Genomic DNA, 56,361 nt, shown 5'->3' on the forward strand with positions numbered 1-56,361 from the left:
GCGTCTTCCTGCTCAGCGGCGGCATCTTGCCCAACGATATCGACAATAGAAATTTCCGGCACCGGTGAGGTCATATCGACTTCAAGCGACCCGAGATTGCCATTGTCGCTGGTCTGTCCACCGACACTTTGGCGGGCGATTACTTGCCCATCACTGTATACACCTTCCGCAAGCTCGAAAGTGCTGCCGGAGCCAGCTTGCCAGGTAGCCCCACCATCGATGGAGTACTCCCAGCTTGCGCCATCTTCCAAGCCACTCACAGTGATGGTTGGAATATTGGTTACAGCATCTGAGGCCAACTCACCGAACAGACCGCCATCACTATCAATATTCGATGGCGCAGAGTCGGAGAAACTAAGAACCGGCGCAGGCGGAATCTCGGGTTCCGGCTCGGGCTCGGGCTCGGGTTCCGGCTCGGGCTCGGGCTCCGGTTCCGGCTCGGGCTCGGGCTCGGGCTCGGGCTCGGGCTCGGGCTCGGGCTCGGGTTCCGGCTCGGGCTCGGGCTCGGGTTCCGGCTCGGGCTCCGGTTCCGGCTCGGGCTCGGGCTCGGGCTCGGGCTCGGGCTCGGGCTCGGGTTCCGGCTCGGGCTCCGGTTCCGGCCCCGGAGCTTCTTCCTCCAACGCCGCGGCCTCGGGCGTGGTGAGTTCTACGACCTCGTCATCGGCCAGGGTCGTATCGAAGGCCAGTTCGGCTTCCGGCGTGTCTTCGGCCACCCGCGCCAGGCGCACGAAGTCGTGCCCGCCATTGGCGCCGCCGCCGCCACCGGCACCCGCGGCGGTGGCATCCAGCAGTTCGAGCAGGTCGCCTTCGCCTTCGTCCAGGGCGGCGAGCAGGGCGTCCAGATCGGCGTCCTGAACGCTGCTAGCTTCCGTGTCCGGCACGGTCTCGGCATCCACCTCGGGGGTCATGGCAATTTCCTGACCACCATCGATATCCAGGGGCGCCAGGCCGTCCTGAAAGTCGAGTCGCACGCTGCCGTTATCGGAGGTGACCAGCACCTCGCCATCACGCAGGGTGTCGCCGACGCTCAGCTCCCGCAGGTTGCCGTCGGCGTCCCGCGCCCAGGCCTGGCCGGTGATCGATAAAATGGTAGGCATTGCCATAATGAGTTTCCCTTTGCGTAAGCCCTGACCGTTCCTGACGAGACGAAACGATCCTTTTATTACTGATAAAGGATGCTATGCAAAGCAAAGGGGGAAACCTATCGTACCGATGGCCTAGATGGCCGTCGGTACGATGGAAGGAGGCCGTCAGGAGTCGACGGTCTCCGACTGGGAGAGTCGCAGCACCAGCTGCATGCGATCGCGCACCTCGAGCTTGCGGAAGATGGCGCTGAGGTGGGACTTGACGGTGCGGTCGCTGATCGCCAGCCGCCTCGCCACCTCCTTGTTGCTCTGTCCATCGGCGACCGCCAGGGCCACCGCGCGCTCCCGCTCGGTCAAGCGCTCGAGCCACTCCCGACTCGCCCGGGGCGCGCCTCCCATGGCGCGGAAGCTGGAGCCGACCACCCGGGAGAGCAGCTCGGGCCCCACCCAGAGCCCCTGGTGGGTGACCACGGTCGCCGCCTGACGCAGCACCTCGACATTGGCCAGGGCATGCACGTAGCCCCGGGCACCGGCCTCCAGAGCCTCGAGCCCCTGGGCCTGACTGGGCCGATAGGAGAGCACCACGACCGCCGCTCCCCGTTGGCTCCACTGCCGCACCAGGGTCGGCCACTCATCGACCCGCTCGGAAACCCAAACCAGGTCACCGGAGCCGATGCTCGAGCGGGCTTGTTCCACCGTGCCATGCTCGCCTTCCGGGAAGGCGGCCTGCCAGCGCGGTAGCGTCTCTTCCCCACGAACCACGAAAAGCGTCTTTTCCATGTGCTTACCTTTCGGATAGGGCGTTGCCAGCGCCACGCAAGATCGGCTTGAGCAGGTATTCCAGTACGCTGCGCTTGCCGGTGATCACATCCACCTGGGCGGTCATCCCGGGAATGATTGCCAGGTCGCGGCGGCTGAAGCCGGCCAAGCTCTCCTCCAGGGCGCGCACCCGTACTAGGTAGAAGGTGTTGTCGTTATCGTCGGTGATGGTATCGGCACTGATATGCTCGAGTTCCGCCTCGAGGCCACCATAGATGGCATAGTCATAGGCCGTCAGCTTGATGGTGGCCGGCTGCCCGGGGCTCAGGAAGGCGATATCCTGCGGGGCGATCCGCGCCTCCACCAGCAGCAGCTCGTCCTCGGGGACGATCTCCACCACGTCCTGGCCGGGCTGCGCCACGCCCCCCAGGGTATTGATATGCAGCCGCTGCACGGTGCCGTTCACCGGGGAGCGGATCTCCGCCAGGCGCACCCGGTCCTGCAACCCAGTACTCGACTCGTTCAGGGCCGAGAGTTCACCACTGGCGGAGGCCAGTCGATCCCGCCACTCGCCGCGCTTCTCCAGCACCACCTCACGCAGCTGGGCCTCGGCCTCCTCCACCGCGGCCTCCAGTCGTGCCACCTGGGACCTGGCCTGGTTGCGCTCGCCGCTGACCCGCGAGACCTCCCGCTCGAGGCGCAGCACCTCCACCTCGGAGACGGCGCCGGCCTCCAGCAGCGGCCGCGTCAGGTTCAGCTCGCGGCTGGCCATGGAGAGCTCGCGCCCCGCCGTCTGCATTCGCGACTGGGCCTCGTTAAGCTCTTCCCGGCGCTGCTCGAGGCGCTCCCGGGCGATATCCTGGGCCTCTTCCAACTCGGCGCGACGACTCGCATAGAGTTCCCGCTCCTGGGCGACGAGCTCCGGGGCTTCTTCCACCAGCGCCGTCGCGGGCCGGAAGGGTTCATCGTTGACCAGGGCCTCGAGGCGGGCGATCCGCGCCTGCAGGGCCTGGGCCTGGGCGCGGTTCTCGCGGAAATTGGCGACGAAGCGGGTGGGGTCGATGCGCATCAGCAGCTGCCCCTCCTCGACCTGCTGCCCCTCACGCACCAGGATCTCCTGCACCACGCCGCCGTCGAAGGACTGCACCTTCTGCAACTGCGAGGAGGGAATCACCCGGCCGGCCCCCCGGGCCACCTCATCGAGCTGGGCGAAGTACGCCCAGGTACCGAGCAGGATCAGCGACAGGAAGACCGCATAGAGGAGCCCCCGGGCACGCATCGGCTCCTGCTGCAGACGCGCCCAGTCGGCATCGCTGGCCCAGTCGCGGTTGAGGTGCAACGAGGAGACGCCCCGGGCGAAGAGGCGATCGATCAGCGGGCGCATCGGCCGGCCGGCGCGTTGCGACACGCGACCGATGGCCTCGAAGCCTTTCTGCTCGGCGGACGGATTCCGAGACTCGCTCATGCGCCGGCCCTCCCGATCTGGCCGCTACGCAGGGCGGCCATGACCTTGTCCTTGGGCCCGTCGGCCACCACCTTGCCGGCATCGATCACCACGATACGCTCCACCAGCGCCAGCAGCGAGGTACGGTGGGTCACCACCACCAGGGTCTTGGCCTCGGCGTACTCGGCGAGGCGCTTCTTGAAGGCCTCCTCGCTGGCATGATCCATGGCGCTGGTGGGCTCATCCAGCAGCAGTATCTGGGGATCGTTGACCACCGCCCGGGCGATGGCCACCGCCTGGCGCTGGCCACCGGAGAGACGCTGCCCGTGCTCGCCCACCGGCAGGTCGACGCCCTGGGGATGGCTGTTGACCAGCGGTGCCAGGCCGCTGATCTCGCAGGCCTTAAGCAGCGCCTCGTCATCCACTCCCTCGCTGCCGCCACCGGCGACGATATTCTCGCGCAGGGAGCCGAAGAACAGATCCACGTCCTGGGGCACGTAGCCGATATGCCGACGCAGCTCGAGGGGGTCGAACTGGCGAATATCGACCCCATCCAATGAGAGCGCGCCGGCGGTGGGCTGGTAGAGCCCCAGCAACAGCTTGTTGAGGGTCGACTTGCCGGAACCGACCCGCCCCAGCAGGGCGACCTTCTCGCCCGGTTGAATCGACAGCGACAAGTCGCGCAGCGCCTCGCGCTCCTCGTCCGGGTAGCGCAGGCTGACTCGCTTCGCCTCCAGGGCCCCCTGCACCACCGGGCGCGAGACGAAGGCCTTCTCCTCGGGACGCTCCACCGGCGTCTTCATCACCTCGTCCAGCGACGCCAGCGCCGTGGAGGACTGGTGATACTGCGCCAGCAGGGCCGCGGCCTGGCTGACCGGCGCCATGGCCCGAGACGAGAGCAGGTAGGCGGCGATCAGCCCGCCCTGGGAGAGGTCGCCGGCGATGATCAGATAGACGCCGATAATGATCACCGCCACCGCCACGGTGTGCTGGGCCCAGAGCGCCACGCTGGAGACCGAGGTGCTGATCAGCCTGAGCTGTGCCGAGGTCCGCGACAGGTAGGCGGTGGCCTTCTCCCAGATGGCCTGCAGGCGACTCTCGGCGCGCAGCGTCTTGACCGTCTCCAGGCTGCCCAGGGACTCCACCAGGGAGGCATTGCGCTGGGCGCTGACCCGCCAGGTGGTCTCGGATAGCTCGTGCAGTTTGCTCTGGGCCGCCAGGGCATAGAGCAACACGAAGACGATCCCTGCCACGATAGGAATGATCAGCGGCACCCCAATCATCGCGATGATCGCCACGAACAGCAGTACGAAGGGCAGATCGACCAGCCCCACCACCGTGGCCGAGCCGATAAAGCCGCGCACCGATTCGAAGGATTGCAGGGTCGAGGCGAAGGAGCCGGTGGAGGCCGGCCGCCCCTCCAGGCGCATGCCCAGCACGCGCTGCATCAGACTCGCCGAGAGCTTGACGTCGGCGCGACTGGCGGCCAGGTCGACGAAGGCCGCACGCAGCAGCTTGAGCAGCAAATCGAGGCAGAGCACCAGGAAGATGCCCACGGAAAGCACCCACAGGGTCTCGGTGGCCTGGTTGGGCACCACCCGGTCGTAGACGTTCATCACGAACAGCGGCATGGCCACGGCGAAGAGGTTGATCATCACCGAACCGAGGATCACGTCCCGATAGAGGCGACGGTTCTCGGCGATCACACTCCAGAACCAATGCCCCTTGGGGTCGCGCTTGACCCGGCTGCCGCGCCCATCGAAGCGGAACTTGGGGCGCACATAGATCAGTTGACCGCCGTAGCGGGACTCCAGCGCCGCAAGCTCAAGGCGCACGCTGGCGTCACCCAGCTCCGGGTAGAGCACCTCGGCCTCCCCCGCCGCGACATCCAGCCCCACCAGCACGCAGGCGCGGCCGGGCTCCAGCAGCAGGATCGCCGGCAGCAGGTCGGTATTGACCTGCGCCAGCGAGGCTCGCGCATGGCGCGCCGACAGCCCCGCCCGAGTGGCGGCCCGGGGCAGCACCCCCGGCGTCAGCTTGCCTTCCTCCAGGGGCAGGCCGGCTACCAGCGCCGTCTCGCTGGTGTCGTGATCGTGAGCCTTGGCGATGATCTGCAGGCAACCCAGCAGATCGTCCTGGGCGGGCGCCCGGGGCGCCGCCACCGCTTCCTTCGCATCCGTGGTCACTTTGCAGCTTCCCTAACGCTGACTGGGGTAGCCACCCCGGCCCCACCACTGCCATCGGATGGGGCCAGGGCAACGCTTCATCACTCGACGAGGGTAATCTCGACGCGACGGTTCTGGCTACGCCCCTGGACGGTATCGTTGCTGGCTACGGGACGGCTGGCACCATGGCCGCGACTCTCGATCAGCTGGGCGGAGACGCCCCGGGAAACCAGCAAGTCGGCGACACTCTCGGCGCGCGCCTGAGACAGCGGCTGGTTGATGGCATCGTTGCCGGTGCTGTCGGTATGGCCGTCGATGCGGATACGGCGGATATCGCGGCGCTCGCGAAGCTCGGCGGCCAGACGCGTCAGCTCCCCCTGAGCGGCGGCACTGAGTTCGGCGCTATTAACCGCGAACAGGGCGTCGGCATTGAGCGTGAAGTCCGGGGCATAGGGCTCCACGGAGACCGAGATATCGCCGATCAGATCGTCCAGGGTCTGAGCGGTCGGTGCCTGCACCGGGCAGAGGCTCTGCGGGTCGAGGCTAACGCCCTCGCTGGAGAGCTCGGCCAGGGTCGGGATCTGCTCGCTCATCAGCCCCAGGGTCGGCATCAGGCGGCCCATGGCGGCCAGGGTGCGGGCATCGGCGATGGCCACGTCATACTGCGCATTGACGTAGGCACGGCTGGCCTCGAAGTACTCGTTCTCGCTGTCCAGCACGTCGAGCAGGGTACGCTGACCGATATCGAACTGCTGCTGGTAGGCGCCGCGCACCCGGTCGATGGACTGGCGATGCTGATTGAGGTGATTCAGCTGCTCGCGCAGGCGGCGGGTGTCGTTGTAAGCGATCTGGGTGGTCTGGCGCACATTGGTGCACTCCAGGTCGCGCTGGCTGCTCGCCTGCTCCACCAGGTCGCTGGCGCGGCGGAAGCTGGCCAGGTCGCTGCCGCCCCGATAGAGGTTCATGCTGGCCACCAGCTCCACGGTCTGGCTGTCGCGACGCCCGGCCACATCGTCGAGGTTGTTGGTGCCGGCGGTAGCGCGGAAGTCGAGGCGCGGCTGGAAGGCCGAGCGGGTGCCGTCGCGCTCGGCGCGGGCCGCGGCGATATTCTCGATGGCCGCGTGGAAGCCGGGGTTGCCTTCATAGGCCAGTTGCACCGCCTCGGTGACGGAGGCCGGCAGCTCGGCCTCGAAGGAGGGAGCCGGCGCCAGGGCGTCGGCGGGCAGGGCCCCCACCAGGCGCTGATAGCGGGCGCTGACGTCGTGCAGGTTGGATGCCTCGGTGATCAGGTTGGACTCGGCCAGGGCCAGTCGGCCGCTGATCTGTTCCAGGTCGACGCGACGCCCGGCACCGGCCAGCACCCGCTGTTCGATCTGTTCGAAGACCTCCAGGTGCTTGGCGTAGTTGTCCCGGGCCAGCTCCACCAGCTCCCGGTAGCGGCGCACGTCCTGATAGGTCCGGGTCACCTCCAGGGTGACCTCTTCGCTGGCACCGAGCAGTTCGTAGTAACGCACCAGCTTGGCCCGGTCGAGCCGCTCCACCTCGCTGCGGGTGGCGAAGCCGTCATAGATCATCTGGGTCAGGGAGATCTCGGCGAAGTCCGAATCGAAGCTACCCCGGCCGTCGCCCTCGCGGCTCTCCTGGCCGATGCCCGCGGTGACATCGATACTCGGCAGGTAACCACCACGAGCCACGTCCACCTGGTGCTCGGCGCCTAGGAAGCCATGATAGGCCGACTGCACCTGGGGGTTGCTGGTCAGGGCCTGCTGGGCCACCTCGCGCAACTGTTCGCTGCTGGCCTGGGCCCAGGCCGCGGTGGAGAGTCCGCCCAGCACCAGGCAACCGGAGGCCAAGGCGGTGGCACGGGCCAGGGGGGCTAGGGGCATAGCGAAAGTAAGGCGCAGGCCGGAAGGCAGCATCATCGAGGGTTCTCCCTGTCGTCTCGACGTTTCACCGCGCGGAGCAGTGACACGTCCATGTTGGTTATTAGGATATGCTTTTTAGCCCTTCTACTCGCCTCTCACTACACAGGAAAGACATGGAGCCGAAATAAGCGAAACAAAATGTAACAAAGCGTATATTATTAGAAAACCCTTTACCGCTGATATTTTCGTTTACTTCGCGCATAAGCGAATATCAGGCTTACCTCATGGGGCCTCCCATGGCATCGCCCGCGCACCGCCCCAAATGCACCTTCTCACAACCCATTACCTTGATTTACATAACACTCTATCGGCGGTCTCGCCGACGACTTTAATTCAGGGTGCCTTCTGCCACTGCTGTAGCCCCAGGCCGGCGAGGATCAGCGCCAGTCCCGCCAGGGTGGAGGGCAGGATCGGCTCGCCGACGATGAAATAGAGCAGCAACAGGGAGACCGGCGGCGAGAGAAAGATCAGCAGCGATACCTTGGCGGTGCGCGATACCTTACGTACCGCCAGCTGCCAGAGCACGAAGGCGATGCCCATCTCGAAGAGCCCCACATAGACGCCGGCGGCCAGGCCCACCTGACTGAAGCCCGTGAAGCCGGGCCCCCGCCAGAGGATCAGCGTCAGCACCGGCAGCGCCACGCTGAAGTTCTGCCACTGGGCCACCAGGGCGGGCCGAGCGTCACGGGCGTTGAGCAGCCAGTAGAGGGCCCACAACAGGGTCGAGGCCAGCGCCAGCCCCACCCCCCAGGCATCGGCGAAATCGACCCGCAGGATGGCGCCTCGGGTGGCGATCACCCAGACCCCGGCATAGGCGATCAACCCCGCCAGCAGGTCGGTGCGGGTCAGTCGCTGGCCGAGGATCGGCACCGCCAGGAAGGCCATGGTCAGCGCCCAGGTGTAGTTGAGGGCCATGGCCTCCTGGCCGGGCAGGCGGTCGTAGGCGGCGAACAGCACCAGGTAGTAGGCCACCGGGTTCATCAGCCCGGCCCAGGCGGCGGTACGCCAGCCACGACCCAGGGCCCGGCGCAGCAGCCCCTGGCGTAGCATCAGGGCCCCCAGCACCAGCCAGGAGACCCCCACTGCCAGCCAGATCAGCTCGAGTGGCGACATCTCGCCGAGCGCCACCTTGAAGGCGGTGGCCACCGTGGACCAGAGGGCCACCGCCCCGAGGCCATAGAGCATGGCCTGACGATCCTGTGTCATGCGGGTCTCCTTCCCTGTGGGGGTATCGGCAATGGATCAGCGATCGATATGGCCCAGGTCGCGGTCGGGATCGAGGCGATCGCGCACCCGCCGCTTGAGCTCCTTGCTGTCGGGGAAGCCGCCATCCCGCTTGCGCTCCCAGAGCGAGGCATCGTCGCAGAAGATCTCGAAGTAGCCGCCATGGGAGGGCACCAGGGCAACCTCCTCCAGGGCCTCGCCGAAGGTGGAGAGCAGCTCCTGGGCCAGCCAGGCACTGCGCAACAGCCACTGACATTGCGTACAATAGTGAATTCTAATTCGTGCCATTCCATGCCCTCCCGTGTCGCGAGCGGGCATCATAGCAGCCCCCTCGGGGGCGAGCCCATGGCACGCCGAACGGAGATTCCCATGGCAGAGATCAGCCAATCGCGCCTCTATGAGTGGCTCACCGGCGACGACGACAGCCGGATGTGCCGGGACATCCCCGACGAGGCCTGCACCGTCCAGCCCCGCAACGGTCCCCGCCACCTCTGGGCGGCGCTCGGCAACAAGCTGGCCGACGAACTCTCCAGCGCCCGCCTGGTGCTGCCCTGGCTACTCGGGGTGATCGGCGCGCCGCTATGGATGGTGGGCCTGCTGGTCCCCCTTCGCGAGGCCGGCGCCCTGCTGCCACAGCTCTTCGTGGCGGGCTTTATTCGCCTCAAGCCACGCCGCAAGTGGGTCTGGGTAGCCGGTGGCCTGCTTCAGGCCGGGGCCGCGCTGGTCCTGGCGCTACTGGCGCTGCTGGGAAGCGGCGGCTGGGGCGGCGCCCTGGTACTGGCGACCCTGGTGGTGCTGTCGCTGGCCCGGGGCCTCTCCTCGGTGGCCACCAAGGACGTGCTGGGCAAGACCATCGACAAGCGGCGCCGCGGCACCCTGATGGGCTGGAGCGGCAGCCTGGCCGGCGGCGCCACCCTGTTGGCCGGGGCCATCCTGATGCTCTTCGACGAGCGCCCCGGCGAGCTGGCCCTGGCCGGCCTGCTGGTAGTGGCGGGCCTGGGCTGGGGCCTCAATGCACTGTGCGCGGCGCGTATCGAGGAGGCCCCCGGCGCCGTGGAGGGGGGACAGAACGCCTGGGAGAGCATCCGGCAGGGCCTGTATCTGCTACGCGAAGATCGCGCCTTCCTGCACTTCAACCTGTGCCGCGCCCTGCTGCTGGCCAGTGCCCTGGCGCTGCCCTATATCGCCCTGCTGGGCCAGCGCCAGAGCGGTGCCGGGTTGGGTGGCCTGGGTATCCTGGTGGTGATCTCGGGGCTCGCCGGCATGGTCGCCAGCCCCCTCTGGGGCCAGCGCGCCGACCGCTCCAGCCGCCGGGTGATGGGCGAGGCGGCCCTGGGCACCCTGCTCTGCTGCCTGGCCGCCGCCCTGGTGCCGCGACTCCCCGGGGCCCTGGCGACCAGCGTCTGGCCCTATGCGCTGATCTATGGCGCCCTGGTGGTGGTGCATGCCGGAGTCCGCCTGGGGCGCAAGACCTACCTCATCGACATGGCCGGCAGCGACAAGCGCGCCCTCTATGTGGCCCTCTCCAACACCCTGACCGGGGTGCTGATGCTGGCGGTAGGCTCTATCATCGGGGGCCTGGCCCAGTGGCTGGGCACCCAGGCCCTGCTGCTGGTACTGGCACTGACCGCCCTGGGCGCCGCCGCCAGCGCTCGACGGCTACCGGAAGTAGAATAACGATAGCCCCCATAGTGGCCGGCGAGCGTTGCAAAGCGCGATTCGCCTGGCCATGATACGCAGACACCGGCCGACCCGGTGATTCATGGGTCCCCATAAGGAAACCCCCCGGATGAAACGACCGCACATGATCAGCCCGGAACTGCTGGAACGCATCGTCGATGCCTCGGAGGATGGCATCGTGGTGGCCGAGCAGGAAGGTGACGAGAACATCCTGATCTACGTCAATCAGGGCTTCGAGCGCCTCACCGGCTATAGCGCCGAGGAGATCCTCTACCAGGATTGTCGCTTCCTGCAGAACGACGATCGGGATCAACCCGCCCTCGACAAGATCCGTCAGGCGCTGGCCGACGGTCGTCCCTGCCGCGAGGTGCTGCGCAACTACCGCAAGGACGGCACCCTGTTCTGGAACGAGCTGTCGATCACCCCCGTCTACGACGAGGATGATCAGCTCACCTACTATATCGGCGTGCAGAAGGACGTTTCCGAGCGGGTCGAGGCCCAGCAGGAGCTGGAGCGACTCAAGGCGCGGCTCGAAAAATAAGCCACACCTAAAGTTATCCCTTCCCTCTTGCCCTGCCGAGCGACTGACGCTATAAGGCGAGTCAGGCGCCAGCATGGCGTTGGACCCGCCCGGGGCGACCCCGGGCGCTATGGCCACCGGGTCATGGGAGGGCATCGCATGAGCCAAGAGTACCGAGTCGACGACAGCCTCGCCGACGAGCAAGATTTCCTCGACGCCGTCAATGACGACAACTTCGGACGCAGCCCACGCAGCAGCCGTGCCGATACCCTGCGCGCCCGTCGCCGGGTGGAGAGCCTGCTGGAAGAGCGTCGCCTGCGTCGCGCCATCGAGGATGACTGGCTCTACGACGAGGAAGAGTAGGTCGCCGTAGGCCGGATCAGCGAGCCTGCGCGAGCGCATCCGACGCTAGGCGAGCGCATCCGAGAGTTGGCATCGGCGCCCCCGCCGATGCCACTACCCCAACGGTAGCGTCACCGGCAGGCCCCAGATCAGTAGGACCCCCATCCCCAGGACCAGCGGCAACAGCAGCCAGCGCAGCAGCGTTTCCACGCCTTCCAGGCCATCCAGCCCCCGCATCAGGCGCTCGCCCCAATGCTGTCGCGCCTCGCGCCAGCGCGCGTTGTGCCGGCGCAACGACGCCACGCCCCGATTCAACTCGTCCCTTCGCCGCCGCAGGGAGCCCTGGGCCAGCCACCAGAGATCCCCCGGCCGCCAGCTCGCCATCGCCGCCTCCACGGCGGGGTGCCGCCCCAGCAACTGCTGGATGGCCACCAGCGCCAGGGTCCCCCCCAGCATCACCGGCCACAGCAGCCCCCAGAGCTCGCCCCTGGGCGGCAACTGGATCGCCTCGGGCAGCACCAGCCAGGCCGGCAGCAGGGTGGCCGCCGCCAGGCTCCCCAGCCAGCCGACCAGCATGCCCCGGGAGGCCGGCGCGACCTCCGCCTCCACCGCCTGCTGCCACTCCCGGTAGAGGCACCAGAGGGTGCGCGCCATCAGCAGCGTCGTGCCCACTGCCGCCCAGCTCAGCGCCAGGGCCAGTCCCGACCAGCCGCCATCATGGAGCCCCGCCTTGATCATCCACTTGCTGGGCAGGCCGCTGGCCAGGGCGCCGGCCAGGGCCCAGGCCGGCAGGGCCAGGCCCGCTCCCACCAGCCAGAAGGGCAGCCGCGGCGGGTGCCGGGCGATGCCCACGCCGAGGAAGAGCGCGCCCTTGTTGAGGCCATGATGGGCGGCGAAGAGCAGCAGCGCCGGCAGCAGGGCGGGCCACAGCTCGGGGCTGTGCAGGGCCGCCCCGGTCAGCGCCGCCAGCATGCCCAGCTGGCTCACCGTGGAGTAGGCCAGCACCGCCTTGGCCTCACGCATGAAGAGCCCGTAGAGGACCGCCAGGAAGGCCCCCAGCAGCCCCAGGGCGATCATCAGGCTCCCCGGCAATGGCAGGGCCACCAGCCCCAGGGGCAGGGTCTGCCACCAGCCCCACACCCCGGCCTTGACCATCACCCCGCTGAGCACGGCGCTGGCCGGGGTCGGCGCCACCGGATGCGCCAGGGGCAGCCACAGGTGCAGGCCCAGCACCCCCGCCTTGACGCCGAACCCCAACCACAGCAGCACCACCATGGCGTGACTTCCCGACCCGGCGAGTCCCTGGCGCAGGGCCGTCAGGGTCAGGGCCCCGCTCTCCCCCGCCGCCCACAAGAGTCCGGCGAGGATCAGCCCCTCCCCCACCAGGGCCAGCAGCAGATAGGCCCAGGCCCCGCGACGGGCCCCCTCGTCGCCGTGATGCAGCACCAGGCCGAAGGCGGCGAAGGTCATCAGGGCGAAGCCGAGATAGAAGCTGGGGATATCCTCGGCCACCAGCAGCAGCAGGTTGCCGGCCAGGCTCAGGCTCCAGAGCCGAGCGAAGCGGCGTCGATGGGGATCCTCGGGGGCGAGATAGCCCCAGGCATAGCCCCCGGCCAGGGCCCATAGCAGGGCACTCATGGCCAGCAGCGGCCGGCGCGTCTCATCGAGCAGCCAATGCCCGCCCAGCAGCCAGGCCTCGAGCGTCAGCTCCAGGGACGGCGCCCACAGCGCCAGGACCAGCGCCGGCAGGGGCCCGCTCAGCCAGGCCAGGGTCGCCAGGCGCCGCTCGAACAGCCCCGGCAGGCTCGCCAGCGCCAGCGGCCAGGCCACCGCCAAGGCCAGGCTCCAGGGCAACAGGGCCGAGACGCTCATGGGAAGTACTCCCCGCCGACTACCCGGCCCGCCCAGTCCAGGGGACTGTAGGGCAGCCCCGCCAGCAGCCCCGCCAGCAGGCTGAACAGCCCCGTGGCCAAGGCCGGGCCCCAGAGCCAGGCATGGGTCTCGAAACGTCCCAGGCAGCGCGCCTGGGGCCAGGCGGGATCCGCGGCGGCCTTGAACCACAGCCGATAGCTCGGCGGCAGGAAGTAGGCGGCATTGAGCAGGCTGCTGGCCACCAGCACGGCGATCACCCAGGGCGAGCCGGCGGCCACCGCCCCCATCCCCAGGTACCACTTGCTGATAAAACCCGCCAGGGGCGGCAGGCCGATCATGCCCAGAGCCCCCAGGGTAAAGGCGAGGCTGGTCAGGGGCATGCGCCGCCCCGCCCCGTCCAGCTCGTCGACACGGTGGATCCCCAGCTCCTCGGCATAGTTGCCGGCGCAGAAGAACAGCGTCACCTTCATCAGCCCCTGATGGAGCAGGTGCGCCAGGCCGGCGAGGGTACCCAGGGGGCCGAAGAGGCTCACCCCCAGGACGATATAGGCGACCTGGCTCACCGTGGAGAAGGCCAGGCGGCGCTTGAGGTCGCTCTGGGCCAGGGCGCGCAGGGAACCGTAGAGGATGGTCAGCGAGGCGGCGGCGGTCAGCCAGCCGAGCAGCCCCAGGGTGGCGCTGAAGGCGATGCCATAGACGTCATAGACCAGGCGCACGATGCCGAAGGCCCCCGCCTTGACCACCGCCACCGCATGCAGCAGGGCGCTGACCGGTGCCGGCGCCACCATCGCCTGGGGCAGCCAGCCATGCAGGGGCACCAGGGCCGCCTTGACGCCGAGGCCCAGCATCAGCAGCAGGAAGATGCCCTGCAGGGTCGGATGATACGCCTCGTCCAGCTCGCTCAGGCGCAGCTCGCCGAAGGTCAGCTCCCCGGCCAGGGCCTGCAACCAGACCACCCCCAGCAGCAGCACGAAGCCGGCACTGACCGTGTAGCGCAGGTAAATGCGTCCGGCGGCCAGCGCCGCCGGAGTACCGCGGTGCACCACCAGCGGGTAGGTGGCCAGGGTCAGCAGCTCGTAGAAGATCAGGAAGGTGAAGAGGTTGGCGGCCAGGGCGATGCCCAGGGTACTGGCCACGCAGAGGCTGAAGAAGCCGAAGAAGCGGCGCCGGTTGGGCGACGCCTCCAGATAGGCCACCGCGTAGAGGGTGGTCAAGAGCCACAGCAGGGAGGAGAGGCCGGCGAACAGGATGCCTAGGGGATCCGCCACCAGGTGAACGCTGAAGCCCTCCATCACCGGCAGATGAAAACGATAGGCCGCCCCCTGGGCCAGGCCCCAGACCATCCAGGCCACCAGCGCCAGCTTGAGCAGCGCCGCCCCTAGGTTGATCGCGGTCCGCGTGCGATGGGCCCGCTCCGGCAACAGGAAGATCACGGGGGCCGCCAGCAGCGAGGTGGCCAGGGTCAGCAGCAGGATCAGGGCACCGCTCATGGCAGCCCCCCGCCCTGGACCCAGGCGACGGGCCAGCCGGCGATCAATCCCAGGAAGAGCGCCGCCAGGGCCAATCCCAGGGGCACGATATCCAGATGGCTCGGTACCCGGCGGCAGGGCGGTGCCTCGGCGCGGGCGGTAAAGCAGTAGGCGAAGACTCGGAACAGGTAGGCCGCACTCAGCAGGCTGCCCAGCCCCAGCAGTAGCAGCCATGGCCACTGGCCGGCGGCCAGGGCCGACTCCAGCAGCAACCACTTGGCGGTGAAGGCGCCGCTGGGGGGCAGGCCCATGATGCTCACCCCCGCCACCCCGAAGACTAGCAGCGACAGGGGCAGCTGCTGCCCCACCCCGGCCAACCCCTTCAGGTCATCGCAATCCATGGCCAGCACCAGGTTGCCGGCGGCCATGAACATCGCCGCCTTGGCCAGGGCATGGGTAATAAAGAGCAGCCAGGTGGCCTGCCAGGCCAACTGACGGGCGCCCTCCTCGGCGCTAGCCATCAGCGGGAAGAGCAGCAGCAGATAGCCCATCTGGGAGACGGTGGAGTAGGCCACCACCTTCTTGAGCGTGGCCTGGCGCCAGGCCAGCAGGCCGCCCCAGAGCACCGCGGCGGCCCCCAGCCAGCCCAGCAGCTGCATACTGGGGGCCGCCGCGGGACCGAGTTGCCACCACAGCTTGATCAACAGGAAGAGGCTGGCCTTGATGATCAACGCCGCGTGCAGGGCGCTGACCGGGGCCCAGGCCGCGGCATGGGCCGGAGGCAGCCAGGTATGCAGTGGAAAGGCCCCGGCCTTGACCAGCAGGCCGGTGCTCAACCCGGCCAGGGCCAGCCAACGCCATCGGGGATCCTCGGCGGAGGCCTGGGCCAGCAGGGCGAAGTCGAGATGGCCATAGTGGCTATAGAGCAATAGCGCCGAGGTCAGGATAAGCGCCGACCCACTAAGGCTGGCCAGCAGATAATAGAGGCCCGCCCGACGCGCCTCCCGGGTACCGGGCAGCCACATCAGGGCCACCGCGCAAAACCCCAGCCCCTCCAGGGCCAGGTAGAGGGTGAGCAGGTCGGAGACCAGCCAGATCAGGGTCAGGAACCCCCATACCGCCGCCAGCAAGGGCCACAGCCAGTGGCTGCGGCCGGCGGGCACCCCATGCTCGCGCAGGTGACCCCGGGCATGCCAGGCCACGCCGGCCACCAGCAGGGTGGTCAACAGGATCAAGAGCCCGGCGAGTCCCTCGCTGGGCCAGGTGGCGGGGCTCAAGGTCGCTGCCGATTCATGGCCCGTTCGAGCAGCGCCTCGGTCTCGTCACCGGGGCCCCGGCGCAGCAGGTCCATGGCCTCATGGTAGAGGCACAGCCGCGTCTTGCAGGAGGCACAGAAGACCGCATCGTCGGGATTCTTGACCTTGGAGACACGCACGCGGTGGCTTCCACACTGGGGGCAGGCGACGGGTAGGCGAAAATCCTCCGAAAGATCACTCATCTAGCGTCCTCCTCGTGGCTTCCCTACCAGTCTTTGAGGTAAGTGCCAGAACTTCAAGGGACGCTACCAACGCAAGGCGCGACTCAGGAGCGTTGGAACACCAGGCTCAGGTTATTGGCGGGCATCTCGACGACCCGGCTCAGCACCAGGCCTTGTCGCCGCGCCTCGGCCTCGACCGCCGCCAGGTCGCGAATGCCCCAGGCGGGATCGCGGCGACGCAGGTCGGCATCGAAGGCGGCGTTGCTGGGCGCGGTATGGGCGCCGTCCCGCTGGAAGGGGCCATAGACGAAGCACACCCCGCCCGCCGGCAGCCGGGCGCCGGCCTCGGCGAACAGCGCCTGGCCGGCGGCCCAGGGGGAGATATGCAGCAGGTTGATGCACACCAGGGCCGCGAAGTCGGCCACCGGCCAGGGGCGGTGGGTCACATCCAGGGCGATCGGCGCCAGCAGGTTGTCGGGCCCCTCGGCATCACGCCAGGCGGCGATGGAGGCCCGCGCCCGGGGGCTCGGGTCCGAGGGCTGCCACTCCAGGCCGGGCAAGGCACGGGCGAAGTGCAGGGCATGCTCGCCGCTGCCGCTGGCCAGCTCCAGGACCCGCCCCTGGCTCGGCAGGACATCGCGCAGCACCGCGAGGATCGGCGCGGCATTGCGCGCCGCCGCGGGGCTGATCAAGCGAGCCTCGGCGCCGGGGCCCAGGTCGGGGTCGAGACTATCCATGAGGGCTCCTACAATCCCAGCTTCTCGGCCACATAGTCGGCATCCTTGTCACCGCGGCCGGAGAGGTTAATCAGGATATGCTGGTCCTTGGGCAAGGTCGGCGCCACGCGCATCGCCCAGGCCACCGCATGGGCGCTCTCCAGGGCGGGGATGATCCCCTCCACCCGCGACAGCGTCAGGAAGGCCTCCAGGCACTCCGCGTCGCTGGCGCTCTGGTAGTCGACTCGGCCCACCTGCTTGAGGTAGCTGTGCTGGGGGCCCACCCCCGGGTAGTCGAGGCCCGAGGCAATGGAGTGCACCGGCAGCGGGTTACCCGCCTCGTCCTCCAGCACATAGCAGCGCATGCCGTGGATCTCGCCGGGCTTGCCCAGCGTCAGGGTGGCGGAGTGGCGCGGGGTATCGAGGCCCTCGCCGGCGGGCTCCACCCCCACCAGGTGCACCGCCTCGTCCTCGAGGAAGGCGGTGAACATGCCGATGGCATTGGAGCCACCGCCGACGCAGGCGGTGACATGGTCGGGCAGCTTGCCATGACGCGCGAGGAACTGCTCGCGGGCCTCGCGGCCGATGATCGACTGGAAGTCGCGGACCATCTTGGGGAAGGGGTGCGGCCCGACCACCGAGCCGATGGCATAGATATAGTTCTGGGGGTCCTTGAGGTACTCCTCGAAGGCGCTGTCTACGGCATCCTTGAGGGTCGCCGTGCCGCGGGTCACCGCCACCAGCTTGCAGCCGAGGATCTTCATCTTGGTGACGTTGGGGTGTTCCTTCTCGATATCCACCTGGCCCATGTGGATCTCGCAGGGGATGCCCACCAGGGCGCAGGCGGTGGCCAGGGCCACGCCATGCTGACCGGCGCCGGTCTCGGCGATCACCTTGGTCTTGCCCATGAACTTGGCGAGCAGCGCCTCGCCCAGGCAGTGATTGATCTTGTGGGCGCCGGTGTGATTGAGGTCCTCGCGCTTGAGGTGGATCTGGGCGCCGCCCAGTGTCTCGGAGAGGCGCCGGGCATGGAAGATCGGGCTGGGCCGGCCCACATAATCGGCGAAGAGGCCGGCCAGCTCCTGCTGGAAGTCCTCGCGGACGCGGATCTCCTCGTAGGCGGCATCGATCTCGTCCATCACCTGCTTGAGATGGGGCGGTACCAGTTGGCCACCGAAGTCGCCGAAGAACCCCCGGGCGTCGGGCATGTCGTGAGTCAGGGAAGAAGCCATGGTGTCATCCTGCACAGAGAACAAGAAATTTTCCCTTAATTTGCCCTAGCCAGGGGGCCGCGTCGAGCCCACCTTCGGCGCACGGCCCCTGTGGCTCAGGCGGCGGCGAGTCGCTCTCCCAGCCAGGGGCCGATATCCGCCACCTGCTGGGGGCACAGCGAGTGCGGCATGGGATAGGTGCGATAAGTGACCGCATAGCCCATGGCCTTCAGACGCTCGGCGCCGGCGCGGCCCAGGGCCTCCGGCACCACCGGGTCCTGGGTGCCGTGATGCACCTCGATGGCCAGGTCGCGATTGGCCTCGCTGGGGGTCAGGCTATCGGCGGTGGCGAAGTAGGTGGACAGCGCCAGCAGCCCGCCCAGGGGCTTGGGGTAGCTGAGCGCCGCCTGATAGGCCACGGCACCGCCCTGTGAGAAGCCGGCGAGGACGATACGACGGCTGTCGATGCCGGCGGCGATCTGATCGTCGATCAGCGCCTGCACCCGGGCCGCGGAGGCCAGCAACTGGGCCTCGTCGACGCGGCGATCCAGGCTCATCTCGAGGATGTCGTACCAGGCCGGCATCACCATGCCGCCGTTGATGGTCACCGGCAGCCGCGGGGCATGGGGCAGGATAAAGCGCACCGCCCGCTCCGCCGGCAGCTGCAGCGCCGGCACCAGCGGCTCGAAGTCATGGCCATCGGCGCCCAGGCCGTGGAGGATGATCACGCAGCTGTCGGCGGGACGGCCGTCGCGGGGTTCGATAATCAGTTCGCCGGGGTGGCTCATGGTCGGGCTCTCGCAGGGTCGAAATCACTGGCCGCTACCCTACCCCAAGCGCCGCTGGCTGACCATGGTCCTCACAGCGCCCCGCGACGACCTGCCCCCAGGGTAGCGCCGAGCCTCAGCGCAGGAAGAACGCTGATCGCAATAGCCCCGCGGAAATTAAAACGGCCAGATCAGCGGCGTCAGGGTCAGTACCACCAGGGCGGTCAGCAGGTTGAGCAGGCCGCCGACGCGCAGGAAGTCGCCGAAGCGGTAACCGCCGGGGCCGTGGACCATCAGGTTGGTCTGATAGCCGATAGGGGTCAGGAAGCTGGCCGAGGCGGCGAACATCACCACCACCACGAAGGGAATCGGGTTGACCCCCAGGCTCTCGGCGCTGGCCATGACGATGGGAAAGGTGATCACCGCGGCGGCGTTGTTGGTGACCAGCTCGGTCAACAGCGCCACCAGCAGGTAGGCCCCCACCAGCAGCAGCCAGGGATTGCCGGCCGCCAGGCCCAGCCCCGCCTGGGCCAGGAAGGCCGCGGCCCCGGTCGTCTCCAGGGCGGCCCCCAGGCCAAAGGAGGCGGCGATGGTCAACAGCACCTGGGTGTCCAGGCCACGGCGGGCGGCGCCGATCGAGCAGCAGCCGCTGAGCACCGATAGGGCCGCCCCCAGCATGGCCGCATTGAGCATGCTCATCACGCCGCTGGCGGCCAGGACCACCACCCCGGCGAGGATGCTCCAGGCCAGCCAGGCCTTCTCGTGGATGGGCCGGGCCGCGCCATTGACCTGGCTGATCAAGAGGAAGTCCCGGGACTGGCGATGGCGCTCGATAAAGGGCGGACGCGCCTCGAGCAGCAACACATCGGCGGGCTGCAGGCGAATCTGCCCCAGGTTGCCGGCGACCCGCTCGCCGTTGCGGCATACCGCCAGCACGGCGGCGCCATAGAGGGTGCGGAAGTGGCCGTCGCGGATGCGCTGACCGATGAACTGGCACTGATTGGAGACCACCGCCTCCACCAGACGGCGCTCCTTGAAGTCCTTCTGCAGGCTCGACTGGCCCTGATGGGAGGGCATCAGGCCGCGGATCTGCTGCAGCTCCACCGCACCGGCAGAGGTGCCGGCGAAGATCAACCGATCATTGCCCTTGAGCTTCTCGCCGGGGCCCACCACGCTGACCACGTTGCCCTCGCGCTCGATCTCCACCAGGAACAGCTCCTGGAGATGGCGCAGCCCCGCCTCTTCCACCGTCTTGTCGACCAGGGGCCCGGTGGGGTCCACCGCCATCTCGATGGTGAACTCGCGAGGGTTCTCGAAGGCCTCGGCGGCGCCACGACGCGCCGGCAAGAGGTGGCGTCCCACCAACAGCAGATAGGCCAGGCCGACGATGGCCACCGGCACGCCCAGCCAGGCGATATCGAAGAGCCGCAGGGCTAGCTCCGGGTAACGATCGGCCAGCAAGCCATTGACCACCAGGTTGGTGCTGGTGCCCATCAGCGAGATGGTGCCGCCGAGGATGGAGGCGAAGCTGAGCGGCATCAGCAGGCGATTGGCGGGAATGTTGAGGCGCCGGCTCCAACTGATCACCGCGGGGATATAGGTGGCCACCACCGGGGTGTTGTTGAGGAAGCCGCTTATCGCCGCCACCGGCAGCAGCAGCCGCCCCTGGGCTCGCACCTCGCTGCGCGGCCGACCCAGCACGTAACGAATGATCAGGTCGATGCCGCCGGTCTCGCGGATGCTGGCCACCAGGATATAGAGGAAGGCCACGGTAAACAGGGCACTGCTGGAGAAGCCGGCCAGGGCCTGGTCGGGTTCGATAACGCCGAGGGTCAGCAGCAGAATGACCGCACCGAGGAGAATGATATCGGGGCCGATCCGGCTCAGGGCCATCAGCGGGAAGACGGTGCCGACAACGGCCAGCGCGATCCAGGCATCCAGAGACATGGGCGATCCAGTAGAACCAGCAAAGGGCCCATTGTGACGGCCGCCCCCTATAGCGAAAAGTTATTTCTAGAAATTTATCTATTCGATAAGGAGATAAAAGCCCGGATAGCACCCACGAAAAAGGCCCGCCGAGGCGGGCCTTTTTTCGACCGCCGTAGCGGTCACATCGAGGCGATCAGCGCTTAGCCGATGACCTTGATGTTGGAAGCCTGGAGGCCTTTCTTGCCCTGGGTGACGTCGAAGGAGACCTTCTGACCGTCTTGCAGGGTCTTGAAGCCGTCGGCTTGGATCTCGGAGAAGTGAGCGAACAGGTCGTCGCCGTTGTCGTCCGGAGAGATGAAGCCGAAGCCTTTGGTGTCATTGAACCACTTAACGGTACCAGTTGCCATGATCGAATTCCTCGAAGTAGCAGATGTTTAACCGGGAATTACCCGAGACGAGTGGGTAAAACAAGGAGAAGTACACCAGGCTACCGAAACGCTTGAAACGACTTTCGATGACAACTGACGCTATTCGACTTGCTAACCAACTGGACGCAGGATGCGCTTTCGGACCTTCCGAGTCAAACAGTTTTTTCACTCGCCCCGAGGATTTTCGCCTCAGCCCCGGGCCAGGGCCGCCGCCAGGCGCGCATCCCTACCGTAGGGATCGGAATGGAAGATCACCTCGCCGCCCGGCGCGGGGTAGGCCGTCCAGTAGTAGAGGTAGAGGGGCACCGAGCGCGCCAGATGCAGGGTCTGGCTCTCGCCGCCGGCCAGCCGCGCCGCCAGATCGACGCGCGTACCGGTATCGGCCAGCAACTGCTCCACCAGCCGGCGCACCCCCTCGACGCGAATGCAGCCGGAGCTGATCAGTCGTTGATCCCGCCCGAACAGCCCCCGCCCCGGGGTGTCGTGCAGGTAGACCGCATGACCATTGGGGAAGCGCAGCACCATCTGCCCCAGCGGGTTGGCGGGCCCCGGGGCCTGGCGCAGCATCACCGGGCCGGGGTTCTGCCAATCCACCTCCTCGGGATCGAGGGGCGTGCCGTCCGGCGCCAATACGCTGAATCGTCCTTCCAGGGCCAGGGGGTCCTGGCGCAACTGGGGCAGCTTGTCCTCGCGGAAGATGGTCGGCGGCACCGTCCAACTGGGGTGCAGGTCGAAGTGAGTCACCCTCGACGCCAGCAGCGGCGTCGGTCGTCGCGGCTGGCCGACGATCACCCGGGTCCGCCAGGTCTCGCCGTTGGGGCGCCGGTAATCCAGGGTCTGCCCCGCCACATTGACCAGGATATGGTGCCCGGCCAGGGTCGGCAGCCACCAGCGGGCCCGCTCCAGGCCGAGGCGCAGCTGCTCGATACGCCGGCTCACCGGCACGTTCAGGGCATCCCGGGTGCGCGGGCCCACCACGCCATCGTCATTCAGGCCGTGACGGCGCTGGAAACGGCGCACCGCCGCCACCAGGGGCTCGTCGTAGTGCAGGGAGTCGAAGCCGGCGGGGCGGGCACGGGCGGCTAGCTCGCCATAGAGGCCCGCCTCGGGCACCAGTGCCCCCAGCTCCCCCGCCGCCGCCAGGCGCTCGCGCAGTCGGCGCACCTCCTCATGGCGCTCGCCGGGGCGTAGCGCCGCCGAGCGCGGCGGCAACGGCGCCCAACCGCCCAGGGCCTCGAGGCGCCGATGCTCCGCCAGGGCCTGGCGCAGCTGGCCATAGGCCGGATGCTCGGGGCGCGCCAGGGTCAGGGCCTCGTCGACTCGCCCCGCCGCCAGGGCGGCGGCGATCGCGGGCCAGGGCAGGCTCGCCTCGGCCAGGGGAATCTCCCAGCGGGGGTCCAGGCGCCGCGGATCGACCCGCCCCCGGGCCAGGTCATCCAGGGCCTGGACCAGGGCGCGGCTGGCCTCCTGCGCCAGGCGCTCGCGAGCCGCGGCGTCCTCCGCCGGCAGGGCCGCGAAGGCCTGGCGCCAGGTGTCGGCCCGATAATGGGCCGGCGTCAGGCCATCCTCGGCCAGCGACGCCAGGGCGCGATCGAGTCGCCCCAGCGCCGCCTCGTCCTGCCATAACAACCGACCGTTCAGGGCCTCATCAAGCGGCACCAGGGCGGCATCCCGGCCCTCGACGCCATCCCTCATGACGGCGCCATCGGGAGCCGGGGCCTGCTGCGCCAACGCCGGCAGCGTCAGGCCGGCCACGCACAGGGCGGCCAACAGGACGCTCCAGCGGCGCGGCAGGCGCCCGAGTGGGAGCGCCGTGGAATCGCGCCGGTTGGTGAATGCTCGCTTTATGGTCATACTTAGGCCCGTCCGCTGGGAATCATCGGTAAAGTGTATCGCCCGGCGGCCCGGATCGAAACGCAGGAGCCCATAACAATGACGCACGATGCGCCATCCTTGTCGCCGAAACGACTCGGCGTTCTGCTGCTCTCGGCGGCCCTGGCCGCCCCGGCCCTGGCGGCGGCCTCGAGCACCCCCTCACCCGCCTTCGGCGAAGCGCGCCTGAGCGATACCCTCAAGCGCCTGGCTCCCGGCGCCGACGCCCGCGTGCTGGAGCGCGCCGCCCAGGCCTGGCACTGCGCCCAGCCCGAGGCCGAGCGCCTGGCGGTGATCGACTTCGCTCGCTCCGCCAACGAGCCACGCCTGTGGGTCTTCGACCTGGCCGAGGAGCGCCTGCTGTTTGAGGAACTGGTCTCCCACGGCCGCGGTACCGGCGACGAGCAGGCCCGCTGGTTCTCCAATACGCCGGAGAGCCACCAGTCGAGCCTGGGGCTGTTTCGCACCCTCAACAGCTACGACGGCAGCAACGGTTACTCGCTGCGCCTGGAGGGACTGGAGCCGGGGGTCAATGACCTGGCCTACGAACGCGCCATCGTGATTCATGGCGCCGACTATGTCAGCGAGGAATTCATCGCCGCCAATGGCCGCCTGGGGCGCAGCTTCGGCTGCCCGGCGGTGCGCCAGGAGGTGGCCTACCCGCTGATCGACAGCCTCAAGGAGGGCCAGTACCTGTTCGCCCACTACCCGGACGACGACTGGGTGGAGGGCTCCGACTTCCTGGCCTGCACCCCCTCCTTGCGCCTGGCCCGGCAGATCGACGTAGGCGGCGTCTCGCTGGCCACGGCCTACACCGCCCAGGACGACTCGGCGAGCGACGCGGAGTGGCTGGCCTCGCGGCATCGGGAGTAAGTCATGGCGGTGCTGCTGTTCAAGCTGCGGGGCGTCCCGGAGGACGAGGCCGACGAGGTGCGCGAGCGCCTCGCGACCCAGGGCTTCGAGACCTACGAGACCCAGGAAGGGTTCTGGCGGCTGGGCGAGCCGGCCATCTGGCTGCGCAACTCCGAGCAGTTTGCGGCCGCACGCCGGGTGATCGAGGCCTACCAGGCCGAGCGCGCCGAGCTCCTGCACCGAGAGCGGGAGGCCCGACGGGCCCGGGGCGAGGCGGATACCCTGGGGCGCCGCCTCGTCCACCAGCCGCTACGACTGCTGCTGTTGCTGGCCGGCGCCGGGGTCATCCTGGCGATTAGCCTGCTGCCCTTCCTGGGGCTCGGGTAGTTACTGGGTCACGTACTTGAGAATCTCCACCACCTGGTCGGTGCTGGTGCACCAGCCCATGGCGGCGGCATCCACTTCCTTGAGGGGATGGACGATCTCTTCGCTGTGCAGGGTCACGTAGGGCTTGCCCAGGGCGGCGCAGTAGCCGGCATCGAAGGCGGCGTTCCACTGCTTGTACTTGTCGCCGAAGCGCACCACCACCAGGTCGCTCATCTCGATCAGCGTCTTGGTGCGAATGGCGTTGATCTTGGACGACTTGTGATCGCGCCAGAAGCCCTCGCAGGCCGGTCCCAGGTGATCGCCGGCGGCATCGCTGGCGTCATGGTCGGTCACCGCCGAGGTGAAGGTGATATCCAGGCCCGCGGCGGCGGCGCCCCGCTCGATCTCCTCACGCCAGTCGGTGTGGATCTCGCCGGACAGATAGACGGTAAAGCTCATGGGATTCTCCAGGTCACGGTAGTCGGGTCATTAATCGTACACAAAAGCTGTATACATTGCAGGCTGCGACAAGCCACCGCAGCCAGGGGGGCCGATCCGGGCCGGCGGCGCCTTGTTCCCGTCGCCGTCGCTGGCTAGCCTCGAAGGCTCCCCTTACCCTGGACACCATAACACCATGCATCCCCAACGCCGTGCCCTGCACGATGAGCTCCACTCCCGCCCCTCCATCGACCTGCCCGGCTCCGCGCTGGTGCATCACTATGCCCTGCTGGACGAGGATGGCGCCATCGGCCAGGCGCTGCTCGAGCGGCTGGCCCGGGACCACGGCGTACCCCCCGATCATCAGGCGGCCCAGCATATCCTCGAGCTCGACGGCATGACGCTGAAGTGGGAGCGCCATACCGAATTCTTCACCCTGACCCTCTATCGCCCCGCCGTCCCCGGCGAGACCCACTGGCCCGCCCCGCCGGAGGTGCTGGAGCGCCTGCTCTCGCCGCATCGCGAGGCGATCATCAACGCCAGCCTGGTGCGGGTGGAGGCTCAGGCGCACTGGGGGGGCGCCCCTGCTGCCTACGGCTTCCGCGGCACCGCGGGCTCCCGGGTCGGCGGCGGCGCCGCCAGCGTATGGAGCGACTTCCACCTCAGCGACTGCGGCGTCAATCGCCTGCTGGTGATCAACGAGCGGCTCAACGACTTCCGCCTGGGACGCATGGTGCGCCGCCTGCTGGAGATCGAGACCTACCGCATGATGGCCTCCCTGGCGCTGCCCCTGGCCAAGTCGCTAAGCGGCGAGCTCCAGGCCCAGGAGCAGGCCCTGGCCGAGCTGACCCACCGCAACGCCCAGGCGCCGCGGGGCGATACCCGGCCGCTGCTGGAGGAGGTCAGCGCCCTCTCGGCACGCATCGCCCACACCTGCTCCCGGGCCCGCCAGCGCTTCAGCGCCACCGAGGCCTATGCCAGCCTGGTGGCGGAGCGCATCGAGGAGCTGCGCGAGAGTCGCATCGACGACCGCCAGCGCCTGGGCTATTTCATCCTGCGCCGCTTCCGCCCCACGGTGCGCTACTGCGCCGCCACCGACCAGCGCCTACTCAGCCTGGAGCAGCGGGTAGCCCATCTGGGCGACCTGCTCCAGGCTCGCGCCCAGGTGGAAATGGAGGCCCAGAACTCGGCGATCCTGCAGAGCCTCAACGAGCGCACCAGCCGCCAGCTGGCGATCCAGCGCGCCGTGGAGGGACTCTCGATGATCGTGCTGGGCTACTACATCCTCAGCCTCTACAAGCTGGGGGTGGAGAGCGTCAGCGCCATGGTGCCCCACGAGCCACGCCTGGTGAGCCTGGCCCTGGCGCCGGTGGCCTTGGCGCTGCTGATCGGCGTGGCCCTGCATATCCGCCGGGTCAGGAAGCACTCCAAGTAGCCTTAGTCGGCGGCGGCCCGGGGCGATGCCTGCGAACGGCGCCGCCGCTCCAGCCCCGGACAAGCAGGCACGGTGATGCCACTGCATCAGGAAGCGTCGGCTGGGCGAGTGATGTCTTCCCGGCGCAGGCCTTCGAGGCGCGCATAGAGGTACTCGGTAAAGAAACCGTGCATCAGGAAGCGCTGACTGAGGTTCCAGGGGCCCACCAGGTAGAGGGGGTGCTTGTTGTAGGCCAGCTCGGCGAGCTGGGGCTCGCCGATCAGCGCGCCGATGCGCAGGGCGATGGACTGATCCAGGTTGAAGCCGTTGATGGCATCGCGGTACTCCTCCCGGGTCAGCAGCAGGCAGAACAGGCACATGAACAGCGCATGGGCGCTCTCGAAGTCGAGCACCTGGGTGCGCCGCGGGCGGATCTCGAACTCGAGCGCGTCCAGGGGACGCCAGTGTTGCCAGCTCGGCGCCCCGTCCTCCCCTGCTTGGTCTTCTCCTGCCCCATCCGGCGTCGCCCCCAGCGCCTCGATACTGCGAAACAGCGCCTGGTCGTGCTCGACGAAGCTCGCCTCGCGCATCTCGGCGATGCGCCGCGGGTAGAGGGTCACCGGCGCCACCTTGCCCGGGGCGGTGTTGTCGATCAGGAAGTTGAGCAGGTTCGACTCGGTGGCGAAGTGGCGCAGGATCAGGCGGTTAGCCTGGGGGCTGACGAAGTGGGTGCAGAACCAGCAGATCAGCCGCTGCAGCAGGCCATGGGCGCGGAACTGCGGCAGCGGCAGGCGCTTGAAGAACCACACCAAGTGCAGCAGCACCGCCAAGAGGCCCTGGAGAATGGGCCGCAGCCACCAGCGGGTGGGGTTGGCCAGGTCCTCCAGCCAGAGCCGCCGCGCCTCGGGCTCGATGGGCAGCGCCTCGTCCTGGGCGATGGCACGCAGATAGGGGCTAAGCGTTGCCTTCTCGTCTTGCCTAGTCACGGGGCACCTCCTGCGGCGGCAAGGCATAGCATCGCGGGCCACCAGGCGCCAATATCTCGCGGATCGGCCTAGTCAGCATCGGTTCAATCACAGGGCACCTCCTCCAGCTGAAGGGCATAGAGCCGCGCCACCACGCGGGCGGTCCTGAGGATCGCCTGCGGCGCCTCGGGGGCCTGGCAGACCCGGTCGATCAGGCCATAGAGGGTGGCCAGGTGATCGTCGTCGTTCTCGCCGTGATAGCGCATGAAACGGGTGTAACCGCCATCGCCGCCGGTGGCCGCCTCGACCCGCGCCGCCCAGTCGCCGGCCATCTTCTGGCCCAGCCCCTCGATGATCCACATGGCACCGACCAGGTCGATCGGGTTGGGCTGGCCGGCGCGATGCATCATAAAGGCGTGCAGCGCCTCGCTGCCGATATTGCGCGGTGCCGCCTGGATCTCCGCCAGGTCGCCGCCGGCGGCCACATAGTCCGCCTCCAGCAGCTCGTAGTCGCGGTGTTCGTCCCGGGCATGCTGGATCACCACCGAGCGCAGGTCGGCATGGTGGCGATCGAAGCTCGAGGCGCAGCGGCTGATCCAGCGGGCGCCCTCGATCACCTGCTGGCGCAGGTTGAGCAACAGGGTACGGTACTCCGCCAGGCTCAGCTCGCCGCGATCGAGGCGCTGGATCAAGGGCAGGCGGCCCAGTTGGCGCTCGAAGTCGAACCACACCCGCATCAGGCCCTGCAGGCAGTCCTGGCCGGCGGCGGTGGTAATCAGGGTCTCTTGCATCGGAATCTCCTTCTCTCAGGCGTCGACCACGGTTAGCTGCATATAGGCGGTATTGAAGCGGCCGCTCTCCGGTACCATGCAGAGGATGCGCTCCCCGGGCCGGGGCTCGCGGGTGCGCAGGAACTCGTCGAGCATGATGAATAGCGAGGCACAGCCGGTATTGCCGCGCTCGTAGAGGTTGGTATACCACTTCTCCTCCGGGATCATCGCCCCGGCCTGGGTCAGCATCTCGGCGATACGCCCGCGGAAGTGGTGGGAGGAGTAGTGGCAGAGCAGGTGATCGACCTCATCGACCGCCACCCGCCCCTCGTCGATCAGCCGCAGCAGGCCATCCACCCCCAGCTTGACGATATTGTCGAGCAGCCGCACGTCCTGACGCAGCAGCAGGGCCCCGGCCGCCTCCGCCTCGGCGTAGGTGGCGAAATCCTGCCAGGTACGCCCATCGGGTGCCTGGCCCACGCTCATGCACAGCGGATAGGCATCGGCATGGGAGTAGCCGCGGATCCAGTCGATGCGCAGGCAGCGCCCGCGGGGTGCGGCCTCCAGCAACAGGGCCCCGGCGCCATCGGAGAGCATCCAGCGCAGGAACTCGGCATCGAAGTCGGGCTCTGCCCCCGCCGCCTCGAAGCGGCTCGCCTTGAACAGCCGCGAGGCCAGCTCGCTGGCCACCACCAGGGCGCGGCGATGCTCGCCGGCGGCCAACGACAAAAAGGCGGTCTTCAGCGCCATCATGCTGCTGGAACAGATACCGTGGCTGGTGTGCAGCTCCACGTCGCCGAGCCCCAGCGCCGCCTGCACCTGGCTACCGAAGCCCGGCAGCACCAGGTCGCCCTGGCTGGTGGCCACGCTCAGCAGCCCCAGGTCGCGCCTGCCCAGCCCCGCCGCCGCCAGGCACTGCTCCCCCGCCCGGGCCGCCATCTCGGCGTTGCCGATGGTGGTGCGGTGCTCGGCGTCGATGGCGTAGTGGCGCCGCCGGATGCCATTGGCCTTGAGGATGCGCGCCTTGAGGCGGCTGGGCTTGCCATTGACCCGCCCCAACACCTCCTCGATCCGCTCGTTATCCACGGCCGGTCCCGGCAGGTGGTGGCCGCTGCGGGTGACATAGACACTCATGATGACGTCCTCTGCTTGAGGGCATGACGCAGGCAGCGCAGGTTCTCCTCCAGATAGGGGAAGACACACAACAGCGCCATGAACCCGAGATAGAACGGCAGGTAGCCCTCGCCGCCATGGGGGCTGGCCAGGGGCTCCAGGCGCAGTTGGCCCTGCCAATCCAGTTGGATCAGCTCGAGCACCACCGGCCAGTTGATGATCAGGATCATCGCCAGCATATAAAACGGCAGCGTGGCCAGGTAGTTATGGGCATGCATCTCCCACAGGCTGATCTCGCGGCGCGGCGCCGCATAGTGCACGTCCCAATGCGCCACCAGCTCGTGGAGCATCCAGGCCACCAGGCAGATCAGCAGCACCAACACATTCACCCGGAACAGCAGGCACAGCAGGATGGGGATGCCCACCTGCAGGCCCATCAGCGAATGCATGAGCGACTCCTTGAGCCCCGAGGTGACCTCGATGCGCGTCGCCCGGTGACAGCACCAATCGACGAAACCGGCGATGCCCCACAGGGGCAGGAAGAGGTAGAGCAACGCATTGATCAATAGCGACTGGGTATCCATGTGACTCGTCTCGGCGATGGCTGAGGTTAAACATCCGTTTTAACAAACACTGTTCGATAACTATTCTAGCCGAGATCCCGGCGAACGCAAGGGGGAATCGGCGTCGTGCGCCCGAGGGCGACAATAAAGAATAAGGATCAATTGCAGATGCTTTTGATAAAAATTATCATTTGTTTGTTTCACGGCGTCACTCCCCGGCGCCGACGATGCTCACAATTCATGACAAGCAAGGGATCCCCCTCCTATGACACTCCCCGCCAAGCGTCCGCTTGCCTGGCTGGTGCCCGCCCTGCTGGGCGGCCTGCTTCCCGCTCCCGTCCTGGCCCAGGAGGCCGACAGCGCGGCCAACGCCGCGGCCCTCGAGGCCCTGGTGATCACCGCCACCCGTAACCAGCGCCAGGCCGACGACAGCTCCCAGCGCGTCACCATCATCGACCGCGAGCAGATCGAGCGGCAACTGGCGATCAGCGACGACCCCGGCCAAGTACTCAGCCAGCTGATCCCCTCCTACTCCCCCAGCCGCCAGAAGCTCTCCAACGCCGGTGAGTCCTTCCGCGGCCGCTCGCCGCTGTTCTTGATCGATGGCGTGCCTCAGACCAATCCGCTGCGCGACAGCGCCCGGGACAGCTACACCATCGACCTGTCGATGGTCGAGCGCATCGAAGTGATCCACGGCGCCAGCGCCGAGCACGGCCTGGGGGCCACCGGCGGCATCATCAACTTCGTCACCCGCCGTGCCGAGGCCGGCGAGCTCAACCAGCACGTCGGCCTCCAGCTGACCAGCGACGACGACTTCGAGTCGGAGGGCTTCGGCCACAAGCTGGACTACCGCCTCAGCGGTCAGACCGGCGACTGGGACTACCTGGTGGCGGCCAGCCGCCAGCAGCGCGGGGTCTTCTACGACGGCAACGACCAGGTCGTCGGCATCGCCTACCCGGGGGAGCTGCAGGACTCCACCAGCTACGACCTCTTCGCCCGCCTCGGCTACTGGATCGACGACCACCAGAACCTGGAGGTCTCGGTCAATCACTTCGACCTGGAGGAAGGCGACGACTATGTGCCGGTCGCCGGCGACCGCGACGCCGGCATCCCCACTACCGCGCGTCCGGGCACCCCAGACGGCGACCCCGGCTACAACCAGGTGACCACCGCCCGCCTGGCCTACGGGCACGACGACTGGTTCGGCAACCGCCTCGACGCCCAACTCTACCACCAACGCTTCCGCGCCCAGTTCGCCACCACCCCCTACTTTCCCTACCAGGAGGGTGGCGAGAGCCGTTTCGACCAGACCCGCAACGCCTCCGACAAGCTGGGCGCCAAGTTCACCCTCTCCCGGGGCGGCCTGCTCAATGACCGCCTGACCCTGACCAGCGGCCTCGACCTGCTCCAGGACGAGACCACCCAGACGCTGGTGCATACCGGGCGCACCTATGTGCCGCAGAGCCAGTTCCGTAACCTGGCGGCCTTCCTGCAGGGCGACCTGGCGGTCACCGAGCGCTTGACCCTGAACGCCGGGGTGCGCCACGAGTACGCCCGCCTCGACGTGGACGACTTCGCCACCATCGACCGCAGCGACGTGACCCAGGACAAGGTCACCGTCGAAGGCGGCTCCCCCGACTTCGACGAGACCCTGTTCAACGCCGGTGCCACCTACCAGGCCAACGACTGGCTGCAGCTCTACGCCAACTACTCGGAAGGCTTCGGCATGCCCGACGTGGGCCGGGTATTGCGCGGCATCGATCAGCCCGGCCAGAACATCGACGACCTGCTGCAGCTGCAGCCCATCGTCACCGACAACCGCGAGATCGGCGCCCGCTTCGACTGGGAGAACTACGGCCTGGAGCTGAGCTACTACGAGTCGAACTCCGACGTCGGCGAGCGTCTCGCCTACGACGCTGCCAGCGGCAGCTGGGTCGGCAACCGCGAGAAGACCGAGATCCAGGGCATCGAGGTGACCGGCGAGCTGCGCCTGGGCGATGCCCATGAGCTGCGCCTGACCTATACCCATGCCGAGGGCGAGTCGGACACCGATGGCGACGGCAGCGTCGACACCGAGCTGACCGGGCTCAATATCGCCCCGGACACCCTGCGCCTGGCCTGGAGCGCCGACTGGAACGAGCGCCTCTCCTCGCACCTGCAAGTCAGCCGCTACTTCGACCGCAGCGTCGACGACCCCGAGCTCGAGTTCGACGGCTATGGCCTGGTGGACGCCTCCCTGGCCTATCGCCTGCCCCAGGGGCGCCTCTCCCTGGGCGTCGAGAACCTCACCGACGAGCAGTACATCACCTACTACTCCCAGGCCGGACGGGCCAGCGACGACTACTACTTCGCCGGTCGCGGCCGCACCCTCACCCTGGGCTACCAGTTGGACTTCTAGGCCCCCGCCTTGCTAGCTCGCTCTTTAGCGGCGCCCCCGGGCGCCGCTTTTTTATGGCCGATTCCGGGCTTAACACCGACCAGCGGGAAGCCATGATATGGCATAGCACCAGCGATAGAGCAGAATAAAACAGGCTGCCGAGGGAGGGCTCCTTCGGCAGCCGCTCTCATAGCTGATTCGTGAACTACAGGGCTTAGCGCCAGCGATAGAGCAGATAGACCAGGAAGGGCGCGCCGACGCCGGCGACGAAGATCCCCGCCGGCAGGTCCCGGGGCAGGAAGGCCAGCCGCCCCAGCAGGTCGGCGTAGAGCAGGATCAGGGCCCCGAGCAGCGCGCTGGCCGGCACCAGGCCCATATAACCCGGCGCTACCAGGCGCCGGGCGAGGTGCGGGGCCAGCAGGCCAATAAAGGCGAGCCCGCCGGCGAAGGCCACCGCCGCGCCACTCAGGGCCACCGCCAGCAGCAGCAGCGCCAAGCGGCTGCCGCGCACCGCCGTGCCCAGCCCGATGGCCATCTCGTCGCCCAGCGCCAGGACATCCAGGCGTCGCGCCAGCCCCAGCGCCAGGGGCAGGCCGATCAGCGCCCAGGGGGCGAGTCCCGCCACCTCCCGCCACTGGGCGGCATAGAGGCTGCCGGTCAGCCACACATAGGCCTGCATCGCCGTGGTATCGGGGCTCAGCACCAACACCAGGGTGGTCGCCGCGCCCAGGGCGGCGCTGATGCCGATGCCGATCAGCACCAGCCGGGCCGGGCCGAGGCCGCGCCCGGTCAGGGCGACGATGCCCAGCGCCACCAGCAGTGCCCCGCCCAGGGCCACCGCCGGCAGCCAGGCCTCGCCCAGGACGCCGCCGCCCAGCGCCAGGAAGCTCACCGCCGCCAGCGAGGCCCCCCCGGTGATGCCGATCACATCCGGCGAGGCCAGGGGGTTGCGCACCAGGCCCTGCATCAGCAGGCCGGCGGTCCCCAGGCAGGTGCCCACCAGGATCGCCAGCAGCAGCCGCGGCAGGCGGATCTCGTGGACGATCAGGGCGATCTCGCTGCGCTCGGGGAACCACAGCGCCTGCCAGACCTGCGCCGAGGAGGTGGGCTGACTGCCCAGGCAGAGCGCGAGCCAGGCGCTGGCGAGCAGCGCCAGGCCCAGTCCCAGGGTCGCCGCCAGGGTGCGGCGTTGCAGGCGCCAGGCCAGGCGGCCGCCGGCGGCGCGTAACACGAGGGGAGCGGTCATGGGCTGAGACTCCGGCGACGGGCGAGAACCAGGAAGAAGGGGGTGCCGAGCAGGGCCGTCATCACCCCCACCGGCACCTCCTGGGGCGGCATCAAGACGCGCGCCAGGGTATCGGCGACCAGCAGCAGGCTGGCCCCCAGCAGGGCGCAGGCGGGCAGCACCCAGCGATGGTCGCGGCCGAACAGGGCCCGCGCCATATGCGGCACGATCAGCCCCACGAAGCCGATCATCCCGGCCACCGCCACCGCGCCCCCGGCCAGCACGATGACCGCCCCCCCGGCCAGCAGCTTGACCCGGCCGGTGCGCTGGCCCAACCCCTTGACCACCTCGTCGTCCAGCACCAGGAGGTTGAGCTGACGCACCAGCCACAGGCAGAGCACGGCGGCGCCGAGGAAGAACGGCAGCACCGGCGTCAGCGCCTCCAGGTCACGCCCCGCCACCGAGCCGGCCAGCCACAGCAGCAGGCTCTCGAAGCGTTCCTGATCGATGATCAGCAGGCCCTGGGCCAGGGAGACGAAGAGCGCGGTGACCGCCACCCCGGCCAGCACCACCCGCAGCGGGGAGAGGCCGCCGCCGCGCTGGCGGCCCAGCAGGGCGACCAGCAGCGCCGCCACCAGGGCGCCGAGGAAGGCCACCCAGACCAGCGCCAGCGGCGAGCTCAGAGCGAACAGGGTAGCGCCCACCACCACGAAGCACATGGCCCCGGCGTTGATGCCGAGCAGGCTCGGCGAAGCCAAGGCGTTGCGGGTCAGGGTCTGCATCAGGGCACCGGCCACCGCCAGGCTGGCCCCCACCACAGCGGCGATCAGTGCCCGCGGCAGGCGCTCGGTGAGCAGGATCAACTGCGCCGTGGAGCCCGGGTCCGGGGCCAGCCAGGCCTCGGCCAGGAGGCTCGGGGCGAGCGCGGTGGCGCCCAGCAGCAGGCTGGCCAGGCCGGCGGCGAGCAACCCCAGCCCGCCCAGCAGCAGCCCCAGCAGCCTGGCGACGGGGGTGGTCAGCATGACGCGTCCTCCCCGTCGCTCTCGAGGCCATAGTGAGCATAGAGCTCGTCGAGCAGGCGGTTGGCCGCCAGGATGCCGGCGCCCATGTTCCAGATCACCGGATCGACCCGGTAGACCCGGTCCCGCTCCACCGCCTCGAGGCTCCGCCACAGGGGGTGAGTCGTCCAGTCGCGATGCAGAGCCAGCACCGCCGGGTCGTCGCGCATAAAGACGAAGATGGCATCGGCGTCCATGGCCGGCAGGCGCTCGCGGCTGACCAGCTTGACGCCCCAGCCGGAGCCGTCCTGGGCCGCGGGGCGCCGGAAGCCCAACTGCTCGAGGACCCGCCAGGCGAAGCCGTCGTAGTAGATGCGTACATGGTCGCCGCGGAAGCTGACCACCGAGGCGCTCTGCGGCCAGTCGTCGCCCAGGTGGGCCGCGGCCCGGCAGCGAAAATCGCTGACCCGGCCCCGCCAGGCCGCGAGCAGCGCACGGGCCCTCGCCTCGCGGCCGCTGGCCTCTCCCAGCATCGTGAGCATCGTCTCGAAGTCGTAGGGGGTGTCGGCGATCAGGGTGGGGGCGATGCGCGACAGCAGCGGATAGGCCTGGGTATGGCGATAGCGGGCGCCGACGATCAGCTCCGGCGCCAGCCCCGCCACCGCCTCCAGGTCCGGCTGAGTCTCCAGCCCCAGGTAGCCCACGTCCGCCGGCAGGGCATCGCGCAGGTAGCGGTACATGGGGCGCTCCAGCCAGGACTCCACCACCCCCACCGGTGTGAGCCCCAGCGCCAGGGCGGTATCGGTGGCCCCCTGGTAAAGGCTGACCAGGCGCTCGGGACGCCCCTCGATACGCGCCTCGCCCAGGGCATGGGCGACGTGTCGCACGGGCTCGGCGGCGTGGGCGGCCAGCGCCGGCCAGCAGGCCGCCAGCAGGCAGGAGATGCGGAGCAGCGAGGCGAGGCGGTTGGGCACGGCGACTTCCCGGACGATGGACATGAGCGGCGAGAAGATGACACAATCCCAAGTCATAATACAAACCATTATCAAAAGGAATCTTCCCGCGCATGCCTGCCAGCCGCCTCGCCGGTGAATCCCTGACCGCCGGCTACGAGGGCCGCCGGGTCCTCGACGGCGTCGACTTCCGGGTCGAGGAGGGTCGCGTCACGGTGCTGCTAGGCCCCAACGGCAGCGGCAAGTCGACCCTGCTCAAGACCCTGGCCCGCACCCTGACCCCGGAGCGCGGCCGCGTGCTCCTCGACGGCCGGGAGATCCACCGCTACCGCACCCGTGAGGTCGCCCACCGCCTGGGCATCCTGCCCCAGAGCCCCGCCGCCCCGGAGGGCATGACGGTGCGCGAGCTGGTCGGCATGGGGCGCTTTCCTCACCAGCGGCTATGGCGGCAGTGGTCGACGGAAGACGAGCGGGCGGTCCAAGAGGCCATGGCCATCGCCCGGGTCGACGACTTCGCCAACCGCCCGGTGGACGCCCTCTCCGGCGGCCAACGCCAGCGCTGCTGGATCGCCATGGTGCTGGCCCAGGAGACCGACCTGATCCTGCTCGACGAGCCCACCACCTACCTCGATCTCAAGGTCCAGGTCGACCTGCTGGAACTGCTGGTGCGCCTGGCCCACGAGGGCGGCCGCACCCTGCTGGTGGTGCTCCACGACCTCAACCTGGCCGCCGCCTACGCCGATGTGCTGGTGATGATGCGCGACGGCCGCATCGAACACCACGGTTCCCCCGAGGCGGTCTTCACCGCCGCTCACCTCAAGGCGGTCTTCGACCTGGACGCCGAGGTGATGCGCGCCCCGAGCACCGGCCGGCCGATCTGCGTGCCGTCCCTGGGGGCCGCCGCGATGCCCGGCCCGCGCCAGGAGGTCCCGGCATGAGCGTGGTCCAACAATTCTGCGCCGTGGAGAGCGCCGCCCAGGGCGATCCCCTGGCCGGCAGCGGCGCCCATGCCGAGCGCAACCTGCTGCTGAGCTGGCCGCGCCCCAAATGGGGTCGCAACCTGCGCCGGGCTAACGACATGAGCGAGGCCCTGCTGGCCCGCCTCGACGCCCTGGCCGAGGGTGGCCGGCGGGTCAACCTGATCCATCGCCGCGACCAGCCCACGGACCATCACCGCCTCTACCTGATGCCCGAGAATCGAGCGTTCGCGGTGCCTCGCGACGAACTCCCGGCGTTTCTCGATGCCTTCGATGCCGGCGACGACCTGACGGCCTGGGAAGGGCCGGCCCCCGCGGGGCCGCTGCTGCTGTGCTGCACCCACGGCAAGAAGGACAAGTGTTGCGCCAAGTTCGGCTATGCCGCCTACAAGGCCCTGGCTTCGGCCGTCGAGGCCCGCCCCGACCTGCCCTTCGAAGTCTGGGAGAGCACCCACCTGGGCGGCTGCCGCCTGGCCGCCAGCGCCCTGGTCTTCCCCGCCCTGCGCAAGTACGGGCGCATCCCCCCCGACGACGTCATCCCGTTGCTCGAGAGCGAGGCGGCGGGACGCCCCTACCTGCCCTGCTACCGGGGCGACTCGCGACTCGGCCCGCTGGAGCAGTGCGCCCAGGTGGCGGCGCTGGAGTGGCTGGCGGAGCGCGGCGAGCCCGCCACCGCGCTGGAGGTGGTCGGCGTCGAGGCGCGAAGCGAACGGGCCCGGGTCACCCTGGCCTGGCGCGGCCGGGACAGCGGCGAGGTGAGCGTCCGATGCGAATCCCGGGAACTGCTGCGCTTCGATACCTGCGCCGATATCGATGGTGACGGCCCCGGCCTCAGTCGCGTCTGGCAGGCCACCGCCATCGAGCCCCGCTAGGCACCGCGAATTTTTTTGCTCCTGCCTGCATCCAGTCGTCGTCTCTTCGCGTAACCAGGAAGGCACCCATCCTTTGCCACCTCGATGGATGGGTCTTATCCGGATAGCAAGGAGAGAACCATGATCAAGCTAGTGACAAGCGCCTTCGCGACCGCCGCCCTGCTCACCGGGGCTACCCTGGCCCAGGCCGAGATGCACGGTGACATGCACCCGGAAGTCTGGGCCGACGACCAGTCCGTGGCCGGCGGCACCGTTTCGGCGGAGAAGGTCATGACGGACCGCAACGGCTGGCTGGTCGTGCACCGCACCGACGAGAGCCGCGCCCCCGGCCCGGTGGTCGGCCACGCCCCCCTCAAGGAGGGCGAGAACCAGGACGTGACCGCCATCCTCACCGAGGAGGTCATGGCCGGCGACCATCTGATGCTGATGATTCACGGCGAAGAGGGCGGCATGCAGACCGGGATCTTCGAATACACCCTGGGCGCCTCGGAAGACGGCCCCATCCGCCTGGATGGCGACCTGGTGATGACCGTGATCACCGCCCAGTAAGCCCTGCCGGCGGGGCCTTCCTGGCCCCGCCTCTTACCCCTCGACGCCCCCTTCGCCGCTTCGCCCTCGACGCTCCCTTCCCTCGCCCCCTCCGGCCCCGATAACGGCGGCCGCCGGTGGCATCTTGCCGTGCCGCCTCGCTTGCCCGACTCGACTGGAGAATTCGACAGGCGAACTGGACCGACGGACTTGACAGGCTTCTGTTCTCTATATAGAACGTTCGTTAAAAGGAACAACCGAGACCACCCGTCATGGACAAGCTCGCCCTCGGCACCCTGGGCCAACACCTGCAGTCCCTGCGCCTGGCGCAGGGCTGGTCGCTATCGCAGCTGGCCGCCGCCGCCGGCATCGCCAAGTCGAACCTGTCGCGCCTCGAACAGGGCAACGGCAACCCCACCCTGGACACCATCTGGCGCCTGGCGGTGCAGCTCAAGGTGCCCTTCGGCACCCTGGTCGCCCCCATCGCCGTGCCCCTGGGCGAGGATGGCGTGGAGGTGCGCCTGCTCAACCAGGGCAAGGACCACCCCCAGGTCGACGCCTACTGGATGCGCTGCGCGCCGCATACCACGCGCCTCGCCGAGCCCCACACCCCCGGCGCCCGGGAGTCCCTGACCCTGATCAGCGGCCACCTGGAGGCCGGCCCCGAGGGCGACACCCGGCGGCTCTCGGCCGGCGACAGCCTGACCTTCGCCGCCGACCGCCCGCACCTCTATCGCACCGGGGATGCCTGGGCCACCCTGCTGCTCAGCGTCGTCTACCACGAGGAGGAACGCCGATGAACCTGGACGCCGTCACCTCACCCGGCCGCCCCTGGCTGACCGGCATGCGCGAGGCCATTCCGCTGCTCGGCGGCTATGTGCCGGTGGCCATCTCCTTCGGGCTAATCGCCACCCAGGCCGGCTTCACCCCCTGGGAGGCGGTGGTGATCTCCACCCTGGTCTATGCCGGCGCCTCCCAGTTCCTGTTCGTCGGCATGGTCGCCGCCGGGGCGCCGCTGTGGCTGGTGGTGGCCATGACGCTGCTGATCAACCTGCGTCATGTGGTCTACGCCCCCAACCTGGCCCCCTGGTTGACGCCCAGCCGCGCCTGGCCCTGGCTGATGCACGGCCTCACCGACCAGGTCTTCGCCCTGGCCCACGCCCGCCTGCCCGAGCTGCCCGCCGCCCAGCGCCTCGGCTGGTTCGGCGGCGCCGCCCTGTTGGCCTGGGCGAGCTGGGTCGGCGGCACGGCCCTGGGGGCCCTGGCCGGCGGCGAGCTGGTCGCCCGCTGGGCGCTGATGGGCGAGATCCTGCCCTTCGCCCTGCCCGCCCTCTTCCTGGTGCTGGTGGCGCCCCGCTTCACCTCGCGGCGCTGGGCCCTGGCCCTGAGCCTGACCATCCTGGTCGCCCTGGCGCTGACGATCCTCGGCTTCACCAACCTGGCGATCCCCCTCGCCGCCGCCTGCGGCGCCCTGTGCTTCCAGGTCGTCAAGTTCGGCCCCGCCAGGCAAGAGCACGCAAAAGGAGACCGCCATGAGTAGCGCCCTGTGGATCGCCGTCCTCGCCTCGGCAGTCGGCACCCTGCTGATGCGTGTGCTGCCGCTGCTATGGATGCAGCGTCGCCTCGAGCGGCTCGGTGACGACGACGGCCTGGAGGCCATGCCCCAGTGGCTGAGCCTGCTCGGCCCGGTGATGATCGCGGCGGTCTTCGGGGTCTCGCTGATGCCGGTGACCCCGGGGCTGCTGTCCTGGATCGCCACCGCCATCGGCGTGCTGGCGACCCTGGCCGTGTGGTGGGTCAAGCGCACCCTGGGCTGGCCGGTGGCGGCCGGCGTGGCCGCCTATGGTGCCGTGGTGATGCTAACGGCACTGGTCGGCCCCTTACCGTGATCTCCAAGAGCGTCGATTAATAGCGTGGCGGCGACCTGTCCCGGTGACTGGGTCAGGTCGAATACCGCTTAACGATAGGGAGCCCACATGAGCAGGTGTCTGGTGAATACCATTACTGTAGGCTCCTGCGACACTCCGGCCTTGGGGTGGACTATTTTTCGAGTTCCTTTCTCACCATTTCCGCTCCGGCACTCAATGCATCCAGCTTGGCCCTGGCCACCTGGCGAGGCAGTGGTGCCATGCCGCAGTTAGTGCAAGGATAGAGGTTCTCGGCGTCGACAAATTGCAGTGCCTTGCGTAGCGTATTGGCCACCTCTTCCGGGGTTTCGATGGCATGAGTGGCGACATCAATCGCCCCCACCATGACCTTCTTGCCTCGGATGAGCTCGATGAGTTCCATGGGAACGCGAGAGTTGTGGCACTCCAGCGAGACGATATCGATATTGGACTGTTGCAGCTTGGGGAAGACGGCTTCGTACTGACGCCATTCCGTGCCGAGCGTGCCTTTCCAGTCCGTATTGGCCTTGATGCCATAGCCGTAGCAGATGTGTACGGCGGTCTCGCACTTCAGGCCCTCAATCGCCTTCTCCAGGGTGGCGATCCCCCAGTCATTCACCTCATCGAAGAACACATTAAAGGCCGGCTCATCGAACTGAATGATATCAACCCCGGCCTCCTCCAGCTCTCGCGCCTCCTGGTTGAGAATCTTGGCAAACTCCCAGGCGAGTTTTTCCCGACTTTGATAGTGCCCATCATACAGGGTGTCGATCATGGTCATGGGGCCAGGCAGCGCCCACTTGATGGGTTGCGTGGTTTGCTCACGCAAGAACCTGGCGTCATCAACGAAAACCGGCTTCTGACGAGACACCTCGCCGACGACCGAGGGAACGCTGGCATCGTAACGATCGCGAATCCTGACGGTTTCGCGCTTCTCGAAGTCGACCCCATTGAGGTGTTCGATAAAGGTCGTGACAAAGTGTTGGCGCGACTGCTCGCCGTCACTGACGATATCGATGCCCGCATGTTGCTGTTCGTGCAAGGCCAGGCGCAGTGCGTCCTGCTTGCCTTCCGTCAACCCTTCATCCTGCAGCTTCCAGGGTGACCACAATACCTCCGGCTGTGCCAGCCAGGACGGCTTGGGAAGACTGCCGGCGGTCGAGGTGGGTAACAGTTTTGCCATGATGGAAGATCTCGTGATGGATGAATCAAAGGGCGTAGTTAGCGGACCATTGCTCGAGGATAGCGCGGTAGGGCTTGATGAAGTTCTCTTCAACAAACTTTCCTTGCTCGGTCGCTAGCCGACTACGTTCCTCCCGGTCATAGTCGACCTTGGTCACCGAGTAATCCTGCCGCTCCAGGCTTGGCTGATAGTACTTTCCCGCCACCGAGTTGGCATTGTAGATTTCCGGGCGATAGATTTTCTGGAAAGTATCCATGGTGCTGATGGTGCCGATAAGCTCGAGATTGGTGTAATCACCAAGCAGGTCGCCAGTAAAGTAAAATGCCAAAGGCGCCACGCTACCCGGAGGCATAAAGTAGCGAACCTTCATCCCCATCTTCTTGAAATACTCATCAGTCAATGAGTACTCTTCCTGCAGGTACTCGACGCCCAGCACGGGATGATGATTTTCTGTCCGGTGATAGGTCTTGGTGCTCGATACACTGATACAAATGACAGGAGGCTTATTGAAGTGCTCCTTGTAGGTATCAGAGTTCACGAAGGCCTTGAACAGCTTGCCATGCAAAACGCCGAAATCTTCCGGAACGCTGAATGCTTCCTGATGCTTGTTGTGCTCCTTCAGCAGCAGGCTGAAGTCGTAGTCCCGCACATAAGAGGAGAAGTTGTTGCCTGTGATGCCTTCGATTCTTTCATTGGTTCTTTTATCAATGACACTCGTCTTCAAGATCTCGATAATGGGAAGGATGCCATCTTTCGAGGCGGCATCCATGGCCACCTCGACGGAAATGATATCAAGCTCGACGGCGTAGCGGTCGCCCTTGGGGTTATCCCAATCCGCCAAGGCATTGAAACGGTTGTCAATCATCCTCAGGGTATTGCGCAAATTCTCTTCGCGCTTCTCCCCTCTGGCCAGGTTGGCAAAGTTGGTAGTGATGCGAGTAGTATCCGACGGCTGATAATTCTCATCGAAACGAATACTCTTAACGGCAAAGGTAAAGTCGCTGTTCATCGGGATGCACCATCCTGGTTCCTGAGACATGAAGCTAAGGCATCTGGCTATTGCGTAGCCTGTCGACGTTGCCCTTTGGATCGTCGCTGGCGCTCCAGCCAGTCGTTACTCACTCATTCGAGTGCGCCAACTCCGGCATAAGAGATGCCGAAGTTGCGGGCGAGTGCCCGGCGAGTTCGCCACTGACGAATCAATGAAAGGGATTATCGAGCCCGGCCAATCATGAGTAAAGCTGAAGATTTTCATGCCCAACATCAATTTCATTCATGATTGATCAGGGTGCCTCGTCTTCACCAACGAGCCCCGGCCACGCGATGCCTACAGTTTTCCCCCGACTCGCCGATAGCGTACTGACCAATTGGTCAATACAAGCGCATCCGCCCTGAGGGTGCGCCAGCCAGGGGAATAACAATGAAGCACCTGACGATTGCCAAGAAACTGCTACTCGGCATCGGCCTGAGCATGATCCTGATCGTCGGCGGGGTGACCGCCATTCAGTATCAGCTGTTCAGCGACCTGATCACCGAGCGGGTCACCGGCGCCGAGCTGCCGGCCACCCTCGAAAGCATTCGCAACGACATCGACGCCACCCTGACCGGGCCGATCACCACGGCCCGGGGCCTGGCCGATAACGGCTATCTGCGGGAGTGGCTGGCCCGGGGCGAGTCCCGGACGGAAGGCCAACGCGCCGTGGCTCACCTCGCGCGGCTGCAAGAGCGCACCGGAGCCGACACCGTCTTCTATGTGTCGGCGCTCAGCGGCAACTACTACACCGCCGAGGGCATCGCCCGCACCCTGAACCGGGACCAGGACGCCTGGTTCTATCGCCTGGTCGAGGGGGCCGATGCCCCCGAGTACACCCTGGATATCGATGCCGAAGGCGGCGAGCTGAAGGTCTTTATCAACCACGTGATCGAACTGGACGGCGAGCGCGTGGGGATCGCCGGGGTCGGCTATACCCTGGACGCCATGGCCGAGACGATCGGCGACTACCGGCTCGGCGAGTCCGGCATGGTGTTCCTGGCGAACCGGGATGGCCGGATCAGCGTGCACCCCGACGGCGCCGCCATGGCCGATCGGCCGGTGGCGGAACTGCCCGGCTGGGAGACCCAGGCCGCCGAGCTGCTGGCGGGGACGGGCTATCGCGACGCCACCCTCAGCGACGCGCAGGGCGCCGAGCAACTGGTCGCGGCCATCGACGTGCCCGGCACCGACTGGGTCGTCTTCGCCCAGATACCGCGGGGCGAGCTGTTCGCCGACCTCAACCGGGCGGTGCTGCTGGTCATCCTGATCGTGGCCCTGGTCATGCTGGCGAGCCTGGCGAGCCTGGCCCTGCTGCTGCGCGCGCTGTTCCGCCCCATTCGACGCACCGCTGAGGCCATGGGCGAGATCGCCGCCGGCGATGGCGACCTGACCCTGCGCCTCCCCGTGCAGGGCCGGGACGAAGCGAGCGAGCTCGCCATTCAGTTCAACGCCTTCGCCGACAAGATGCATGACGTGCTGGCCCGGGTCAGGAGCAGCAGCGACGCCGTGCGCCACGCCGCCCAGGAGATCGCCAGCGGCGGCCGGGACATGGCGCGACGCACCGACCAGGCGGCCTCCAGCCTGCAGCAGACCTCGGCCTCGATGGAGCAGATCACCGGCACGGTGGAGAACACCTCGGCCTCGTCCGGCGAGGCCAACCGGCTCTCGCAATCCGCCGCCGAGCTGGCCCAAGGCACCGGCGACACCGTCTCCCGGGTGGTGACCACCATGGGCGAGATCCAGCACGCCTCCGAGCGCATCGGCGACATCATCAAGGTCATGGACGACATCGCCTTCCAGACCAACCTGCTGGCGCTCAACGCCTCGGTGGAAGCGGCCCGCGCCGGTGAAAGCGGCAAGGGCTTCGCCGTGGTGGCGAACGAGGTTCGCCAGCTCGCCACCCGCAGCGCCCAGGCCTCACGGGATATCCGCGGCCTGATCGATGCCTCCGGCGAGAAGGTCCGGGGCGGCACCCGCCTGGTGCGCGACGCCGGCAGCGCCATGCACGACCTGGTCGAGGTGGTGAACCGCGTGGCGGGCATGCTGGGCGAGATCAGCCACGCCACCACCGAGCAGAGCGATGGCATCGGCCAGGTCAATATCGCCGTGGCCGAACTCGATCGCATGACTCAGCAGAACGCCTCGCTGGCGGAGGAGTCCACCGCCGCCGCCGAGCAACTGCGCGAACAGGCCGACCGCCTCGCGGAACTGGTCGGCAGCTTCACGCTCAAGGACGAACCACGGCAAAGCCAACGCCTTCCGGCGCTGGCATAGCCCTACGAACCCGCTGAGAAATCGCAGGCGGCACATGGAGGTCGGGCGCCGTCGCTCTCCGGCGATGGCGCCTCCTTATTCGTCCTCCCCCGCCCGCCTGGCGCCCCCTGCTTCTGCGGCCTCTCGTTCGAGCAGGGTGCGCTTTCTCTCCACGCCCCAACGGTAGCCGGAGAGCGCCCCGTCGCTGCGCACGACCCGATGGCAGGGAATGGCAAGCGCGAGGGGGTTGGAGGCGCAGGCCCTCGCCACGGCCCGTACCGCCTTGGGAGAGCCGATCCGCGCCGCCAACGCCGCATAGCTGATCGTGCTGCCGACGGGAATCTCGGTCAGCGCCTGCCAGACGCGCTGCTGAAAGGCGGTCCCACGAATATCCAGCGGCAGTGACAGTCCGACACCCGGCGCCTCGACGAACGCCACCACCTTGGCCACCCAGGCGTCGAAGCGCTTGCCCCCGGGGATCAGGTGGGCGTTGGCGAACTGCTCCTGGAACGCCTGCAACAGCCGCTCGGGATCGCTGCCCAGGGAGATGGCACAGATGCCCTTTTCGCTGGTCGCCACCAGTATCGTGCCCAGCGAGCATTCTCCCAGGGCGAACTGAATCTCCATGCCCTTGCCTCCCTCGCGGTACCGCTTGGGGGTCATGCCCAGCATGCGTTCGGCACCGGCATAGAAGCGCCCGCTGGAATTGAAGCCAGCCTCATAGATCGCATCGGTGACCGTCTCTTGCTGCGTCAGTACCTGGCGTACACGATCCGCCCGGCAAGCGGCCGCGTAGGCCCTGGGCGTGAGCCCGGTGACCGACTTGAAGACACGATGGAAGTGGAACCGACTCAGCCCCGCCACCCGGGCCAGTTCGTCGAGCGATGGCAACGCTTCGCCGTGTTCGATAAGACGGCAGGCCCTGGCGACGCGCTGGGCATGCCGCTGGGTCAAGGAAGCGGCCTGGGGACGACAGCGCTGACAGGGCCGGTACCCCGCCCCTTCGGCGGCGGCCGCATCGGCATGGAACTCGGCGTTTTCGCGGCGCGGCCGGCGCGATGGGCAGGTGGGGCGGCAATAGATCCCGGTGGTGCGCACGGCATAGACGAAGGCATCGTCCGCGGCGGCGTCGCGGGCCAGTACCGCGGCCCATTTGGCCGCATCGGAAGCGAAGCGTAGGAGGGAATCGTCGGATGTCTCGTTCATGGCGGGCTCCTGCAGAGGCTGCGGCAATCTCCATGAGTGCAGGATGCGCCCCGACGGCGACTGGCACACTCCGCCTCTTGCTTTCAAAGCAAACTCACGCGCGCTGGGTGGCGAGGCATGCCCGCGCTTGCTCGCGTGACGGCCTCGACCCTCTGCCACTCTACCACGCCGATAGCGACCACCAGTGGAGGGCCCCAACAAGACAGTGAGTCGCACGACCTCCTCGTCGAGTTCCAGGGCAAGAAGCGAAGTTCCCTCATCGCTTCACTGACCTAGGCTGCTAGGGTTTCCCCGACCGGAGTAGTCGCGATGAAGACGATCGATCGAACCATGGGGCCCATGGAGTGGGCGTTATTGCTGAGCTTGTCGATGCTGTGGGGCGGCTCGTTCTTTTTCGTGGGGGTGGCCGTCGAGGACCTCGGGCCGCTCACCATCGTGGCCCTGCGAGTGGGCCTGGCCGCCGTGGCGCTGAACGCCTGGATTCTCCTGCGGGGCCAGCGCATGCCACTCGACCCGGGGCTATGGGCCGCCTTCTTCGGCATGGGCCTGCTCAACAACATGATTCCCTTCAGCCTGATTGCCTGGGGACAGGGGCATATCGCCAGTGGCTTGGCATCGATTCTCAATGCCACCACGCCATTTTTCACCCTTATCGTGGCGCATGTCCTCACCCGCGACGAGCCTCTCACCCCAGGCCGCCTCCTGGGCGTGGCCATCGGCTTCGCCGGTGTGGTGTACATGCTGGGCAGCGAGGTTCACGCGGGTACCGCCAGCCACTCATGGGCACAGCTGGCGGTGCTGGCCGGCGCCCTCTCTTATGCCTTTGCCGGGGTCTTCGGGCGCCGCTTTCGCCGGCTGGGCTGCTCGCCCCTGGTGGCCGCCAGTGGCCAGGTCACGGCCTCGGCGCTGGTGCTGATGCCCTTGGCCCTGGGGGTGGAGCGCTTCTGGCAAGCGCCCTGGCCGGGGCCGGCTACCTGGTCGGCAGTGGTCGGCCTGGCCCTGTTCTCGACCGCCCTGGCGTACCTGATCTACTTCCGCCTGCTGGCGAGCGCGGGGGCGACGAACCTGTTGCTGGTCACGTTCCTGATCCCGGCCAGCGCCATTCTGCTGGGAATAGTCGTGCTGGGCGAGCGGCTGGAGTGGCGCCACCTGGCCGGCATGGGGCTGATCGGCCTCGGGCTGGTATCCATCGACGGCCGGCCGTGGAAGTGGCTCCGAAGCGTGGCCTACGCGTGTTGGAAGGCCCGGCGAGAAGGAGCACGCCGATGACCGATCCAACGCCTGATTCCTCCCCCCTGCCTCCGCCCGCCGACGGCCCATCGCCGTGCCACTGATTGGCATGGCCCTGGGAGTGGCCATGTGCCTGGTCTCGTGGCTGGTGGCGGATGCTCCCGGTCAGGGGGTGGCGATGCTCGCGATCATGCTGGCCTACGCGACAGTGATGCGCCATGGCCAGCGCTTCGAGACCGTCCGGGCACTCAGTCAGGCGCCTTACCGGGACGGCAAGAGACATCCAACGATACCGAGCCTCGGCTCCGCTCGGCCCGTCTGTGACGGTGGCTACGCTTCCTGGAGAGCCGAGATGATTAGGCGCTCCAGGGTCCCGACAGCCTGATCATAGGGAACCTGATTCTCCATCGTGGCTTTCGCCACTTCTTCGATCGCCCCAAATATCGCCACCAGCCGGTAGCTAAGGCATCCATCCGTATCACAGTCCGAGAAAAGCTCCCGATAGACACGCACGAAGGAGTTTCGAATATCGGTGCGAATATCCTTGTACTCGGGATAGGCCATCAAGGCCGACACGATGGCTTCATACTGAGGACCACACTGTCTGACACAGTCAAAATAAAGCGCCACGACATGGTGCACTCGCTCCTGCAGAGAACGGGCCTGGCCGGCAACCCTCTGGCGGGTCACGTCGACCAGTCGCTGGTCGAATCGAGCGTATAACTGGTAGAGCAGGTTGGCCCGACTTTGGAAGTGGCTATAGGCCACAGGCTTGGTCACGCCCGCTTCCTGAGCGAGCGTGGCCAGTGTAAGAACATCCGCTCCATCGCGCTCGAGAATCACCAGAGACAGATCCAGTAATTGCTGTCGTCGCTCGTCCTTGGAAAGCCTCTTTCGCATCATCACTTCGCTTAATCAGGATTCGGATGTCAACTCAACTTTCGGGAAGTCGATCTTGGGTTGCACTAGGTTGTTGACCCAATTGCTGAAATTGTTAATTCCCGTCCAGGCCACCACCTGCATGATCAGGGCATCACTCATACCCAGAGCCCTACAGCGATCTTTACGCTCAGAGGAGCAAGCACCGCTATTCTCCATCACGTCGAGGGCCAGATCGAGCATCCCCTGATCCAGGGGATCACTAGCCTCGCCACCTTGGGCGGCACGGCATTCTTCCTGGCTCATTCCTAACTTTCGAGCCGAAAAGGTATGCCCACTAACACAATAATGACACCCATTCCGGTTGGCCACGGCCAGGGAGATTAGCTCTCGCTGCCGCTCACTCAACAAGCAGCGCTCCTCAATCGCCTCCTCGAATGCCAGATAGCCTTTCAGGCTCGCCCCATCGATCCCCAAGGCCCCATAGAAGTTCGGGACCATTCCATAGCGCTCCTGGAACGCCTTAAGGATAGGCATGGCAAGATCATCGGCCGTTTCAAAATTCACCGGTTTCATCGTTCACCTCATTCAACAGAAAATGGCAGGGCAAACCTTTCATCTAAAGGGATATGACGCTTTTCGGTATGAACTCAGCCACAACCTACCAAAGGTAAGTATACCATTGGTAGGTTACGCTGCAACCTTCTTGCCATGTGACAGATTCAGGGCTTCGAGCCCACGCTATGCCCTGATCGCCCAACAGGAAAGCCCCTAGATTTTCAACTCGGCTTATGCATGAGACCAGCCTGAAGAAGAAGGTGGCGATTGATTTTCTAACTTAAAATCATGATGTTACCAGAAGAAAACGTTTCAAGGGGACCACTCACCATGGGTGAAAGTCCATCTACCTGTCTCCCCTCCTGCAACGATTCTGACCGTATCCGAACTGAGCGACCGGCGAACCACCATCGACCACGGTACGCTGCTGCTGCGAGAAACCCTCGACAACAATGGCGTGACCGACCTCAGGCGTAACTACAAAATCGATGCCATGCAAGAAAGCCTACTGCGGTTGGAGCCATGCATTACCAGCAAACCCTTCCAAGTTGACATGGCTCACCATGACAAGCATGCTTGTCATATGAAAAATCGGATTCGTGTGCTGCGCAAGGCACAAGGCCTGACCCAGGCTGACCTGGCCGATACGCTGGGCGTGTCACGTAACACCATCAACTCCATCGAAGTCGGCCGCTACGTGCCCTCGTTACCCCTGGCACTGAAGTTGGCAAGGTTCTTCGGTAAACCTGTTGAGGAGGTATTCGATGACCGATCCGAGACCTGACTCTTCCACCCCTTCCCCTGTCCAACGACGGCCGATAGCCGTGCCGCTGGTTGGCGTGGCCCTGGGAGTGGCCATGTTCCTGGTCTCGTGGCTGGTGGCGGATGCTCCCGGCCAGGGTGTGACGATGCTCGCGATCATGCTTGCCTACGCGACAGTAATGCGCCATGGCCAACGCTTCGAGATCGTCCAGGTACTCAGTCAGGATCCACCTCTAGATGAACGCCATGCGCTGATCCAGCAGCGTGCCGTGGCGATCGCCTACTATGCAGTAGTTGGCGTCTCCCTGATTGGCTTTATCTGGGAGATGGCGCATGGGACCACCGGCGCCTTCACCTTGATCTGCTTCGTCGGCGGCATCACCCATATGTGCGCCACAGCGATCTTGCGCCGCCGCTTGTAGTTCGTCGAGGTGACGGCCAGCGATGACCAGCCTCCGCTTCGCTCGGTCCGTCTGTCGCAATGGCGAGTTGTCGCCATGCTTCCAGGAGAGCCGAAACGATCAAGCTCCCCATGAGGTGTGATGGTATTTACCGTTAGCCACTTGGCATCTAATTTTTAAAGAAAATGCATAGATCAAACAGAGATTTTATTATTCCAGCGGAGTCTCATTTTAGAGTAGAGGCCACCACATATATTTAAAATATCTTCCTAGAAAAAACTCAATGTCAAAAAATTCAAACAGCCTCCTATCCGACCTCTGCTTTATTGAGCCCTGGGAGACCCAAGGCTCTTTCAGATACTTAAGAAAAAGCCTCAAACGTAATCACTTCTCCTGAAGCCTCATCACCATCAATCATCGAAAATGGATATTTATAGTCCAACGTAATGGAAACATCTTTAAACCCGGCCTCATGCAACAAGCTCTTAAACTCAAAAACACCCCAAAAACGAAGAGAAAAAGTCTCCAACTCAGAAGATACCAAGCTTCCTGAACTCCAGTGCTCGTACTTCAATTGAGAAACCGTAGTCTGATGCAAATAGCTGGTCTTTACTCTTGACTCTGTTAAAGTCAACATATCAATACCTAAATCCCACATACGCGACGTAGGGCCAGAGTCAATCATACAAGACAATGAGTCTATATCTACAACAATCTTTCCAGATTCTGACAAGCAATCTTTCAAGCGCTTAAGAAAACCTAAGCATGCAACAGGCGACTTGATCAACTGAATAGATCCTGCTGGCATCACCACAGCAGAGAACTTCTCTCCGTAGACAAAATTTTCAAAATTTTTCTTGCTGACATTATCTACTAGATTTCTTATAGAAATCTCTTTCTTGCAGATATCCAACATATGAGGAGAGGCATCAAAACCATGGACTACATGACCGGCCTCAAGCAATGGTATAAGAAATCTCCCATTACCAACTGCAGGCTCTAAAATTGGCCCACTAGTACCCTTTAGACATGACAAATAAAACTCAACATCTCCAAAAGATCGGCCAATAGGCTTGTCCACATGATAAACCCAAGAGGCCAGAGAGCCATACTTGTTATCCATAATCCCTCCCTACTCCCTAGAAATTAATTCACCAAGCGACGACTTCAAACCAACTTACTTAAAATAAAAAATAAAGAACAAACTTCACTCTACTAACTCATTTTTGTACACCTCCATAGCTTGCCTTGCCACTTTCTCAACGTCTAAGCTAATAGCCAAGTTATTTTCGTTCACATCATCCAAGTTAAAAAAACAGGCCTCTAGTGCATCATCACCTGCTAAAGGCTCACCTGAGACCCATACACAGAGCACCGCCACTAGTACAAAGTGATACTCAAGCCCACCGTCTTTATCAAAATCTAATACATCGACAGCATTGAATACTCTATGCATGTTGGCAGTAACGTTTGTTTCCTCGTAAAGCTCTCTCAGCGCGGCTTCCTCAATAGTTTCCCCTCGCTCAATTTTTCCACCTGGGAACCCCCATCGACCGGCATCTGGTGGGTTAGAGCGACGCACCAAGAGTACTTTATCGCCTTTTAACAAAACTGCGATGGTTGCTACCACCGGACGTTTTTTCGACGTTTCCAAAAACTCGCCCCCCCCTGACCAGACATCATACCCTCTGCATCAATAAGAAATGATTACTGATATTACACAAGGCACATCAGAATGATAGATCGTATTTTATTCCGTCAAGATTTTCGACTAAATCCTTCGCTCTCAGGTGTCGAAAAGGCGGACCAAGCTGCGATGCAGGTCTACCTGAGAGCGAGTAAGGCGCAGGATCTCCGACAAGCGCATGCCCGTTTCCAGGGCGATTCTGGTTAGCTTGGGATTGCGTTGCTGACGCAGCACGGCGAACAGCAACTTCTCCTAGTCAGCGCTCAGGAGCCGGTCGTGCCTTCCCCGGGGCTGGGCTTGCGGATGTTCTGAACAGGGTTGTAGGTCAAATTGAGGCGCCATTCCGGGCTCGTCAGTGGTTGAGGTAGGCACCAGGCGCATTGTATTAGGGCTTATGGGCTGCCCCCGGCGCCCCAGGCTGTTGAGCCGTGTGTCGCGGTAGTTGGCGATCAGTTCCGGCGTCAGGGCCGCGAGAGAGTACTTGCCCAGGCGCTCAACCAGCGTGTTGGCCTTGTGGCGCTCGCTCTTTTGGGTGCTGGGCAGCTTGGTAGGGGTGACGTCGGCCAGATAGCGCTTGAGAGCCGCTTCGAGGGTCATCCGCTCCGAGGCACTGCGCTGGATATAAACACCGCGCACCATTTCGTCTTCGGTGCGGAGTGCCCAGTCCTGAATATCACGTCTGTTGCCAAAGAGCTTGGCGAAGGCGGGCTAGCCGATCTTGCGGATAACGGCTTTCCAGCTACCGGCAGGGGTCTTGACGATGGTGGCCATGAAAGTCTCCAGGGGGCTGAAGGATGGCACAATACTGAAAATGTGTCCTTGGACTCACCAGCAAGAATCGCTAAGAACTTGATTTTATTGGTGGGCCCAGCTGGACTCGAACCAGCGACCAAGGGATTATGAGTTCGCTTTTAAAACAATAAGCTACTGACACACAAGGAAAAATGACCGAAATCTAGCGAAAGGTACAGTTCTTTGGAATCAGTAGGTTAGCGAAAACTAAGCATACTATGGCAAGCTTATATGTGTACCGGTACTGTACCGATGAGGCTCGAATTGCAAACAAAACGCACTTAACACAAAGACAGCGCAAGGTCAACACGAGAGATCAAAAAAGCTAAATAGAAGCTCGATTTTGCTAGCTTTTTATTGCAAATACGCAGAGGAAAATATGTCAAGAAGACGTGCATATACAAAGGTATTCAAAGAAAATCAGCTTCGGGCGGATCATGTTCGGGGCATGGGTGATAAAACATTTATAGGCTTTCAGTGCCTGAATCCGGAATGTACATCATTCATATTTTCTCTTGAAGAAGAAGTCGGTGATGATTTTTCTATAATTTGCCCAGACTGTGGTTATATTCTTGAATCAGGGTCTTCAACTAAATTTTATGATTATATACTAGGTGAGATCGACGCGGACACTAAAGAGCTTAAAAACACTATAGAATCAGGTGACTTTGAAATACTACATGCCGACTATGTAAGGGAAGCAAGCAAGTTTAAATACTGCATAATATGTAACACCTTAAAGCCTTTAGACTTCTTTGACAAGCACAAGACAAGAAAAAGTGGAAGACAAGGCGAGTGCCGACTTTGCAAAGCACAGTATAACTTAATTAAAAATCAGACGAGAATTTCTGACCAGCATAGAGAGGCAGCACAGAAAAGGCGGCTATATATCGACATTGCAGGCCACTCGCAAAAAATCGACACCAAGGCAATATTTGCAAGGTTTGAGGGAAGATGCTTTAAATGCGGAGAAAAACTTTTTGATGAAAGCGGACATCCACTATCTGGAGAGTTCCACTTAGATCATACCCTTCCCGCCTTCTACTTATGGCCAATGACAACCGACAATGCAACTTTACTTTGCCAGAAACACAATGGGGAAAAGTCAGGGAACTGGCCAAGCAAGTTTTATAATGAAAAGGAGCTCAGATTATTGAGTGCCAAGACTGGCATCAGCTACCAAAAATTATCTGGCGACCCTGAAATAAACCCGGCAGCCCTCGAAATATTATCCAAGCCAGAAAATGTAATGGCTCTTTTCCAGAAGCACGGAAAGTATATGGATGAAATCATTCGACTGAGAAATCGAATATTGGTCATTGCAGAATTTGATTTCTTTGCATCAGTTGAAAATCAAATATCGCGAGATCTACTTGAACTCGCAAACTCTCAGCTAAAAGGTTACGGAAAAAGACTATAACATGAAGGGCCGGTAGTACCCTACCGGCCCGCCCCTAATTAGTACAGTAGAAGGTACTGATGGTCAGTCACACCTCCTTTATCACTTATACCATGTGATTCACAATGCGCTACATCTTCATCAAACACCTCAGATGAAGAAAACCAATATTTTGCACGCTTTGATAAAACATCAGCCATATCACACTTGTTACTTTTACCAAGATGCAAAAGAAGAACACCGTCTTCTTTTAAGCGCTCTTTACTTTGCCTGAATATATTGTCATAACAAGCAAAATCAGTTAACTGCTTTGTTTCTAAAAACTGCTTACCACCAGCCTTGAAATCAAACTCTCCCCAACCAGAGAACCAAAGCCTAATCCAATTCGCCGAATAAAACCTGGTAGAAGCAAAGAAAGGAGGCGAAGTAATGACCGCATCAAGACCATCGACTTCTTCTGGCCAACACTTTGTTGCATCAGTTTCAAAAATTTTACCATCGACAAAATTCTCAGGAAGTTCGGAACCTAACACCTTGCTAACTTTTTGCCACACCTTTTCTTTTAAAGATTTATATAAAAAATCTCCAGTGGGTGAAAATGGCGTCACAGGATGCGACCTTCTACTTAGTGCATAAGGACGATTACCATGCAGTACATGCATAGTACAAGCTAGGAGCAGAGATACTGGCTGATTCCAAGGGTGATTTAAGGCAAACCATTCCCGAGCTGCCAATATCTCTCGTAGTGTATCTTCATGATAATACTCAACAAGGTTTTTATTAAAATCAGGCAACCACTGATTGAAGCTCTGCCGTCCTGCGTTCTTTTCAACATAGTTGCATAGCTGCAAAAAGTAAGATTTTACTTCTTCATCCCGTGGCGCCCATACTTTTGCACGACTGATGGCAACCCCCGCGGGACTAAGATCAAAGCCATAAGATTTTTTTCCAGCCAGTGCCCCTTCAAAAGGTATAGTTCCTACACCAGAGAAAGGATCCAAAAACTTCCCCTCAGAAGGGACAAACGAATCTACAAGAAAGTTACCGATTGCTGGCTTCAGTTTTCCTTGATAGCTACATAACGAGTGAGAAGAATGGCCCCAATTCCTTTTCTTATAAGCATCGCTTAAACCTGAAACTTTCTTCCTGAATGCAACCCATGAAGAACTTTGCTTATCAAAATAACGTTCAGCAGATCGTTCCTTCTCCTTAACTGCGACAATACATACTTGTTTAACCTTTTGACCACTTCGAGACATCCTTTCTCTGACCAAAAGATTTTCAACAATCCGACAGCCATTATTTTCTAGGATTTCTGCAACAAGCTTATCTGTAGGCACTTTGATATTGCTATAAACTGAATCCCCAATATCAATGGCAATTGTTCCACCACTTTTCAGATGGAAGATAGTCCCTGACAAAGCTTGATTAAGGTCATGCGCATACCAACGAACCATCTTTGGTATTCGCCTATCATATGCATGCTCATCCAAGCCTTTCAGACACTCCGATAAGCTTTCAAAAGCTAAACCACTAGGGTTCTGCTTACTCCTAATTCCACGAACATCGTTGATACCAGCCGTTATCGCCTTATCCCGGAGGATTCCAAGGTCACCTTTTTCTTTGATAGCACCTAAAAACCAAAGCTCCACCTTTGTATTTCTAAAGTAATTTGTGCCATTCAGATAAGGAGGCGAAGTTATAACAATATCAGCATTAACTGTGGGTATACTAGAAAGACCTCTAGAATCTGACGTCAAAAGAATTGACATTTTCTCTTGCGATGAAAAATCACTGATCCCGCTTGCAATTTTCTCTAGAGCAAGTCGCACATGATAATAAATATCAGCCGATATACGTTCACGCTCTTTGGGCCGCTTACGCCTCAAATCTCCTGCTCGCTGCATATTTGAAGCAGGAACAAGAGAAGACAAAGTTGCAATCTCAAGTGCATTACCTAATGGCTCGTTAGTGCACTGAAGCTTGATGATTTCAGTTTTCAGCTTAAGAACCTGACTAAGGGTTGAATCTTCAAATATGTCAGATCCCTCAAAAACTTTTCTATAGGAATCTTTTATCAAATCATCTTCGCAAACGAAAGAAAAGTTCTCATAAAATGAATCAGAAAGCTTTCCAATATCTTCTTTGAGCTTACTCCGCTTCTTCTCTGACAAGTTTCGGAAAAACTCTTTCAGCTCAATAACACGCTGCATAACTGGATTTATTTCACAGTAATAAGCTTTTCTTCCTTCATTGTTTGATGTAAAAGTTAGAGGTGTTGTCCCGCAACCGCCGAATGGATCAAGAATTATTCTTGCATCACTCTTATACTTTTTAGCAAGGTCCTCTACAAACTGAGGAGAGAATGCTTCAAGATATGGGAAAAGATCATGGAAAAAGTCTCCTCGGCCGCCACTATAGGTGCCAGCACGGGCCATTGAACTATTCTTTTTATCTAATTTTTTGTTATTAAACGATTTTCTAAGAATTGACAAGACCTGTGAATTCACGCTCCTCATCTCTTTCTCTGCTTTTAGGCGTAATTCTTCGTAAGAGGTTACTCCCAAAAGCTCTCTTATTTCTAAGCTCGACAGAGTTGCAATCTGACGCTGGATATTTTCATCTGCATCATTAACACGGAGTCTTAACACCTTCCGCTGACCGTCCGGCTCTTGAGATGCAGGAAAGTGAATTGAGGTAGCCATCCAGTATCCCTCACAGAAAGAACAATGTAGTCACATAGACTACATTGTTCTGGTTTTTTTGGCAACCATTCAGGAGAAAAATTAGTGCGATAAGGTCCATCAGATCTGCCTTTCTCCATCACTGATCGCATTTTGAAGGAACGGCCAAGCTGGTCGAGATCACCATTTCCAGCACTTAAGGAAGCTTGCAACGGTGCTGATGTGGGTCCAAAAGCTGTAAACCACTCAATGGAGGCTACTAACTATCTCAGGTTAACGCGGAACCGATGGCCAAGATCTCCAGAGACGCGCAAGATACCAGACCGGTGGTCAGACGCTATAGCTAGGACCTGTGAAACGTATCACTGGAAAGGACGACCAGCTTGTTTTAGGCAATTGCACACGTGACCTGCCGCCTGTGCAATCGCTTCTTTTTCATCAGGACTAACACGGACCATGATATGCGTGGTTATCTTCCTGGTTTCGTTACCCATATCCTTTATCCTTTGCTAATGCGGCGGTAGCCGCTGGCTGCGACAGCAACACCCTCGGAGAGCAGGATGCGTCGAGCCGACAGGCGAGTAAGTTGTGGGTATTTGCTAGATCGACGCTTGCGGCGGTATAGCAAATACACATCCTGCCCGCCTCCCTCGCTGCAACACAGCTACAACGATGCTCACTATGTCCACATCGAAACGCATAATCAATGTATTGCATAACCCCTGCACCATGTTCCATTGGTCATGCATCAAAATATTCAAACTGAGTATTCGCCACTGTCTTACTGCACCAAAACACACATCTCAGGAATCATAATATACACAAGATGCGGCAAACTTCGCCAAATTTCTATTTAAACAAAGCCGTCCTTGACAACGACACAAAAACCAATCAAAAAATAAATCCAGGCAAACCAACTCCACATCACACCTGTAGCCCAGGAATAATCGACATGGACCTGATCGAAGGCTTAAAGAAGAGGAGAGAAGAGAAGTCCAAAACGCATGGACGGTATGCTTTTCTCAAATACAAGGAGGAAATTAAGGAAGCATTAGACAATGGATATAACGCCATAGACATCTGGGAGCACCTTCATAAAAAAGGTGAGATGC

General features: G+C 64.0%; 53 protein-coding genes (1 of these 53 only partly in view). 19 read left to right on the forward strand and 34 right to left on the reverse strand.

Annotated elements, in window-relative coordinates; genetic code table 11:
* From HPA02_RS07770 to HPA02_RS07800, 7 genes are all read right to left on the reverse strand, one after another.
* Window positions 1-1,103, reverse strand: a 1,103-nt coding sequence (locus HPA02_RS07770; RefSeq protein ID WP_146802550.1) for a retention module-containing protein, incomplete at its 3' end; no start/stop codon positions are given.
* Between the two features lie 147 nt (window positions 1,104-1,250).
* Window positions 1,251-1,865 (reverse strand): response regulator transcription factor, encoded by a 615-nt coding sequence (locus tag HPA02_RS07775; RefSeq protein ID WP_146802552.1) that lies wholly within the window; start codon window positions 1,863-1,865, stop codon window positions 1,251-1,253.
* Window positions 1,866-1,869: 4 nt separating this feature from the next.
* Window positions 1,870-3,309 (reverse strand): HlyD family type I secretion periplasmic adaptor subunit, encoded by a 1,440-nt coding sequence (locus tag HPA02_RS07780; protein ID WP_146802554.1) that lies wholly within the window; start codon window positions 3,307-3,309, stop codon window positions 1,870-1,872.
* Window positions 3,306-5,474 carry a type I secretion system permease/ATPase gene (locus HPA02_RS07785; RefSeq protein WP_244945884.1) on the reverse strand — a complete coding sequence of 723 codons (2,169 nt, stop codon included), beginning with the start codon at window positions 5,472-5,474 and terminating at the stop codon, window positions 3,306-3,308. Before HPA02_RS07785 ends, HPA02_RS07780 begins: the two co-directional genes overlap by 4 nt.
* 80 nt (window positions 5,475-5,554) lie before the next feature.
* Window positions 5,555-7,375: a TolC family outer membrane protein gene (locus tag HPA02_RS07790; protein WP_146802556.1), complete on the reverse strand. Its 1,821-nt coding sequence runs from the start codon at window positions 7,373-7,375 to the stop codon at window positions 5,555-5,557.
* A gap of 336 nt (window positions 7,376-7,711) precedes the next feature.
* Complete coding sequence (locus HPA02_RS07795; protein ID WP_146802558.1) at window positions 7,712-8,584, reverse strand: DMT family transporter; 873 nt, start codon at window positions 8,582-8,584, stop codon at window positions 7,712-7,714.
* A gap of 36 nt (window positions 8,585-8,620) precedes the next feature.
* Window positions 8,621-8,890, reverse strand: coding sequence for an Rdx family protein (locus HPA02_RS07800; protein WP_146802560.1), 270 nt, complete (start codon window positions 8,888-8,890; stop codon window positions 8,621-8,623).
* Window positions 8,891-8,971: 81 nt separating this feature from the next.
* On the opposite strand from HPA02_RS07800, the gene HPA02_RS07805 reads away from it, so the two are divergent.
* From HPA02_RS07805 to HPA02_RS07815, 3 genes are all read left to right on the forward strand, one after another.
* Window positions 8,972-10,279 (forward strand): MFS transporter, encoded by a 1,308-nt coding sequence (locus HPA02_RS07805; RefSeq protein ID WP_146802562.1) that lies wholly within the window; start codon window positions 8,972-8,974, stop codon window positions 10,277-10,279.
* A gap of 112 nt (window positions 10,280-10,391) precedes the next feature.
* Window positions 10,392-10,823 carry a PAS domain S-box protein gene (locus tag HPA02_RS07810; RefSeq protein WP_146802564.1) on the forward strand — a complete coding sequence of 144 codons (432 nt, stop codon included), beginning with the start codon at window positions 10,392-10,394 and terminating at the stop codon, window positions 10,821-10,823.
* Between the two features lie 138 nt (window positions 10,824-10,961).
* On the forward strand, window positions 10,962-11,165 hold the full coding sequence (locus HPA02_RS07815; protein ID WP_146802566.1) for a PA3496 family putative envelope integrity protein: 204 nt from the start codon (window positions 10,962-10,964) through the stop codon (window positions 11,163-11,165).
* A 93-nt stretch (window positions 11,166-11,258) separates the two neighbouring features.
* On the opposite strand, the gene HPA02_RS07820 is transcribed toward HPA02_RS07815, so the two are convergent.
* The 10 genes from HPA02_RS07820 to HPA02_RS07865 form a co-directional block, all read right to left on the reverse strand.
* Entirely contained in the window at window positions 11,259-13,016 is a 1,758-nt protein-coding gene (locus HPA02_RS07820; protein ID WP_146802568.1) for a complex I subunit 5 family protein, read from the reverse strand.
* A complete protein-coding gene (locus tag HPA02_RS07825) occupies window positions 13,013-14,506 on the reverse strand; it encodes a complex I subunit 5 family protein (RefSeq protein ID WP_146802570.1) in 1,494 nt (497 codons plus the stop codon). Before HPA02_RS07825 ends, HPA02_RS07820 begins: the two co-directional genes overlap by 4 nt.
* A complete protein-coding gene (locus HPA02_RS07830) occupies window positions 14,503-15,762 on the reverse strand; it encodes a complex I subunit 5 family protein (protein ID WP_146802571.1) in 1,260 nt (419 codons plus the stop codon). Before HPA02_RS07830 ends, HPA02_RS07825 begins: the two co-directional genes overlap by 4 nt.
* Window positions 15,759-15,983, reverse strand: a complete 225-nt coding sequence (locus tag HPA02_RS07835) for a hypothetical protein (protein ID WP_146802573.1) — start codon at window positions 15,981-15,983, stop codon at window positions 15,759-15,761. Before HPA02_RS07835 ends, HPA02_RS07830 begins: the two co-directional genes overlap by 4 nt.
* Window positions 15,984-16,066: 83 nt before the next feature.
* Window positions 16,067-16,699, reverse strand: a complete 633-nt coding sequence (locus HPA02_RS07840; RefSeq protein ID WP_146802575.1) for a DUF938 domain-containing protein — start codon at window positions 16,697-16,699, stop codon at window positions 16,067-16,069.
* A gap of 8 nt (window positions 16,700-16,707) precedes the next feature.
* A complete protein-coding gene (gene trpB / locus HPA02_RS07845) occupies window positions 16,708-17,910 on the reverse strand; it encodes a tryptophan synthase subunit beta (protein ID WP_146802576.1) in 1,203 nt (400 codons plus the stop codon).
* A gap of 95 nt (window positions 17,911-18,005) precedes the next feature.
* A complete protein-coding gene (locus tag HPA02_RS07850; RefSeq protein WP_146802578.1) occupies window positions 18,006-18,677 on the reverse strand; it encodes an alpha/beta hydrolase in 672 nt (223 codons plus the stop codon).
* 156 nt (window positions 18,678-18,833) lie between these two features.
* On the reverse strand, window positions 18,834-20,603 hold the full coding sequence (locus HPA02_RS07855; RefSeq protein WP_146802580.1) for an SLC13 family permease: 1,770 nt from the start codon (window positions 20,601-20,603) through the stop codon (window positions 18,834-18,836).
* 182 nt (window positions 20,604-20,785) lie between these two features.
* Window positions 20,786-20,992, reverse strand: coding sequence for a cold-shock protein (locus HPA02_RS07860; RefSeq protein WP_010629501.1), 207 nt, complete (start codon window positions 20,990-20,992; stop codon window positions 20,786-20,788).
* A 210-nt stretch (window positions 20,993-21,202) separates the two neighbouring features.
* Window positions 21,203-22,867 (reverse strand): L,D-transpeptidase family protein, encoded by a 1,665-nt coding sequence (locus HPA02_RS07865; RefSeq protein WP_146802581.1) that lies wholly within the window; start codon window positions 22,865-22,867, stop codon window positions 21,203-21,205.
* Window positions 22,868-22,945: 78 nt separating this feature from the next.
* On the opposite strand from HPA02_RS07865, the gene HPA02_RS07870 reads away from it, so the two are divergent.
* Together HPA02_RS07870 and HPA02_RS07875 are read left to right on the forward strand one after the other, a co-directional pair.
* On the forward strand, window positions 22,946-23,758 hold the full coding sequence (locus HPA02_RS07870; protein ID WP_146802583.1) for a murein L,D-transpeptidase catalytic domain family protein: 813 nt from the start codon (window positions 22,946-22,948) through the stop codon (window positions 23,756-23,758).
* 3 nt (window positions 23,759-23,761) lie between these two features.
* A complete protein-coding gene (locus HPA02_RS07875; protein ID WP_146802584.1) occupies window positions 23,762-24,124 on the forward strand; it encodes a DUF6164 family protein in 363 nt (120 codons plus the stop codon).
* Here the strand turns inward: HPA02_RS07875 and HPA02_RS07880 are convergent, their stop codons facing one another.
* Window positions 24,125-24,562 carry a YtoQ family protein gene (locus tag HPA02_RS07880; RefSeq protein WP_146802586.1) on the reverse strand — a complete coding sequence of 146 codons (438 nt, stop codon included), beginning with the start codon at window positions 24,560-24,562 and terminating at the stop codon, window positions 24,125-24,127.
* A 175-nt stretch (window positions 24,563-24,737) separates the two neighbouring features.
* Here HPA02_RS07880 and HPA02_RS07885 point away from each other — a divergent pair, with 175 nt between their 5' ends.
* A complete protein-coding gene (locus tag HPA02_RS07885; RefSeq protein ID WP_146802589.1) occupies window positions 24,738-25,976 on the forward strand; it encodes a DUF3422 domain-containing protein in 1,239 nt (412 codons plus the stop codon).
* An 86-nt stretch (window positions 25,977-26,062) separates the two neighbouring features.
* Here HPA02_RS07885 and HPA02_RS07890 read toward each other — a convergent pair whose 3' ends face one another.
* The 4 genes from HPA02_RS07890 to HPA02_RS07905 form a co-directional block, all read right to left on the reverse strand.
* On the reverse strand, window positions 26,063-26,941 hold the full coding sequence (locus tag HPA02_RS07890; protein ID WP_244945885.1) for a DUF6999 family protein: 879 nt from the start codon (window positions 26,939-26,941) through the stop codon (window positions 26,063-26,065).
* A gap of 83 nt (window positions 26,942-27,024) precedes the next feature.
* Window positions 27,025-27,711: a hypothetical protein gene (locus HPA02_RS07895; protein ID WP_146802593.1), complete on the reverse strand. Its 687-nt coding sequence runs from the start codon at window positions 27,709-27,711 to the stop codon at window positions 27,025-27,027.
* Window positions 27,712-27,726: 15 nt separating this feature from the next.
* Window positions 27,727-28,824, reverse strand: a complete 1,098-nt coding sequence (locus tag HPA02_RS07900; protein ID WP_146802595.1) for a beta-ketoacyl-ACP synthase III — start codon at window positions 28,822-28,824, stop codon at window positions 27,727-27,729.
* On the reverse strand, window positions 28,821-29,387 hold the full coding sequence (locus HPA02_RS07905) for a diguanylate cyclase (RefSeq protein WP_146802597.1): 567 nt from the start codon (window positions 29,385-29,387) through the stop codon (window positions 28,821-28,823). Before HPA02_RS07905 ends, HPA02_RS07900 begins: the two co-directional genes overlap by 4 nt.
* Window positions 29,388-29,631: 244 nt before the next feature.
* Here HPA02_RS07905 and HPA02_RS07910 point away from each other — a divergent pair, with 244 nt between their 5' ends.
* On the forward strand, window positions 29,632-31,764 hold the full coding sequence (locus tag HPA02_RS07910; RefSeq protein ID WP_146802598.1) for a TonB-dependent receptor: 2,133 nt from the start codon (window positions 29,632-29,634) through the stop codon (window positions 31,762-31,764).
* A 193-nt stretch (window positions 31,765-31,957) separates the two neighbouring features.
* On the opposite strand, the gene HPA02_RS07915 is transcribed toward HPA02_RS07910, so the two are convergent.
* The 3 genes from HPA02_RS07915 to HPA02_RS07925 are packed head-to-tail and all read right to left on the reverse strand — an operon-like array spanning window position 31,958 to window position 34,997.
* Window positions 31,958-32,989, reverse strand: coding sequence for a FecCD family ABC transporter permease (locus tag HPA02_RS07915; protein ID WP_146802600.1), 1,032 nt, complete (start codon window positions 32,987-32,989; stop codon window positions 31,958-31,960).
* Window positions 32,986-33,990 (reverse strand): FecCD family ABC transporter permease, encoded by a 1,005-nt coding sequence (locus HPA02_RS07920; protein WP_146802602.1) that lies wholly within the window; start codon window positions 33,988-33,990, stop codon window positions 32,986-32,988. The genes HPA02_RS07915 and HPA02_RS07920 overlap by 4 nt, the downstream gene beginning before the upstream one ends.
* Entirely contained in the window at window positions 33,984-34,997 is a 1,014-nt protein-coding gene (locus HPA02_RS07925) for an ABC transporter substrate-binding protein (protein WP_232340971.1), read from the reverse strand. Before HPA02_RS07925 ends, HPA02_RS07920 begins: the two co-directional genes overlap by 7 nt.
* 35 nt (window positions 34,998-35,032) lie before the next feature.
* Between HPA02_RS07925 and HPA02_RS07930 the strand changes: the two genes are divergently transcribed.
* From HPA02_RS07930 to HPA02_RS07955, 6 genes are all read left to right on the forward strand, one after another.
* Window positions 35,033-35,857 (forward strand): ABC transporter ATP-binding protein, encoded by an 825-nt coding sequence (locus HPA02_RS07930; protein WP_146802604.1) that lies wholly within the window; start codon window positions 35,033-35,035, stop codon window positions 35,855-35,857.
* On the forward strand, window positions 35,854-36,768 hold the full coding sequence (locus HPA02_RS07935; RefSeq protein ID WP_146802605.1) for a ferredoxin family protein: 915 nt from the start codon (window positions 35,854-35,856) through the stop codon (window positions 36,766-36,768). Before HPA02_RS07930 ends, HPA02_RS07935 begins: the two co-directional genes overlap by 4 nt.
* 120 nt (window positions 36,769-36,888) lie before the next feature.
* Window positions 36,889-37,317, forward strand: coding sequence for a DUF7282 domain-containing protein (locus HPA02_RS07940; RefSeq protein WP_146802607.1), 429 nt, complete (start codon window positions 36,889-36,891; stop codon window positions 37,315-37,317).
* Window positions 37,318-37,568: 251 nt separating this feature from the next.
* Window positions 37,569-38,096 (forward strand): helix-turn-helix domain-containing protein, encoded by a 528-nt coding sequence (locus HPA02_RS07945; RefSeq protein ID WP_146802609.1) that lies wholly within the window; start codon window positions 37,569-37,571, stop codon window positions 38,094-38,096.
* A complete protein-coding gene (locus HPA02_RS07950) occupies window positions 38,093-38,836 on the forward strand; it encodes an AzlC family ABC transporter permease (protein ID WP_146802611.1) in 744 nt (247 codons plus the stop codon). The genes HPA02_RS07945 and HPA02_RS07950 overlap by 4 nt, the downstream gene beginning before the upstream one ends.
* Window positions 38,829-39,185 (forward strand): AzlD domain-containing protein, encoded by a 357-nt coding sequence (locus HPA02_RS07955; RefSeq protein WP_146802613.1) that lies wholly within the window; start codon window positions 38,829-38,831, stop codon window positions 39,183-39,185. Before HPA02_RS07950 ends, HPA02_RS07955 begins: the two co-directional genes overlap by 8 nt.
* A gap of 151 nt (window positions 39,186-39,336) precedes the next feature.
* Here HPA02_RS07955 and HPA02_RS07960 read toward each other — a convergent pair whose 3' ends face one another.
* Both HPA02_RS07960 and HPA02_RS07965 read right to left on the reverse strand, forming a co-directional pair.
* Complete coding sequence (locus HPA02_RS07960) at window positions 39,337-40,365, reverse strand: methionine synthase (RefSeq protein ID WP_146802615.1); 1,029 nt, start codon at window positions 40,363-40,365, stop codon at window positions 39,337-39,339.
* A gap of 25 nt (window positions 40,366-40,390) precedes the next feature.
* Window positions 40,391-41,374: a DUF1852 domain-containing protein gene (locus tag HPA02_RS07965; protein WP_146802617.1), complete on the reverse strand. Its 984-nt coding sequence runs from the start codon at window positions 41,372-41,374 to the stop codon at window positions 40,391-40,393.
* Window positions 41,375-41,785: 411 nt separating this feature from the next.
* Here HPA02_RS07965 and HPA02_RS07970 point away from each other — a divergent pair, with 411 nt between their 5' ends.
* A complete protein-coding gene (locus tag HPA02_RS07970) occupies window positions 41,786-43,672 on the forward strand; it encodes a methyl-accepting chemotaxis protein (RefSeq protein WP_146802619.1) in 1,887 nt (628 codons plus the stop codon).
* Window positions 43,673-43,747: 75 nt separating this feature from the next.
* Here the strand turns inward: HPA02_RS07970 and ada are convergent, their stop codons facing one another.
* The gene (gene ada, locus HPA02_RS07975; RefSeq protein ID WP_146802621.1) at window positions 43,748-44,857 is read right to left on the reverse strand and encodes a bifunctional DNA-binding transcriptional regulator/O6-methylguanine-DNA methyltransferase Ada; all 1,110 of its coding nucleotides are present in this window, start codon (window positions 44,855-44,857) and stop codon (window positions 43,748-43,750) included.
* Window positions 44,858-45,166: 309 nt separating this feature from the next.
* Here ada and HPA02_RS07980 point away from each other — a divergent pair, with 309 nt between their 5' ends.
* Window positions 45,167-46,126 carry a DMT family transporter gene (locus HPA02_RS07980; RefSeq protein ID WP_146802623.1) on the forward strand — a complete coding sequence of 320 codons (960 nt, stop codon included), beginning with the start codon at window positions 45,167-45,169 and terminating at the stop codon, window positions 46,124-46,126.
* A gap of 291 nt (window positions 46,127-46,417) precedes the next feature.
* Here HPA02_RS07980 and HPA02_RS07985 read toward each other — a convergent pair whose 3' ends face one another.
* Complete coding sequence (locus HPA02_RS07985; RefSeq protein WP_146802625.1) at window positions 46,418-46,990, reverse strand: TetR/AcrR family transcriptional regulator; 573 nt, start codon at window positions 46,988-46,990, stop codon at window positions 46,418-46,420.
* A 12-nt stretch (window positions 46,991-47,002) separates the two neighbouring features.
* A complete protein-coding gene (locus HPA02_RS07990; RefSeq protein ID WP_146802627.1) occupies window positions 47,003-47,542 on the reverse strand; it encodes a carboxymuconolactone decarboxylase family protein in 540 nt (179 codons plus the stop codon).
* A 316-nt stretch (window positions 47,543-47,858) separates the two neighbouring features.
* Between HPA02_RS07990 and HPA02_RS18605 the strand changes: the two genes are divergently transcribed.
* Together HPA02_RS18605 and HPA02_RS08000 are read left to right on the forward strand one after the other, a co-directional pair.
* A complete protein-coding gene (locus HPA02_RS18605; RefSeq protein ID WP_371832421.1) occupies window positions 47,859-48,308 on the forward strand; it encodes a helix-turn-helix transcriptional regulator in 450 nt (149 codons plus the stop codon).
* Window positions 48,289-48,708 (forward strand): hypothetical protein, encoded by a 420-nt coding sequence (locus HPA02_RS08000; protein WP_146802629.1) that lies wholly within the window; start codon window positions 48,289-48,291, stop codon window positions 48,706-48,708. Before HPA02_RS18605 ends, HPA02_RS08000 begins: the two co-directional genes overlap by 20 nt.
* A 340-nt stretch (window positions 48,709-49,048) precedes the next feature.
* Here the strand turns inward: HPA02_RS08000 and HPA02_RS08005 are convergent, their stop codons facing one another.
* From HPA02_RS08005 to HPA02_RS18425, 3 genes are all read right to left on the reverse strand, one after another.
* On the reverse strand, window positions 49,049-49,810 hold the full coding sequence (locus tag HPA02_RS08005) for a class I SAM-dependent methyltransferase (protein WP_146802631.1): 762 nt from the start codon (window positions 49,808-49,810) through the stop codon (window positions 49,049-49,051).
* An 84-nt stretch (window positions 49,811-49,894) separates the two neighbouring features.
* A complete protein-coding gene (locus HPA02_RS08010; protein ID WP_146802633.1) occupies window positions 49,895-50,341 on the reverse strand; it encodes an NUDIX hydrolase in 447 nt (148 codons plus the stop codon).
* A gap of 285 nt (window positions 50,342-50,626) precedes the next feature.
* Window positions 50,627-51,013, reverse strand: a complete 387-nt coding sequence (locus tag HPA02_RS18425; protein WP_244945886.1) for a hypothetical protein — start codon at window positions 51,011-51,013, stop codon at window positions 50,627-50,629.
* Between the two features lie 532 nt (window positions 51,014-51,545).
* Between HPA02_RS18425 and HPA02_RS08020 the strand changes: the two genes are divergently transcribed.
* Entirely contained in the window at window positions 51,546-52,586 is a 1,041-nt protein-coding gene (locus HPA02_RS08020; protein ID WP_146802634.1) for a hypothetical protein, read from the forward strand.
* Between the two features lie 38 nt (window positions 52,587-52,624).
* Here HPA02_RS08020 and HPA02_RS18345 read toward each other — a convergent pair whose 3' ends face one another.
* Window positions 52,625-55,270 carry a hypothetical protein gene (locus HPA02_RS18345; RefSeq protein ID WP_146802636.1) on the reverse strand — a complete coding sequence of 882 codons (2,646 nt, stop codon included), beginning with the start codon at window positions 55,268-55,270 and terminating at the stop codon, window positions 52,625-52,627.
* A gap of 931 nt (window positions 55,271-56,201) precedes the next feature.
* Between HPA02_RS18345 and HPA02_RS08030 the strand changes: the two genes are divergently transcribed.
* On the forward strand, window positions 56,202-56,361 hold the 5' portion of the coding sequence (locus tag HPA02_RS08030) for a TraK family protein (RefSeq protein WP_146802638.1). Its footprint extends 62 nt past the window's final position; only the first 160 of its 222 coding nucleotides appear in the window; its start codon is at window positions 56,202-56,204; its stop codon lies beyond the right edge, outside the window.

This window comes from Bisbaumannia pacifica (genome assembly GCF_007989625.1).
Classification (GTDB): domain Bacteria; phylum Pseudomonadota; class Gammaproteobacteria; order Pseudomonadales; family Halomonadaceae; genus Bisbaumannia; species Bisbaumannia pacifica.

Coding starts and splice junctions, on each gene's coding strand:
- HPA02_RS07775 (WP_146802552.1), bottom strand. CDS start 1,865: ATGGAAAAGACGCTTTTCGTGGTTCGTGGGGAAGAGACGCTACCGCGC.
- HPA02_RS07780 (WP_146802554.1), bottom strand. CDS start 3,309: ATGAGCGAGTCTCGGAATCCGTCCGCCGAGCAGAAAGGCTTCGAGGCC.
- HPA02_RS07790 (WP_146802556.1), bottom strand. CDS start 7,375: ATGATGCTGCCTTCCGGCCTGCGCCTTACTTTCGCTATGCCCCTAGCC.
- HPA02_RS07795 (WP_146802558.1), bottom strand. CDS start 8,584: ATGACACAGGATCGTCAGGCCATGCTCTATGGCCTCGGGGCGGTGGCC.
- HPA02_RS07800 (WP_146802560.1), bottom strand. CDS start 8,890: ATGGCACGAATTAGAATTCACTATTGTACGCAATGTCAGTGGCTGTTG.
- HPA02_RS07805 (WP_146802562.1), top strand. CDS start 8,972: ATGGCAGAGATCAGCCAATCGCGCCTCTATGAGTGGCTCACCGGCGAC.
- HPA02_RS07810 (WP_146802564.1), top strand. CDS start 10,392: ATGAAACGACCGCACATGATCAGCCCGGAACTGCTGGAACGCATCGTC.
- HPA02_RS07815 (WP_146802566.1), top strand. CDS start 10,962: ATGAGCCAAGAGTACCGAGTCGACGACAGCCTCGCCGACGAGCAAGAT.
- HPA02_RS07820 (WP_146802568.1), bottom strand. CDS start 13,016: ATGAGCGTCTCGGCCCTGTTGCCCTGGAGCCTGGCCTTGGCGGTGGCC.
- HPA02_RS07825 (WP_146802570.1), bottom strand. CDS start 14,506: ATGAGCGGTGCCCTGATCCTGCTGCTGACCCTGGCCACCTCGCTGCTG.
- HPA02_RS07835 (WP_146802573.1), bottom strand. CDS start 15,983: ATGAGTGATCTTTCGGAGGATTTTCGCCTACCCGTCGCCTGCCCCCAG.
- HPA02_RS07840 (WP_146802575.1), bottom strand. CDS start 16,699: ATGGATAGTCTCGACCCCGACCTGGGCCCCGGCGCCGAGGCTCGCTTG.
- trpB (WP_146802576.1), bottom strand. CDS start 17,910: ATGGCTTCTTCCCTGACTCACGACATGCCCGACGCCCGGGGGTTCTTC.
- HPA02_RS07850 (WP_146802578.1), bottom strand. CDS start 18,677: ATGAGCCACCCCGGCGAACTGATTATCGAACCCCGCGACGGCCGTCCC.
- HPA02_RS07855 (WP_146802580.1), bottom strand. CDS start 20,603: ATGTCTCTGGATGCCTGGATCGCGCTGGCCGTTGTCGGCACCGTCTTC.
- HPA02_RS07860 (WP_010629501.1), bottom strand. CDS start 20,992: ATGGCAACTGGTACCGTTAAGTGGTTCAATGACACCAAAGGCTTCGGC.
- HPA02_RS07865 (WP_146802581.1), bottom strand. CDS start 22,867: ATGACCATAAAGCGAGCATTCACCAACCGGCGCGATTCCACGGCGCTC.
- HPA02_RS07870 (WP_146802583.1), top strand. CDS start 22,946: ATGACGCACGATGCGCCATCCTTGTCGCCGAAACGACTCGGCGTTCTG.
- HPA02_RS07875 (WP_146802584.1), top strand. CDS start 23,762: ATGGCGGTGCTGCTGTTCAAGCTGCGGGGCGTCCCGGAGGACGAGGCC.
- HPA02_RS07880 (WP_146802586.1), bottom strand. CDS start 24,562: ATGAGCTTTACCGTCTATCTGTCCGGCGAGATCCACACCGACTGGCGT.
- HPA02_RS07885 (WP_146802589.1), top strand. CDS start 24,738: ATGCATCCCCAACGCCGTGCCCTGCACGATGAGCTCCACTCCCGCCCC.
- HPA02_RS07895 (WP_146802593.1), bottom strand. CDS start 27,711: ATGCAAGAGACCCTGATTACCACCGCCGCCGGCCAGGACTGCCTGCAG.
- HPA02_RS07900 (WP_146802595.1), bottom strand. CDS start 28,824: ATGAGTGTCTATGTCACCCGCAGCGGCCACCACCTGCCGGGACCGGCC.
- HPA02_RS07905 (WP_146802597.1), bottom strand. CDS start 29,387: ATGGATACCCAGTCGCTATTGATCAATGCGTTGCTCTACCTCTTCCTG.
- HPA02_RS07910 (WP_146802598.1), top strand. CDS start 29,632: ATGACACTCCCCGCCAAGCGTCCGCTTGCCTGGCTGGTGCCCGCCCTG.
- HPA02_RS07915 (WP_146802600.1), bottom strand. CDS start 32,989: ATGACCGCTCCCCTCGTGTTACGCGCCGCCGGCGGCCGCCTGGCCTGG.
- HPA02_RS07920 (WP_146802602.1), bottom strand. CDS start 33,990: ATGCTGACCACCCCCGTCGCCAGGCTGCTGGGGCTGCTGCTGGGCGGG.
- HPA02_RS07925 (WP_232340971.1), bottom strand. CDS start 34,997: ATGACTTGGGATTGTGTCATCTTCTCGCCGCTCATGTCCATCGTCCGG.
- HPA02_RS07930 (WP_146802604.1), top strand. CDS start 35,033: ATGCCTGCCAGCCGCCTCGCCGGTGAATCCCTGACCGCCGGCTACGAG.
- HPA02_RS07935 (WP_146802605.1), top strand. CDS start 35,854: ATGAGCGTGGTCCAACAATTCTGCGCCGTGGAGAGCGCCGCCCAGGGC.
- HPA02_RS07940 (WP_146802607.1), top strand. CDS start 36,889: ATGATCAAGCTAGTGACAAGCGCCTTCGCGACCGCCGCCCTGCTCACC.
- HPA02_RS07945 (WP_146802609.1), top strand. CDS start 37,569: ATGGACAAGCTCGCCCTCGGCACCCTGGGCCAACACCTGCAGTCCCTG.
- HPA02_RS07950 (WP_146802611.1), top strand. CDS start 38,093: ATGAACCTGGACGCCGTCACCTCACCCGGCCGCCCCTGGCTGACCGGC.
- HPA02_RS07955 (WP_146802613.1), top strand. CDS start 38,829: ATGAGTAGCGCCCTGTGGATCGCCGTCCTCGCCTCGGCAGTCGGCACC.
- HPA02_RS07960 (WP_146802615.1), bottom strand. CDS start 40,365: ATGGCAAAACTGTTACCCACCTCGACCGCCGGCAGTCTTCCCAAGCCG.
- HPA02_RS07965 (WP_146802617.1), bottom strand. CDS start 41,374: ATGAACAGCGACTTTACCTTTGCCGTTAAGAGTATTCGTTTCGATGAG.
- HPA02_RS07970 (WP_146802619.1), top strand. CDS start 41,786: ATGAAGCACCTGACGATTGCCAAGAAACTGCTACTCGGCATCGGCCTG.
- ada (WP_146802621.1), bottom strand. CDS start 44,857: ATGAACGAGACATCCGACGATTCCCTCCTACGCTTCGCTTCCGATGCG.
- HPA02_RS07980 (WP_146802623.1), top strand. CDS start 45,167: ATGAAGACGATCGATCGAACCATGGGGCCCATGGAGTGGGCGTTATTG.
- HPA02_RS07985 (WP_146802625.1), bottom strand. CDS start 46,990: ATGATGCGAAAGAGGCTTTCCAAGGACGAGCGACGACAGCAATTACTG.
- HPA02_RS07990 (WP_146802627.1), bottom strand. CDS start 47,542: ATGAAACCGGTGAATTTTGAAACGGCCGATGATCTTGCCATGCCTATC.
- HPA02_RS08000 (WP_146802629.1), top strand. CDS start 48,289: ATGACCGATCCGAGACCTGACTCTTCCACCCCTTCCCCTGTCCAACGA.
- HPA02_RS08005 (WP_146802631.1), bottom strand. CDS start 49,810: ATGGATAACAAGTATGGCTCTCTGGCCTCTTGGGTTTATCATGTGGAC.
- HPA02_RS18425 (WP_244945886.1), bottom strand. CDS start 51,013: ATGGTGCGCGGTGTTTATATCCAGCGCAGTGCCTCGGAGCGGATGACC.
- HPA02_RS08020 (WP_146802634.1), top strand. CDS start 51,546: ATGTCAAGAAGACGTGCATATACAAAGGTATTCAAAGAAAATCAGCTT.
- HPA02_RS18345 (WP_146802636.1), bottom strand. CDS start 55,270: ATGGCTACCTCAATTCACTTTCCTGCATCTCAAGAGCCGGACGGTCAG.